The sequence below is a fragment of the Mycobacterium barrassiae genome, assembly GCF_025822765.1.
Classification (GTDB): Bacteria; Actinomycetota; Actinomycetes; order Mycobacteriales; family Mycobacteriaceae; genus Mycobacterium; species Mycobacterium barrassiae.
In genome coordinates this window covers 1-57,230 of sequence record NZ_JACKUK010000020.1, presented here as the reverse complement: position 1 = coordinate 57,230, position 57,230 = coordinate 1, and the positions used below count along the sequence as shown (strand labels likewise).

Below are 57,230 nucleotides of genomic sequence, written 5' to 3'. Positions count from 1 at the left end.
CTCGGCGGACCGTGGGCACCGCTCGGCGCCTCGCAGTGGAATCAGCCGGCCACACTCGCCCCCGCGTCGGTGGGCGGCGTGTGGCTCGTCAGCTTCCTGCTGGTCACCGTCAACACTGCGGTCGTCGGGGCGATCCTGCTGCGCTCCTGGCGCGCGGTCGCGCTGCCCGCCGTCCTCGCGGTCGTCGGCCCGGTGTGGTTCTGGGCGGGACCGGCACCCGACGAGGGAGCCACGGCGCGGATCGCGCTGGTCCAGCCCGGCGACATCGCGGAGTCGACGGCGCGGCAGGCGGCAAGCGAGGCGCTCACCGAAGGTTTGGCGGGCCAGCGGCTCGACCTCGTGGTCTGGGGCGAGAGCAGCGTCGGCGTCGACCTCGAGAGTGATCCGGAAACGCTGCGCCGCGTGGTCGACCTTCGCCGACGAATCGGCGCGGATCTGCTGGTCAACGTCGATGCGCGCGCGCCGGAGGGCGGAATCTACAAGTCCTCGGTGCTCATCGGGCCGGACGGGGTGCGGGGCTCGTACGCCAAGACCCGGCTGGTGCCGTTCGGTGAATACGTCCCGCTGCGGCCGCTGCTCGGGTGGGCGACCCGTCATACGAAGGCCGCAGGCGAGGACCGTCGGCGCGGGACCGGGCCAGTGGTACTACACACCGGATCACTGGCCGTCGGCCCACTGATCAGCTTCGAGACGACGTTCTCGGACCTGCCGCGACGGGCGGTGCGGCTGGGTGCGGAGTTGCTGGCGTACCAAAGTTCGACGTCGAGTTATCAAGGCAGCTGGGCGCAGCCGCAACTGGCGAGCATGGTCGCTGTCCACGCCGTCGAGGTGGGCCATCCGGCGGTGCATGCCGGGTTGTCCGGTGTCAGTTCGGCGTTCGACGCACGCGGCCGCAAGCTGGGCTGGCTGCCCGCAAGTGATCGCGGCGTGTTGGTGGTCGACGTTCCGCTCGGATCGCGCTCGACCCTCTACGACAAACTCGGCGATTGGCCGATTGTGTTTGCGGCGCTGGTCTTTACGGTGTGGTGTGCACGATCAGTACGTCGGTCTTAGACCGGCGCGCGACGTTCGCGGGCACCGATCCCAACAGCCGGCCCGCGATGGTGGACAGGCCCACATTGCCGACGACGAGCAGATCCGCCTTCACTTCATCCGCGAGGTCAACGAGCGCATCGACGGGGGCACCGACGACCGCCTTCTCCTCGACGTTCTTCGCTCCCGCCTGTACCGCGCGATCGCGGGCCTCACGCAGGATTGCGTAGATGGGGGCGTTGCCCGACATCTTGTAGCCCTCGTCCTTGAGCACGTCGGCGGCCCGCTGATCCTCGCTCTGAGGGAAGTACGCCGTCGCCACGACAACCCTGGCGTCTGACCCGGCGGCGATCTGGCCGGCCCTCTCCACCGCGCGCAGCGACGAATCCGATCCGTCCGTGCCGACAACGATGGTCGTGTAGCCGCTCATCCAAGTCCTCCCAGTGTCAGTTGGATCGCCACCCGAGACAGTAACCCGTCCTCACGGGAACATGGGTGCGAATCACCACACCTGGATACCATTCGCCTGCTCATTCGCACAGGGTTGCGCTGGCAACATCACCTCGTCACGCCCGACGTGACCAGTCCTACATAACGTGTGCGAACGGCAGAAATGCTGCCGGAGAACGGAATCGAATGAGCGGTCACGTCAATTGTTCTGGCGTACGGCAGCACTGCGCGCATACTCCCGCGGGGAGCAGCCGTTCACTCGGGTGAACGCGGTCGTGAATGCGCTTGCGGACTGATAGCCAACTCGGTCGGCGACCTCTGCGAGCGACGGCCGTTCGTCGCGCAGCATGTCCTTGGCCAGTGCCACCCGCCACTCCAACACGTACTGCATCGGCGGCATGCCGATGATGCGGGTGAACCGTTCTGCGAATACGGCGCGCGACATGTTCGCGGCCCTTGCCAACTTCTCGACCGTCCAGGGTTGTGCCACGTCGGCGTGGATCTCGCGCAGCGCGCCGGCCAGGCCGGGATCTGACAGGCCCGCGATGAGGCCGTGCTCCCCTGCCGCAGGACGTTCTGTGCGGAACCGGCAGGACTCGATCAGCAGCACCTCGACGAGCCGCTCGAGAATCACGTCGCGGCACGGATGTTGCGCTACGGCCTCCTCGGTGATGAGGTCGACGATCCGACTCAGGCGGGCAGAGCCGGGTTCTCCGCGACGAACGAGAACCGTTGGCGGCAACAGCTTTACGAGCAGCGCGGCGTTGGCACGGTCGAAGCGGAAGTATCCACCGAGCATGCGCATCGGCGATGGGCCATCGGGTGAGCCGTAGTGCGCATCACCCGTGGGATAGAGCTCGACGTCGACGGGCTCGATGGTGGGCTCACTGGCCATCACGAAGCTCGGCGTCGCGGGCAGCAGCAGGAAGTCGCCTTGATGAAGCTCCAGCGGGTCGATTCCGTCTGGATGGAGCCAGCAGCTTCCCTCGATCATCAGACAGAAGGACGGATCGGCATATCGCGGCTTGCGGACGCTCCAGTCTCCGGCGCCGCTCACCACTTTCGACAGCACAACCTGGGGGCGCAACAACGGAATGATCGCTTCGAGCGGATCGGCGGCTGGTGCGATATCCGTCGGCGAGACGTCCCGGACGGGCATGCCGACAAGATATCGCCTTCGCCGTGCCGACGCCGGTCCCTAACGGACCCCGGCGTCCGCCAGCTCCACCGCGTCGGCCCCGGCCGGAAACCGAAGTTGGCCCGACGTGTCGGTCGCGGCGCGGTAGACGGTCTCGGCCACGTCGGATTCGGTGGTGAAGAGACTGGCCTGCCCGAATGACTCGAAGATCCGGGCCGCGAAGGCCTGATACGGCTCGGACACCAGCCCGTCCATCCGGGATGCGCCGTTGCTGGTGAAGCTTGTCGACGGGCCGTAACCCGGCTCGACGAGCTTGACGGTGACGTTGAGCGCGGCGAGTTCGAGCGCCAGCGACGCGGTGAACCCTTCGATCGCCATCTTGCTGGCCGTGTAGACAGCGGCCAGCGGCATCGCCGTCAACGTCACACTCGATGTCACGTTGACCACCACGCCGGACCCGCGTTCACGCATCTGGGGCACGACGGCCTGCGTCATCGCCATCACCCCAAAGGTGTTGGTTTCGAACACTTCCCGGATCGTGGCCATCGGCATGGGTTCGAACGCGCCGACGACTCCGATTCCGGCGTTGTTCACGAGCACGTCGATCGGGCCGCTCGCCTCGATAGCCGCGGCGATGCTGTCGGGCTTGGTCACGTCGAGCGGCAACACCCGGGTTCGGTCGGATGCGGGCAGCAGACCCTCGCGCGGTGTGCGCATCGTCGCGATCACGTTCCAGCCGTTCGCATGGAAGTGGCGCGCGGTTTCGAGCCCATAGCCTGAGGAGCAACCCGTGATGAGAACTGTTTTCATGACTTCGACGCTATGGTCGGCGAGTAAGACGATCAATGGCGTGAAGTCCGGAAAACATTACAGATCGTCTTGAGTATCGGTATCAATTGCCGGGTATCCGCGTGCCATGGCAGCGACGGCAGACGACTTCGTTCCGGACAGTCGCGACCTGACTGAGCTGGCCGATGCCGCGAACAGCTGCAAAGGCTGCGACCTGTACCTCGACGCCACCCAGACGGTCTTCGGCGCCGGCCCGGCAACGGCCGACCTCATGCTGGTCGGCGAACAGCCCGGTGATCAGGAGGACAAGGCGGGCGCGCCGTTCGTCGGGCCCGCAGGCAGGCTGCTGGACAAGGCGCTAGTGGCCGCGGGCGTGGACCGGGACCGGCTGTACGTCACCAACGCGGTCAAACACTTCAAATTCACGCTGCCGGAGCGTGGAAAGCGCCGCATCCACAAGACTCCGAGCCGGACCGAAGTGGTGTCGTGCCGCCCCTGGCTGCTGGCCGAGTTGGACGCGGTGCGACCCGACGTGCTGATGCTGCTGGGAGCGACGGCCGCACAGTCGTTGATGGGAAGCGCTTTTCGCCTCACGGCCCATCGTGGCGAGGCATTACACCTGCCCGACTCCGACGAACTCGGGGCCGATCCGACCGTCGTGGTCAGCGCGCACCCGTCGTCGGTGTTGCGCGGCCGACCCGAAGACCGGGAAAAGGCCTTCGAGGCGCTGGTGTCAGATCTGCGATTCGCCGCCGGACTGCTGGGCTGAGCGCCGACTGCACGCTTGTTGTACGCATCGCCTGAATCCAAGCCCGAGAACGGGCGCAAACAAGCGTGCAGTCGCCGTAATGCCTAACGCCAGATCGACTATTCGCGCTGCAGGCCTAGCAGACCGCTGGTGGCACCCAACCGGATACGGCCGGCGGCACCCATGGACAGGGGCCAGGGCCGTAATAGTAGGGAGGCGGAGGCGGAGCATCCCAGCGAGCGCCACGCCAATGGTCGGGGCCGCGCCAGTCATCCCAGTGGGGCTTGGGCTTGTTGAGCTTCAACGTCACCGCGGGTGAATTCGGTAGCGCCTCTTCAGCGTTGGCGAGCCCCGCGCTCAACCCGACTGCCGTGAAACCCAACGTTCCGATAAACGCCGCACCGGCGGCGATCTTCTTCATCTTCACGATCAACCTCAACTACCGCATCAATTTCAGTTCCGACCCGACATAATCTTAACCCCGTCGCGCAACAAATATTCCGCGCCACAGCCGTGTGAGCTTCAGCAAACAATACTGGTCAGGCATTGAACGTGCTTCTGCCGCAGACGAATTGGGCGTATATCATTTTCGTCTGCGTCAATACCGCGAAGATCGTAAAGACACGGCCGAGGCGCGGAGCTCAGCTGTACAGCGACTCGAAGCGTTCGATCGAGCGCTCGATGTCGCCCTTCACGGCACGTGCGGCCACCGCCCCGATCGGCCCGAACAACGGCCTGCCCCCGAGGTCGATCTTGACGGTGAACGCGCAGCCCGATTCGGTCGGCGCGACCGTCATCTTCAACGCGTACTTGGTGCCGCCGACGCCGTCGCCGGTGATCGCGAGCAGCTTCGGTGGGTCGAACTCGCGGACGGTCCACTTGACGCGATTACGCATCCCTTTCGCACCTGCGACACCGACGATCGTCGTGCCCACCGCCAGTTCCGACGGCACGTCGCCCCGCCAGCCCTCATGCATCTGGAGCCAGTCCCCGAGGTCAGACAGGTTCGACGCGTGCTGCCACGCCTCGTCGGGGCTCAGCGACAACTCGCGAGTCAACTCCAGTTTGGCCATCCAGAAATACTAGGCACCGGCTCCCGCGGGGTGACGGTCTGCGTGTTGTGGTCGAGCCCAGGGCCGGGCGGATGCTCCCGGTCGCGGAGAAACGACTGGTCAAGACGCTGGAGCACGTGGTCCGGGAGCGCTCGACGCGCTGATGCTGGAGCGAGTGGCGGGATTCGAACCCGCGTAAACGGCTTTGCAGGCCGGTGCCTAGCCACTCGGCCACACCCGCAGCAGAACCGACCCTGCCACCATGCGATCCCCCGGCCCACAGTTCGGATCGTCGTGACGCGAACCGCACGGCGCGCGGCCTTGGGTCACAATGCACTGTGACCATCGGACTCATCTGCGCGATCCCGCAGGAGCTTGCCGCCCTCCAGAGTGCCCTGACCGAGACTCACTCCGAAGCGGTGGCCCACACGCGATTCGTCACCGGGGTTCTCGACGGTCACGAGGTCGTGCTCGCCGGGTCGGGCATGGGCAAGGTCAACGCCGCGATCGTCACCACGGTGCTGGCCGATCGGTTCGGTTGTCGCACAATCGTTTTCTCCGGCGTCGCGGGTGGCCTCGATCCCGCGCTGTCGATCGGCGACGTCGTCGTGGCGGACCAGATCGTCCAGCACGACGCCGGTGTGCTCGAGAACCAACAGGTCCGGACCTATCAGCCGGGCCACGCGCCGATCATCAACCCGTCCGACCGGCTCGGCTACCCCGTTGATCCCGAGCTGCTCGCCAGAGTGAAGGAACGACTCGCCGAGCTGTCGATCCCCGGCCAAATCGTCTACGGCACAGTCCTTACCGGGGACCAGTACCTGAACTGCGACAGCACCCGGCGACGGCTGCTCGCCGAACTCGGTGGCCAGGCGATCGAAATGGAGGGCGGCTCGGTCGCGCAGGTGTGCGAGGCGTTCGGTCTCCCCTGGCTCGTCATCCGCGCCCTGTCCGACCTCGCAGGCGGCAATGCGCTGTTCGACTTCACCGAATTCGTCGAACAGGCGTCGGCGACCTCGGCGCGCATTCTGCGGCACCTGCTGCCCGTACTGTGACGTCCATGGCGCCCGATCTCCTGACCGCGGTGCTCGACGCGCACGGCGGACTCGCCGTCTGGCGGCGCTTCACCCGCGTCGAGGCCACGATTGTCAGCGGCGGCCTGCTGTTCGAGATGAAGGGCCAACAGCCGGACCCGACCCCTCGCAGGATGACTGCAGCGCTGCACCGCGAATGGGCCTCGGTGCACCCGTTTGGCGCCGACGACCAGAGAACCGACTTCGCACCGGACCGGGTCGCGATCCAGAAGCTCGACGGCACCCTGGTCGCCGAGCAAGCGGACCCGAGGTCGTCGTTCGCCGGCCACGAGCTCGACACCCCGTGGAATCCCTTGCAACGGGCCTACTTCAACGGCTACGCGATGTGGACGTACCTGACGGGCCCATTCCTGTTGACACTGCCGGGATTCACTCTGCGACCGCTCGATCCGATCGAAGACGATGGTCGAGAACTGACCGGTCTGCAGGTGACGTTTCCGGCCGGCGTTGCCAGTCACAGCACCCTGCAGGAGTTCTACTTCGGGCCCGACCTGCTCCTGGCGCGGCACGAGTACCGCGTCGACGTCGCAGGCGGGTTCGCCGCGATTCAGTACATCTCGGACTTCGTGGACGCCGACGGCATCAAGATGCCGACCAAACGACGGGCCTACCGGCGTGGTGACGACGGCCGCCCGCTTTTGGATCAGCTCATGGTGTCGATTGACCTGTCCGACTACCGCTTCTCGTAGAGGCCACAAGGCCGACGACAGCCAGCACCGCGAAGGTCACGAACATCCACCGTGCCGCCGTCGCATCCCCGCGGTCGGTGGCGTTGACCACGATGCCCGCCAGGCCCGCCCCGAAAACTCCGAAGATCAGCTGCACGGTGTTGATGGCTGCCGCCGCACGGCCGCCCTCGCTGGCGTCGTCGACAGAGCCCATCGCCCACGCCGACAGATGCGGCCACGCCATGCCGACCCCGGTCCCCGTGAGCGCCAGCGCGACCACCCAGACCGCGATCACTAGGCCCGACGCGTCGTCGACCTGAGTCGCCGCCGCCAAAGCCAGCCCCGCGGCCATCACCAGCGGCGCCACCGCGACGATGCGCACGACGACCTTCGTCCGGGTCACCGATGCGCTGGCGATCTCGCTCAGCGTCCAGCCGACAGCCAATGCGACCCCGAGGAACCCCGCCGCCACCGGCGCGAGATGCGCGAGCCGCTGGCCGAAGAACGGCACGTACAGGTCGACCATCGTCGCGGCCATCAGCATGCCGAGGGTGAGGTAGATCCACTTCAGCGGGCCGGGCCGAAAAGCCGTGGGCGGCAGCACCGCCGCGCTCGCCCGACGGTCGACGATCAAAAACACCGCGACCAGCCCGGCGCCCACCCCAACCAGTGCGACGGTCCAGAGCATATTGCGAGGGACACCCGCGATGCTGATCGCCAGCGCCGCCGCACCGAGCAGCAGCAGCGACCACACCGGTATCCGGTCACGCACCGGCGGCGCATCGGTGCGCGCGGGCAGGGCGAACGGCACCAGCACGGCGATGGCGGCGGCCAGCACGACGAGCACGCCGAAAGCCCAACGCCACGAACCGTATTGGGCGAACAAGCCGCCTGCCGCGGGGCCGAGGAGCGTACCGACGCCCCACATCGCCGACACGAGGGCCGACGCTTTGGTCCAGAGCGTTTGTGGCAGCGTGGAATTGATGACCGCGTAGCCGAGCCCTGCGAGCAGTCCGCCGGCCGCGCCCTGTATCACTCGGCCGACCAACAGCAGTTCCATCGTCGGCGCCAGCGCGCAGAACAAGCTGCCGAGTCCGAACACGCCGAGTCCCGAAAGGTAGGCCCACCGGGGGCCCACCCGTGCCAGCACAGCGCTCACGGTGGTCGCCGCCACCACCGACGCCACCAGGTACACCGTGGTGACCCATACGTAGAGGCGCTGGCCGCCGATCTCGGCGACCGTGCTCGGAAGCAGGCTGATGGTGAGGAACTCGTTGGTGGCGTACAACGCAACGCCACCGGCCAACACGGTCGAGGCTCCGAGGTACTTCGGCCCCAACAATTCACGCCAGCCACCGGTGGCTTTCGTTGCGGTTACGGACACGCCGCTCACGCTAGGAGCTCAACCGCGGTTGAGGTCAAGTTATTCCGATAGGTGGCGCTCAGACCGCAAAAGTCCCTGGCTGACGCTAGGTTGCAACTCATGTTGCGAGCTTTGGTTTGCACGTTGATCGCCGTACTGGTCGCGGGCTGCGGTCAGGGCGGCGACACCCGAAACGAGCCCGCTCCCGTCGCCCCGGATCCCGCCGTCACCGTCGGTATCCGGCAGGTCGAGTTCGTCGACCGCGGCCCGGACGGGACAGACCGCCATCTGGCCTTGGACGTCTTCTACCCAGCCGTCGCGGCTCCGCCCGGCGCCGAGGCGTTCCCGATGCCGTTCTACACCGACGTGACGGTCTATCCCGACCTGTCCCCGGTGGACATCGAACGTCACCCGTTGATCCTGTTCTCACACGGGCGGGGCAGCAACGGGTTGGTCTACGCATGGTTCGCGCAGGCACTCGCCAGCCGCGGCTACATCGTCGCGGCCTTGGACCACTACCGCGCCAACAGCTACGACTCGTCGATCGTGTATCTCGCCAACAAGCTGTGGCAGCGGCCGAAGGACCTGACGCTCACCGCGAATTTCCTTGTCGGCGACGCCTTTTGGGGGCCATTGATCGACAAGGACAGGATCGGGGTGGCCGGACATTCGCAGGGCGGGTTCACATCGCTGTGGATCGGTGGAGCCCGGGTCAACGCCGAGAGGTATCTGGACTTCCAGCGCGGCTGGAAGAACAACCGGGCGGTGCCCCAACATCTACGCGATCAGCTACCGCTCGACGCCGCTCCCGCCCTCGATGTCGCGGATCCGCGGATCAAGGCGGTCTTCGCCATGGCGCCGGGGATCATCCAGGCGTTCGGGATGGACGAGGCCGGGCTGCACGAACTGAAGTTGCCGACCTATCTCATCGTCGGCGCCCGCGACACCCAGACGCCGCCCGACGAGAACGCCGAATTCGCCGCGCACAATATTCCCGGCTCTGAGCTGAACATCCTGCCCGGCGACGTCGACCACGAGATCTTCACCAACCAGTGCAACCAGATCGGTCGCGACGAGTTCCCAGAAGCCTGCATCGACGCACCAGGTGTCGACCGGGCGGCCCTGCATCGCGAGATCGCCGACGCCGCAAGCCGCTTCTTCGAGAGCCACCTGCGGGACTGACTACTTCAGCCCCGCGGCCGGCGCGGAGGTTGCGCGCCTCAGCATCTTGTGAGGTAGCCGAAACGGGCCATCTGCAGAAGATGGCCGCATAGGGCGATGCGCCGCCCACGTCGCCGCTTCTACGTTCGTGGCATGACCGAAATCGCAAGCGTCGAAACGACTACTCGAGGCGCGGGTCAACCCGCCTTCCGCGGCATGGGGTGCGGATCTTCTGCCTCGTGTGTTGCCGCGCCTGCGAATTGAGGCAATCGCTCATGTGCCGGCCGTTCCGTGCGGCCAGACATGTACGCGTCAGAAGCCCATCAAGCAAGGAACCCACATGACGACACGCAACAAGCTCGGCAAGCCTCTTTGGATGCTCGACGGGCCATCAACCGAAGGAAGAGAAATGCACACCCAGCAGGTGCGTACATTCAAACGATCGACCGCGGCGACGGTGTTCGGGGCGGCGGCGCTCGCATTGGCGCTCGGCGGCCTCAGTCAACCCGCGGTCTCGCACGCGGAAAGAAAGTGGGACCCTAAGTCCTACGAGAACTGCAGCAATGCAGCGTTAAAGCGTCACGAAGACGGAAAGACCACGGCGCCGCAAGCGTTGGAAGAGGTCAAATTCTGCTGCTGGAGAGCTGGTGGACAGCTGAATGGGTCCAGATGCGAACCGGCCCCGATGCAAGGGCCTCCCATGCCCTCGGATAGCCCCGAAGTGGCAAACCCAGGGCCGGTCGTGGGTGGTCAGAACCCGCCGCCAGCAGCGCCGCCGGAACCAGTGGCGCAGCCAACGCAACCCGCACCGCCACCACGCCCCGGTTGGGGGGTCCCCGACATCATTCGCCGCTGAGGCTGCCTCGTTTGAGCACCCGATGCAGGCGGGCGGAGTCGGGCCGCCCGCCTTGGGCGATGAGCTACTTCAACCCCGCGGCGTCCATCCCGCGCAGTTCCTTCTTCAGATCGTGGATCTCGTCGCGGATCCGCGCCGCCAACTCGAACTGCAGATCGCGGGCGGCGGCCATCATCTGCTCGGTCAGATCCTTGATCAGGTCGGCCAACTCGGCGCGGGGCATGTTGGTGGTATCGCGGCCCTCGATGATGCCTGCGCTGACGGCACGGCCCGGCTCGCCCTGAGCGCGACGGCCGCGCGACGCGTTGCGCCCCGAACCACCGACCTCCACATCGTCGGCCTCGCGGTACACCTGGTCGAGAATGTCGGCGATCTTCTTGCGCAACGGCTTTGGATCGATGCCGTGTTCTTTGTTGTAGGCGATCTGCTTGGCCCGGCGGCGATCGGTCTCGTCGATGGCTTCCTTCATCGAGTCGGTGATCTTGTCGGCGTACATGTGCACTTCGCCCGACACGTTGCGCGCCGCACGACCGATGGTCTGGATCAGGCTGCGCGGCGACCGCAGGAAGCCTTCCTTGTCGGCATCGAGGATCGCGACCAGCGACACCTCCGGCAGGTCGAGCCCCTCCCGCAGCAGGTTGATGCCCACGAGGACGTCGTAGTCACCGAGCCGCAGCTGTCGCAGCAGCTCGACCCGGCGCAGTGTGTCGACCTCGGAGTGCAGGTAACGCACCCTGATGCCCATCTCGAGCAGATAGTCGGTCAGGTCCTCGGCCATTTTCTTGGTCAGCGTGGTGACCAGCACGCGTTCGTCGCGCTCGGCGCGAAGGCGGATCTCCCCGATCAGATCGTCGATCTGCCCCTTGGTCGGCTTCACCACAACCTTCGGGTCGACCAGGCCGGTCGGGCGAATCACCTGCTCGACGAACTCGCCGGCGGACTGGCTCAGCTCGTAGGGGCCGGGTGTGGCCGACAGATACACCGTCTGCCCGATCCGGTCGGCGAACTCCTCCCACGTCAGCGGCCGGTTGTCGATCGCTGACGGCAACCGGAATCCGAAGTCCACGAGGTTGCGCTTACGGGAGATGTCGCCCTCGTACATGCCGCCGATCTGCGGGACCGTCACGTGCGACTCGTCGATGACCAACAAGAAGTCGTCCGGGAAGTAGTCCAGCAGGGTGGCGGGTGCCGAGCCGGCAGGCCTGGCGTCGATGTGGCGCGAATAGTTCTCGATGCCCGAGCAGAACCCGACCTGGCGCATCATCTCGATGTCGTAGTTGGTGCGCATGCGCAGCCGCTGCGCCTCGAGCAGCTTGCCCTGGCCTTCCAGTTCGGCCAGTCGCTCCTCGAGTTCCTGCTCGATGGTGGAGATCGCGTGGGCCATCCGCTCCGGTCCTGCGACGTAGTGGGTGGCCGGGAAGATCCGCAGCGAGTCGACCTTGCGAACCACGTCTCCCGTCAGGGGGTGCAGGTAGTACAGCTCCTCGACCTCGTCGCCGAAGAACTCGATGCGCACCGCCAGTTCCTCGTACGACGGGATGATCTCGACGGTGTCGCCCCGGACGCGGAACGAGCCGCGGGTGAACGCCATGTCATTGCGGGTGTACTGCACGTCCACCAGAAGCCGCAGCAACGCGTCGCGCGGGACCTCCTGGCCGACCTTCAGCTCGACCGACCGGTCCAGGTAGGACTGCGGGGTGCCCAAACCGTAGATACAGGACACCGACGCCACCACCACGACATCACGCCGCGACAGCAGGCTGGACGTCGCCGAGTGCCGCAGCCGCTCCACATCGTCGTTGATCGAGCTGTCCTTCTCGATGTAGGTGTCGGTCTGCGCGATGTACGCCTCGGGCTGGTAGTAGTCGTAGTACGAGACGAAGTACTCAACGGCGTTGTGCGGCAACATCTCCCGTAGCTCGTTCGCCATCTGCGCGGCGAGCGTCTTGTTGGGTTCCATCACCAGCGTCGGCCGCTGTACCCGTTCGATGAGCCATGCCGTCGTCGCCGACTTACCGGTGCCGGTGGCGCCGAGCAGCACCACGTCATGCTCCCCCGCATTGATCCGGCGCTCGAGCTCGTTGATGGCCGCCGGCTGGTCACCTGCCGGCGCGTATGGGCTGACCACCTCGAAGCGTCCGCCGGCGCGCACGATCGAGTCGACAGGGCGGTACTCCGAGTGCGCCAGCACGGGATGTTCGGTAGCGAAAGCCATATTCACCAGGGTAGAACCCCGCACCGACATGTTCTGTTCCGCAGACCGAGCCGACCGTAGGCTGTCTCCATTCACCCTCCCAAACACGAGACATTCGACCTGGTGGCCCGCACCAACACCGATCCGAAGGGCATCGAGCGGGCCGTGGACGTCTACACCGTCCAGCCCTGGGGCCTGTACATGGCCCGGCCTACGCCTGGTCGCGCCCAATTCCACTATCTCGAGTCGTGGCTGCTGCCCGAGCTGAGCCTGCGGGTCACCGTGTTCCACTTCAACCCTGGTCATGAACGCGACCAAAACTTCTACCTCGACGTCGGCCGCTACACGCCGGGCGAAACCGAGTGGAAATCGGAGGATCATTACCTCGACCTGGTGGTGCGGACCGGATTCGGCGTCGAGCTGGCCGACGTCGACGAGCTGCTCACCGCCGTCCGGCACCGCTTACTCAGTCCCGAGACCGGCGAACATGCAGTTCAGACCGCCGTATCAACGATCGAGGGACTGTCGCGGCACGACTATGACCTCGACCGCTGGCTCGCCAGCCACGGCGTGGTCCTGACCTGGCGGAATGCGACGTAACGCCTGGTTGATCTTGATCGATGACCAAGTGATGGCAATTTCTGCGAAAACCGGCTGCATCTCTCTGACATGGGCAAAGCCGGTAAAGTCAGCTCTCATGAGTTCTACCAAGCGCCGGTGGCTTGCTCTTGCCGCCGTCGCTGCCGCCGGCGCGGGCACGCTCTTGTCTCCGGCGGCCGCGTTCGCGCAACCAGTCACCGAGCCCGAGCCGCCACCGACGCCAGCGGCCGCCGATCCGCCTCAGGTGCTCCACAACGTGATCTACCGCGCGCGGGCCGACGGCACATCGCGTGACGCGGTGGTGGCCTACAAGCAGGATGACCACAACGTCAACAGCGCCACGCCGACGATGCTGCCCGGCCAGACCTTCGAGGTGAACACCGTTCTCGACGACCCCAAGCTGGCGGGGATGGAGTTGTCCATCGGGTGGCCGTACGGATCGAACCTGCACTGCGAGATCCTGGTCGACGATCAGATCGTCGCTCAGGCCGATCAGTTCATCGCGCCTCGGTTGTTCCGCGTCAAGGACGATCCGCTGTACGGCACCCTGCAGTGCGGCGCTCCGCTGAACATCGCGAACCCGGTGGCTCCGGCACCCGACTCCGCGCCTGCCGAGCCGTCCACCGAGGCGTCCGAGGCGGCGGCGACGGAACCGGCCGCCTAAGCGACTACCTGCAACGAGCCCAGTGGCTGCAGCACTGGCAGGCCCGGATCACGTTGCGTGTCAATCGGTTCGACGACCACGCATTCCTGCTTCTTATTGCAAATCGTGTCCGACCCGTCCTTCCATGAACACATCGCTCCCGTGTGTTCGCCCGACGGGCTGAATTTGCCGCCGTAGCGGTCGCACATCAGCTTGAGGCCGCTCTCGGATTGGTTGAACTTCTTGGGCTCGGCTCCGGCGATGCTGGCGGATCCAAGTGCGACGCCGATACCGACGACGCCGAGACTCGCGGCGATGAGAACGGTCTCCGCCGCCCGTGCCACTGCATGGGACATGACGTACTCCTCTGGTGGGCGCAGGCCCGGTCGGGCCGCTGCTACCGGTAGGAGCTACGGGCGTCGGTCAAGTGGACACTTTTGTTGGGAAGTTCCCAACGGTTACGGCCGCCAACCGGTGGTGTCAGCCCATTCCCAGGCCCGCCGGTAGGCGTCGAGGAACCATGGCTCCTTTGCATCGGCGTATGCGCCGGTGTTGGGGTGCGCCTGCGCCGCCACCCGCCGTTTCAGCGCGACATAGTCGGCCTGCACCGACGGGTTGGCCCGCAACCAGTCGACGAACAGCAGGGCGAACTGCTGCCCCGGCCAACCGTCGACCCGAAGATGGACGTGGGTCGGCCGGCCGGGGTCGGCTGAGCAGTGAAGTCGCTTGTGCCACAACGATTCATCGTTGGTGTGATCGAACGCGGCGGCGGTGCTGCGTGCGTCGGGCTTACCCACGTCCGCAGTGATCGGCGTGTGTACATACCCCGCATTGACCAGCGCTTCGGCGAGCTCGTCGGCCGCCTCGAGCGAGGCCACCGTCACCTGCATGTCGATCACGTCTTTGGCGTCGACCCCGGGAACCGCCGTGGAACCGATGTGGTCGATGCGCACGGCGCGGTGACCGCATGCGGTGTTGAGCCGGGCCGTCATCCTGCGCGCCTGTTCGGGCCACGACGGATCGCTCGGCACGAGGACCGGCTCGGTGCGCGCGGGCTGTCCGTGGTCGAGGTTGTGGGCGAACGGCAGGATGCGCTGATGCCACAGCTCACGGGCCTTGCCGATGAGGTCGGCGGTGCTGCCCGAATTGTCCAGCCACACGTCGGCCACAGCGCGGCGCTGTTCCTCGGTGGCCTGCGCCGCGATCCGGGCCCGGGCATCCTCCTCGGTGAAGCCGCGGTGTTCGATCAGCCGCTTCACGCGGACATCCTCGTCGGCGTGCACGATCACCACCAACGGGAACATCGGCGCCATCCCGGACTCGACGAGCAGCGGGATGTCCTCGACGATCACGGCATCATCGGCAGCGGCCGCGATCAGCTCCGACCGACGGTGCGCGACCAGCGGATGCACGATGCCGTTGAGCATCTGCCGTTTCTCGTCGTCGCTGAAGGCGATGGCCGCCAGGGCGGGCCGGTTCAGCGCGCCGGCCATCGGTCCGCTGGCGTGCAGGATGTCACGACCGAACGCGTCGACCAGCTTGGCCAACCCCTCGGTCCCCGGCTCAACGACCTCGCGGGCGATGACGTCGCCGTCGACGACGATCCCTCCGAGCTCACTGAACGTCGCCGACACCGTCGATTTTCCGGCGCCGATTCCTCCGGACAGGCCTATACGCAGCACCGCACCAGTTTGTCAGTACCCGAAAACAACGAACGCCCCAGCTCGACCGAGCCGGGGCGCACGTTGTTGTTCTAGAGATCAGGCGTTCCCTGCGAGCTTCTCCCGCAGCGCCGCCAGCTGGGCGTCGCTGGCCAGCGACCCACCGGCCGCGGGCTCCTCCTCGGAGCGAGACGAACCATTGGCCGACGCCGGCTTCGCAGCCTCGGCAGCTTCGGCTGCAGCGAACTTCTCCATCTGCGCGGTGTGCATCTTGTGCCTGCGCTCCGCCTCGGCGTAGCGCGACTCCCACTCCTCGCGCTGCTTCTCGAAGCCCTCGAGCCATTCGTTGGTCTCGGCGTCGAAGCCCTCGGGGAAGATGTAGTTGCCCTGCTCGTCGTAGCTGTCGGCCATGCCGTACTTCGACGGGTCGAACTCCTCGGTGTAGTCCTCGTTGGCCTGCTTGAGGCTCAGCGAGATGCGGCGACGCTCCAGGTCGATGTCGATGACCTTGACCATCGCGTCGTCGCCGACCTGGACCACCTGGTCCGGGACCTCGACGTGGCGCTCGGACAGCTCGGAGATGTGCACCAGACCCTCGATGCCCTCCTCGACGCGGACGAACGCACCGAACGGCACCAGCTTGGTGACCTTGCCCGGCACGATCTGGCCGATGGCGTGGGTACGGGCGAAGTGGCGCCACGGATCTTCCTGAGTCGCCTTGAGCGACAGCGAAACCCGCTCGCGGTCCATGTCGACGTCGAGGACCTCGACGGTGACCTCGTCGCCCACCTGCACGACCTCGGACGGGTGATCGATGTGCTTCCAGGACAGCTCGGAGACGTGCACCAGGCCGTCGACACCGCCGAGATCGACGAACGCGCCGAAGTTGACGATGCTGCTGACCACGCCCTTGCGGATCGCGCCCTTCTGCAGCTGGTTGAGGAACTCGCTGCGCACCTCGGACTGCGTCTGCTCCAGCCAGGCGCGGCGGCTCAGCACCACGTTGTTGCGGTTCTTGTCCAGCTCGATGATCTTGGCCTCGATCTCCTTGCCGATGTACGGCTGCAGATCGCGGACACGACGCATCTCGACCAACGACGCGGGCAGGAAGCCGCGCAGGCCGATGTCGAGAATCAGGCCGCCCTTGACGACCTCGATGACGGTGCCCTTGACGGCCTCGTCCTTCTCTTTAAGCTCTTCGATGGTGCCCCAGGCCCGCTCGTACTGAGCGCGCTTCTTGGACAGGATCAGGCGGCCTTCCTTGTCCTCCTTGGTGAGGACCAGGGCTTCGACCTCATCGCCCACGGAGACGACCTCGTTGGGGTCGACGTCGTGCTTGATGGAGAGCTCACGGGAAGGGATGACGCCTTCGGTCTTGTAACCGATGTCGAGCAGGACTTCGTCACGGTCAACCTTGACGATGGTTCCCTCGACGATGTCGCCATCGTTGAAGTATTTGATGGTTTTGTCGATGGCGGCGAGAAAGTCCTCGGCCGAGCCGATGTCGTTGACGGCTACTTGCGGCGAGGTGACGGAGGGACTTGGCATGTGGTGGGTTGCTCCGGACAGGTTGGGTCGTAGGGACAGTTGTTAAGGGTGTTACCCGCCATAGACCTATAGAAAAACCACAGACAGGTACCCGTAGAGGTTACTCGACTGGGTACATGCAGGACAAACTCGGTCCCAGTAGCAGCGCAACCCGCCACCTCGTTGATTACCCTGCCTACGTGGCATACGCCGGTGCTCCGCAGCAGTCATGGCCGATTCACCCACCCTTTCAGCGCAAAATCCGCCACGTCGGCGCGCCGTTGGGCGTGCTCATCCTGCTGGGCATCATCGCGGGCCTGATCGTCATCGGCCTGACCGCGCTCAACCCGGTCGGCGCCTCGGTCGGGTTCGTGCTGTCCGGGGTGGCGATCGCCGTGGTCGTGTTCGCCTATATCTGGCTGGACCGGTGGGAACCGGAACCGCCCCGGCTGCTGATCTTCGCGTTCCTGTGGGGCGCGTCGGTCGCGGTGATCCTCTCGGTGATCATCGGCCTCGTCCTGGAGTCGATGATCGTCCGAGGCGTGTCCGAGGACGTGAGCTGGGTGTCCATCGCGATCGGCGCACCCGTCGTCGAAGAAGCCGCCAAGGGTGCGTTCCTGCTGCTCATGATGACCGGGCGGCGACGCCGCGAACTCAACTCACTGACCGACTGCCTGGTGTACGCCGGCCTCGTCGGCGCCGGTTTCGCCTGGTTGGAGGACATCCTCTACATCGCCGACGGCGCGTCGCTGGGCGACTCGCTGCTGACGGCCGCCGTCCGGCTGATTATGGGGCCGTTCGCGCACTCGCTGTTCACCACGATGTTCGGCATCGGCGTCTGGTTCGCCCTGCACAAGCGCAGCGCCCTCGCGAAGGCCGGCTGCATCCTGCTCGGGTACCTGGCCGCGGTGATCATGCACGGGCTGTGGAACGGGTCGTCGCTGATCGGGCCCGAGACGTACTTCGCCGTGTACTTCTTCTGGATGGTGCCGGTGTTCGTGTTCGCGATCGTGCTCGGCATCCGCAGCCGCAGGAAAGAGCAGCAGATCGTGGCCGAGAAGCTGCCGGGCATGGTGGCGGCCCAACTCGTCACCCCGAGCGAGGCGACGTGGCTGAATTCGATCCGCAACCGCAAGCTGGCGATCGCGCACGCCCACCGGATCGGCGGAAAACCCGCCCGCAAGGCGGTCGAGAACTTCGCCGCCCAGGTCATCGAGCTGGCATTCGTCCGCGACCGCATCGATCGCGGTTTCGGTGACGAGCGGGTGTACGCGATGCAGACGGAAGAGGCCTACGCGGTGCACGCCGCCCGTATGTCGGCGCCCGCCCTGGCCGGGCTTGCCGGGTTCCACGCCCCGCCCGTTCGATAAATCGCTTGGCGCCTCGGCGATACTGCTCGCATGCAGATGCAGCACCTGATCGACGTCATGCCCGTGCGGCGCTGCTGTCCATCGCCGCCAACCCGAAGGCGGCGGCGTTCGGCATCGTGGTGCTCCCCCAGTTCCTGCCGTCCAGCGGTCCGCTGATTCCGACGCTGCTGGTGCTGGCGGGCATTCAGCTGGTGATCGACACCGCATGGTGCGCAGGTGTGGTGCTGGCGGCATCTCGGGCGCGAGAGGTGTTGAGCCGCACCCACATTCGTCGCCGCATAGAACGGGTCATGGGCGCCGCGCTCATGGCGCTGGGCGTGGGCCTGGCCGCCGACGCACGCTGATTAGTGCGCCGCGGCGTCCCAGCTGCGGCCGTACCCGACGGAGACCTCCAGCGGCACGTCGAGCGGATACGCGTTGCCCATCTTGTCGCGGACCAGCTTTTCGACCGTGTCCCGCTCGCCCTCGGCGACCTCGAAGAGCAGCTCGTCGTGCACCTGCAGCAGCATCCGCGATTTCAGGCCCGCCTCTTTGAGCGCCGCGTCGACGTTGATCATCGCCACCTTGATGATGTCGGCCGCGCTGCCCTGGATCGGCGCGTTGAGCGCGGCCCGTTCGGCGGCCTCGCGCACGTTGCGGTTGCTGCTGTCCAGTTCCGGCAGATAGCGACGCCTGCCGAACACCGTCGACGTGTAACCGTCCTTGCGCGCCTGGTCGACCACGTCGCGCAGGTAGTCGCGTACCCCACCGAACCGGTCGAAGTACTGCTCCATCTGGACCTTGGCTTCCTCGGTGGAGATCTTCAGCTGGGCGGCCAGGCCGTAGGCGGACAGCCCGTACGCCAGCCCGTACGACATCGCCTTCACCCGACGCCGTAGCTCCGGGGTGACCTCTTCGATCGGCACGCTGAACGCCCGCGACGCCACGAACGTGTGCAGGTCCTCACCGGTGTTGAACGCTTCGATCAGACCCTCGTCCCGGGAGAGATGCGCCATGATCCGCATCTCGATCTGGCTGTAGTCCGCCGTCATGAGTTCGGAATAGCCCTCGCCGACCACGAACGCGTCGCGGATCCGCCGCCCGGCTTCGGTGCGGATCGGGATGTTTTGCAGGTTGGGTTCGGTCGATGAGAGCCGGCCCGTCGCGGCGATGGTCTGGTTGAACGTGGTGTGTATGCGGCCGTCGGAGGCGACGGAGTTCAGCAGGCCGTCGACGGTGACCTTGAGTCGGGTCGCATCGCGATGTGCCAGCAGATGCTGCAGGAAAGGGTGGCCGGTCTTGTCGAACAGCGACTGCAGCGCATCGGCGTCCGTGGTGTAGCCGGTCTTGGTGCGCTTGGTCTTCGGCATCTCCAGCTCGTCGAACAGCACGACCTGCAACTGTTTCGGCGAGCCGAGGTTGATCTGCTTGCCGATCACGCCGTATGCCGACTCGGCGGCGTCGCGGATCAGATCGGCGAACTCGCTCTGCAGCTCCGAGAGCAGATTCAGGTCGACGGCGATACCCGCGGTCTCCATTTCGGCGAGCGTCCGCTGCACCGGCAGCTCCATGTTGCTCAGCAGCGACGTCGAATCGATGCGCGCCAGCTCCTCGTCGAGCGCATCGGCGAGGTCCATCACGGCACTGGCCCGCAGGATCACCGTCTGGACCGCCTGGTCGTCGACGCCCTCACTGTCGTCGAGCAGCGAAAGTTGTTGTTGCTCAGGGTTATCCGCACGGAGTTCGCGTTTCAGATACCGCAGCGAGAGGTCGTCGAGCGCGAAGCTGCGCTGACCAGGGCGCACCAGGTAGGCGGCCAGGGCGGTGTCGGAGGTGACACCGGCGAGCTTCCAGCCGCGGCCCTCGAGGTCGTGCATCGCGAGCTTGGCCTCGTGCAGCGCCTTCGGCTGGTCCGGGTCCGCCAGCCACGCTGCGAGCGCGGCCTCGTCGTCGGGATGCAGTGTCGCGGTGTCGATGTAGCGGCCGTCGCCGTCGGCGGCGACGATCGCCAGCGCGGTGGCGTCGGCGTCGAACGCCAAATGCGTACCGACGACGGCCAATCCGAACCTCTTAGCCGCGTGTTCGGCCAACCAGCCGGCCAGTTCGCCCTCGGCCAGGGCGCCACCGCGGACGTCGAAGCCCTGATCGACCTCGGGGTCGGCGGAGGCCAGCGTGTCGAACAGCCGATCGCGCAGCACACGGAATTCGAGGTCGTCGAAGAGCCGATGGATCTGGTCACGGTTCCACGGCAGCATCCGCAGCGTGTCGGGCGTCTGGGCGAGCGGCACGTCCTTGACCAGGTCGGTGAGCTCACGGTTGAGCACGACGCTGGACAGGTTGGCGCGCAGCGCATCGCCGACCTTGCCCTTCACCGTGTCCACCTTGTCGACCAGCGCCTGCAGCGACCCGTACTCGGCGATCCACTTGGTGGCCGTCTTCTCCCCCACGCCGGGGATGCCGGGCAGGTTGTCGCTCGGGTCGCCGCGCAGGGCCGCGAAGTCGGGGTACTGCTGCGGGGTGAGCCCGTACTTCTCCAGGACGGCTTCCGGTGTGAACCGGGTCAGCTCGCTGACCCCCTTGCGCGGGTAGAGCACCGTGACGTCGTCGCTGACCAACTGCAGCGAGTCACGGTCGCCGGTGACCACCAGCACCCGGTAGCCCTCGTTCTCGGCCTGCGTCGCCAGTGTGGCGATCACGTCGTCGGCTTCGTAGCCGGGCTCGGCCAGCACGGTGATGCCGAGCGCGCCCAGCACCTCCTTGGTGATGTCGATCTGCCCGCGGAACTCGTCGGGCGTGGCCGAGCGGCCCGCCTTGTACTCGGGGTACTTCTCCAGCCGAAACGTCTGCCGGGACACGTCGAACGCCGCCGCGATGTGGGTCGGCTGCTCGTCGCGCAGCAGGTTTATCAGCATCGCGGTGAACCCGTACACCGCGTTGGTGGTCAGGCCACCCTGGGTCTTGAAGTTCTCGGCGGGCAGCGCGTAGAACGCCCGGAACGCCAACGAATTGCCGTCCAGCAGCATCAATGTCGGCTTTTCGGTCGCCTTCTCGGTCGTTGCGCTCGCGGTCACGGCCCTACTCTATGCACGGCCGGTGACACGCGCTGTAGCCGCCGAGCGCTAAATCGGACGTGCCCCCGGCGCACCCGGACCCGGGACGGCACCCGGCGGCGGTGGACCCAACTGACCGGTGCGAATCCAGTCGATCGCCATATCGACCGGATTCTGCGGGTCCACGTAGACCGCGAGGGTCATGCCCTGCTGCACCCGCGCGAGGTGCATATCGGCCACGACCTCATCGAAGACTGCGCCGTAGGCGGGCGTGCCGTCCTCACGCTGCACCCGCACCTGGAGTCGCAGGACCGGCGACATGTTCAGGTAGGACCCGACCTGCCACACACCTTCGACGGTGACGGTGGCGGGCAGGCCGCCACCATTCGTCAGCTGCGAGTGCCGCATCATCTTCATGCCGATCTCACTGGCATCGGCCGCTTCATGAATGCGGTTGGGGATGTCCCCGATCTGGCCGAAGAACGACGACGGGCGGCCCTGCGATTCCAGGTACTGCTTGTTGGCGCCGTACATTCGCGCCCAGTCCTTGAAGGGGTTGGGCATACGGATCAGCCCCGATCAGTAGCCGAGGAACTTGCGGAACTGCTGACCGACGGCCATCGACTGGCCCATCCGCTGCACCCAGCCGTCGAGCGCGGCCTTGGTGTCGGCGGGATCCCATCCGCGCTCCTGCGCGAGGGTGATCATGCCGGCCTCGTCGTTGATGCCCCTGGCCTGCGCGTCGCGCGCCAGCTCGGCGTAGTCCTGAAGCGAGATGCCGTTGATGGGCTGCCAGATCGGGTCGTCATTGGCGACCGAACGGGTCGAAGGCCCACCGAACATGGCCGGGTCGATCATGCCTCCAGCGCCCTTGACGTGCACCGTGCCGTCGTTCTGCGGCGGCGCGAACGCCTGACTGGCCTGCTGCGCGGCTTGCTTCGCCTTGTCGAAAAACCCCATCGCTGTCTCCAGATCTCTCGGGCGCCCGCCCCGTTGGCGTCGCCGTGCAATGAGTACAGACCGTGGCCGTGGCTACCGATCCCAAGAACCACCTCGCCATTTTCGTCCTGTGGCGGTCGTTGTCGTGGGGAAATGACCACCCTGGAGCGACGCGGCCCGGACCGGCCAAACTGGAACACGTTTCAGTTTGGTGCCCGGACTGGGTACGCTGACCGCGTGTCAGCTTCTACTCAGCCCGCCATCGACGGGTGGTTCGCCACCGACGAATCGGGTGCGGCGTATCTGATCGGCAGCAAGTGCCATGAATGTGGGACGTTCGTCTTCCCGCCGCGTGCCAACAACTGTCCCAACCCCGCGTGTGAGGCCGACGAGTTGGCGCAGGTGCCGTTGTCGCGACGCGGGACGCTGTGGAGCTACACCGAAAACCGTTATGCCCCACCACCTCCCTATCCGGCGCCTGATCCGTTCGAGCCGTTCGCGGTGGCCGCGGTCCAGTTGGCCGACGAGGGTTTGATCGTGTTGGGCAAGGTGGTCGAGGGCACGCTGGCCGCCGACCTGAAGGTCGGCATGGAGATGGAGCTGACCACCATGCCGCTGTACTTCGATGACGACGGCGTCGAGCGCGTCGTACACGCCTGGAGGATCGCGTCATGAGTCCTGAACCGGTGTACATCCTGGGTGCGGGGATGCATCCGTGGGGCAAGTGGGGGCGCGACTTCACCGAATACGGCGTTGTGGCCGCCCGCGCCGCGCTGGCCGAAGCCGGCCTGGACTGGCGCCAGATCCAGCTCGTCGCCGGTGCCGACACCATCCGCAACGGGTATCCGGGGTTCGTCGCCGGGGCGACGTTCGCCCAAAAGCTGGGCTGGAACGGCGTCCCGGTCACGTCGAGCTACGCCGCGTGTGCCAGCGGTTCGCAGGCGCTGCAGAGCGCGCGGGCCCAGATCCTCGCGGGCTTCTGCGACGTCGCATTGGTCATCGGTGCCGACACCACGCCCAAGGGTTTCTTCGCCCCGGTGGGCGGCGAACGCCGCAACGACCCCGACTGGCAGCGCTTCCATCTGATCGGCGCGACCAACACGGTGTACTTCGCGCTGCTGGCGCGCCGGCGGATGGACCTCTACGGCGCCACGCTCGAGGATTTCGCTCAGGTGAAGGTGAAGAACGCCCGCCACGGCCTGAACAACCCGAACGCCCGCTACCGCAAGGAGAGTTCGGTCGAGGACGTGCTGGCCAGCCCGGTGGTCTCTGATCCCCTTCGGCTGCTGGACATCTGCGCCACCTCCGACGGCGCAGCCGCAGTGATCGTGGCGAGCAAGTCGTTCGCCGAGAAGCATCTGGGTTCGGTCTCCGGTGTGCCCTCGGTGCGCGCGATCAGCCTGCAGACGCCGCAGTACCCGCAGCATCTGCCCGAATTACCGGACATCGCAACGGATTCCACTGCGGCGGTGCCCGCACCTGAGCGGGTGTTCAAGGATCAGATACTGGACGCTGCCTACGCCGAGGCCGGTATCGGCCCCGAGGATTTGAGCCTTGCCGAGGTCTACGACCTGTCCACCGCCCTGGAGCTGGACTGGTATGAGCACCTGGGCCTGTGCGCCAAGGGTGAGGCCGAGCAGTTGTTGCGCAGCGGCGCGACGACCATCGGCGGCAAGATCCCGGTGAACCCGTCGGGCGGACTGGCGTGCTTCGGCGAAGCCATTCCGGCACAGGCGATCGCGCAGGTCTGCGAGCTCACCTGGCAGCTGAAGGGGCAGGCCACCGGCCGCCAGGTCGAGGGCGCCAAGGTGGGCGTCACCGCCAACCAGGGCCTGTTCGGACACGGCTCGTCGGTGGTCGTCGCCCGCTAGCCCGACCCCCGGAGCGCCGAGACTACGGTTTCTGACGACTTTTCGACCGGATCCCGTCACAAACCGTAGTCTCGACGGCACACGTCGACCCGGCTGTGCGGCGGAACCGGGCGCTAACCTGAATCCGTGACAGTTCCCGACGGTTGGGTTCCCGACGCGTGCACGCTGCCGACGCCGGGACGCCCAGTCCGGGTTGCCGAGTTCGACGATCTGTTCACCCGAGTCCTGCGGTCGGAGCGCGTGCAACCGACCCAGTTGCAGCTGGTGCTGCCCGCCGAACTCTTACCCGCAGCGCGCGATCTCGCCCAGCGCGAGAGCCAATGCTGCTCGTTCTTCACCTTCGAGTTCGATTCCGCTGACGATGACGTCGTGATGCGGATCGAGGTTCCCGGCGTGCACGTCGAGGTGCTCGACGCGTTCGAGGCGCGTGCCGCGGCCCGATGAGCGAGACAGTCGTCGTCCGGGTGAAACCCGGTAGCCGAAAGGGGCCGCTCGTCGAGGCCGCGGGCAGCGGCGAGCTGACGATCTATGTCCAGGAACGGGCCGTCGAGGGTAAGGCGAACGAGGCCGTCGTCAAACTACTGGCCAAGCACCTGGGAGTGCCGCGCAGCCGGGTGGCACTGGTATCGGGTGCGACGTCACGGGTCAAGCGGTTTCGCATCGACTAACGCTCGCCGAGACTACGGTTTCTGACGACTTTCGGCCGAATTCCGTCACAAACCGTAGTCTCGACGGCCCAACGACGGCTCAGGCGACGCCGAGGTAAGCGGCGCGAATGCTGTCGTCGGCCAACAGTTCTCGCGCATTGCCTTCGCGAGTGACCTCGCCGGTCTCCAGGATGTAGGCGCGGTCGGAGCGGCTCAACGCCTGCTGCGCGTTCTGCTCCACCAGCAGGACGGTGGTACCGCTGGCGTTGATTTCGGCGATGATCTTGAAGATCTGCGATATCACCATCGGCGCCAGGCCCATCGAGGGCTCATCGAGCAGCAGGACCCGCGGGCGCGCCATGAGCGCTCGGCCGATTGCCAGCATCTGCTGCTCGCCGCCCGACAGTGTCCCGCCGACCTGAGAGCGGCGTTCCGCCAACCGGGGAAACGTCTCCAGAATCCAGTCGAGGCGCTCTCTGTGTTCGGCCCGGGAATCGAATTTCCTCCCGTAACAGCCCATTTCGAGATTCTCGATCACCGTCATACCCGGGAAGACACCGCGGCCTTCGGGCGCCTGCACCAAGCCTTGAGCGACGCGGTTGTGAGCCTTGACCTTCGAGATGTCGGAGCCGTGGAACCATACCGACCCTGATGTCAACGGCAGCAGGCCCGAGATCGCCCGCATCGTGGTCGTCTTGCCCGCGCCGTTGGATCCCAGCAGTGTGACCAACTCGCCTTCACGCACCTGCAACGAGATGCCGTGCAGCGCACGAATCTGCCCGTACTGCACGACGAGGTCGCGCACTTCGAGCACGACCGGCCTGTCGTCACTGGCTGTCGTCATCGGGCACTCCCAAGTAAGCGGCGATGACCTTGGGGTCCTCGCGGATCTGCGCCGGCAGGCCGTCGGCGATCTTACGGCCGAACTCCAGCACGACGATGCGGTCCGTCACCCCCATGACCAGCCGCATGTCGTGCTCGATCAGCAACACCGTATAGCCGTCATCGCGGATCTTTTGGATGAGCTCGATCAAGGCGGCCTTCTCGCGAGGGTTGAACCCGGCGGCAGGCTCGTCGAGGCACAGCAGCTTCGGCTCGGTGGCCAGCGCACGGGCGATCTCCAGCCGTCGCTGGTCCCCGTAGGACAGGTTCTTGGCTTTCTCCTCGCCGCGATGCGCTATCCCGACGAAATGCAGCAGAGCCGCCGAGCGTTCGATCGCCGAGCGCTCCTCTCGGCGGTGGCGTGGAGTCCGTACGAGCGCCCCGGGTACCGAGGTGAAGTGGCGGGCGTCAGTGCCGACCATGACATTCTCCAGCGCGGTCATCTCGCCCCACAGCCGGATGTTCTGGAAAGTGCGGGCGATGCCGCGACGGGTGATCTGGTGCCGTTTGATGCGACCCAGTACGGCGCCGTCGAACGTCACAGTTCCCGAGGTGGGCCGGTACACCCCCGTGATGGCGTTGAAGCACGTGGTCTTGCCGGCGCCGTTCGGACCGATCATGCCGAGGATCTCACCGCGCCGGATATCGAACGTCACCGAGTCAAGTGCCGTCAGGCCGCCGAACTTGACCGTCAAATCCTTTGTCTGCAAGAGGATTTCACCCTCAGCGGCGTGGATGTCACGGTGAACGCCTGCCAGTTCCTCGATGCTCATTTCGCCGACTCCCCTGCCGGCGACCGCAGATACTCGCGAGCGGCCTTGCCGTAGGCCAACAGCTGCGCGCGGGCCGGGAAGAGGCCTTGCGGCCGGAAGATCATCAACATCACCAGCGCGAGGCCGAAGAACAGATACTTCAAGTCGCCGAGGTTGATGCCGAGGAACTCCACCCCGAGCAGCCGGTTCGGCAGGTAGACGATGACGAACGCGCCGACGACCACCCCGAGCTTGTTGCCCTGCCCGCCGAGCACCACCGCGCAGAGGAACAGCATCGAGTTGATGATGTTGAACGTCGGCGGTGCGACGAACTGCACCTGGCCGGCGTAGAGCGCGCCGGACAGTCCGCCGATTGCCGCGCCGATCACAAACGCCCACATCTTGAACTTGAACGTGTTGACGCCCATCACTTCTGCGGCGTCCTCGTCTTCGCGCACGGCGATCCACGCCCGCCCAACACGGCTGCGCTCGAGGTTTCCGACGAACAGCAGGATCACGATGATCAGGATGATGCCGACCCAGAACCACCACGTGCCGTAGTTGGCATTGCCCGCCGAGTTCCCGCTCGAGAACACGCCTTCGGGCAGACGCTCACTCTGACCGATATGCGGGAACGCCACCTCGTTGAGACCCCGCGGGCCGTTGGTGATGTCGGCGAGATTGTCGGCCAGCAACCGGATGATCTCCCCGAAACCGAGGGTGACGATGGCCAGGTAATCGCCGCGCAACCGAAGCGTCGGCGTGCCGATGATCAGCCCGGTGATCGCGGTGATGGACATCGCCAACGGAACACACGCGAGCCAGGCCCAATCCTCGTTGAACCAACCGGTCGGGCCCATCTTGTTCCATGGGCTGTTCGGACTGGTCAGCAGCGCGACGGTGTAGGCCCCGACCGCGTAGAACCCGACGTAACCGAGGTCGAGCAATCCCGCCTGTCCCACCACGACATTCAGTCCGATCGCGATGATCGCGATCATGCCGAACTGCGCCAGGGTGCCACCGAAGCTGACGTTCGGGGTGTTCAGCAGCGGCGGGGGGAACAACGGCAACAGCGCCAGCAGCCCGAAGGCGACCACGCCGAAACCCCACTTCTGCACGCGGGACAGCCGGTCCCACCACCGGCGCAGCGCGTCGCCCGGGGCCATCAGCCGCTGGGTCGCGGTCGACCGAGGCGCACCTTCGGCTCGCTGCTGACTCATGCTCGTGCCTTTCCGAGACTCTCACCGAGTATCCCCGTCGGGCGGAACAGCAACACAAGCACCAGCAGCACGAAGGCGACCACGTCGCGCCACTGCGTGCCGAACACCGCCTGCCCGTAGTTCTCCATCACCCCTAGCAGCAGACCGCCGAGCAGTGCCCCTCGCAGATTTCCGATGCCACCAAGCACCGCCGCCGAAAAGGCCTTGATACCAAGCAAAAAGCCACCGGAGTAGATGATGCCCTGCGGCACTTTCAGGGTGTACAGCAACGCGGCCGCACCAGCGAGCAGGCCACCGATGAGAAACGTCGTCATGATGATGCGTTCGCGGGAAACCCCCATCAACGTCGCAGTGTCGGGATCCTGGGCGACGGCCCGGATTCCACGTCCGAACTTCGTTCGGTTGATCGCCGCATCGGCCAACAGAGCGAAGATCAGCGCCGCCACGATGATGAGCAGCGTGATGTTGGAGACCGCGGCCCCGAAAATGGTGAACTGGGTTTGCGGCGCCATCAACCTGATCGGTTGTTGCGCATTGGAGCCACCGTATCCATCGAGGATCTTCGGCAGGATGAAGTGCACGAACTCCTGGAGTACGAAGGACATACCGATCGCGGTGATGAGGAACGACAGTCGTTCGGCGTTGCGTCTTCGCAGCGGCCGGTAAGCGACGGCCTCCAAGCCCAACGCGGTGGCCCCTGACACCAGCATCGCGAACAGCATCGCGATACCCAGATAGACCACCGTCAGCCCGACGCCCACCTGGTAGGTGTTCCCGCTCGGGGTGAAACCCAGGATCACATCCAGGCAGAAATACGCACCGAACATCCCGAACATGAAGACTTCGGAGTGGGCGAAGTTGATCAGCTTCAGCACGCCGTAGACCAAGGTGTAGCCCACCGCCACCAGTGCATAGATCGCGCCCCAGGAGAGGCCGTCGATCGTCAACTGCCAGAAGCCGTTTCGCAGGCCGTCGAGATTGAAGTTGATATTCGCGGCCAGACAGGCGTACTGGGCCCCAGCATCTACGCACGGGTGGCTCATCCGGGGGCGGCTCCTCGCAAAATCGTCGTGCCAACGAGAACGCGCCCGAGCCTGCTGGCTTCGGACGCGTCTCGATCAGCTTCCTACTGAACCTTGTAGATCCAGATCAGGCTGGTGGTCAACTCACCTTCGGGTGTCCACTGGTACTGACGGGCCACACCCGGGCCGTTGTAGTTGCGGACGTACTCCAGCAGCGCCGGACGTGTGATGGCGCCAGAGTCGATGCCCTTCAAGAGGATCGTGCCCAGGTCATAGCCTTCCGCGCTGTACGTGCCGGCCTCCTGGTTGAACTTCTTGGAGTACTCCTCGGCGAACGATCCCGTCGCCGGACCGCACGGGCATGACAGGACCGCGTCCTTCGATGCCTCACCGGCCTGCTGGACGAACTGAGGATCCTTGGTGCCGTCGGCACTGACGAAGGCGCCTTCAAAGCCACCGTCCCTGAGCTGCTGGACGAACGGAGCCGCCTCGGCGTAGTACCCGCTGAAGAACACGCCGTCCGGATTGGCGCCCTTGATCTGCGTCACCGCCGCGGAGAAGTCCTTGTCGCCCTTCTTCACCGCGATGTTGCAGGCCGAATCCGCGATCGGGCCGAGGGTCTCGCGCACCGCCTGCGCGAGACCGACACCGTAGTCGGTGCTGTCGTCGACGACGCAGACCTTCTTGAAGCCCAACGTGTTCTTCATGTAGTTGGCGACCGACGGGCCCTGCACGCCGTCATTTCCGAGACCCCGGAAGAACGTCTTCCATCCCTTCTCGGAAAGCGTCACGTTCGTCGCCGACGCGGTGGCCGCAACCAGACCGGCCTGGTTGAAGACGTCTCCGGTCGCCATCGTCTCGCCCGAGAATGCGGGGCCGATCAGACCGATCGTGAACGCGTCGTTGATGATCTGCGGCGCGATCTGGGTCGCCTTCTGCGGGTCACCCTCGGTGTCGAACGTCTTCAACTGCACCTGGCACCCCGGGTTGGCGGCGTTGTGCTTGTCGACCGCCAGTTGGATGCCGTTCTTGATGTTGATCCCCAGCGCCGCGTCGGGGCCGTTCAGCGCGCCGGCCATGGCGATGGACACCGGTGGGCACTGCGCGTTGCCGTCACCCGCGGGGTCAGCGGCCGCCTCTTCCGCAGGGGGTGGCACCTCGGCGCCGTTCTCGTCGATCTGAACCTGTTCGACGATCTTCAAATCAGCCGGTGCCGCGCCTCCCTCGCTCGGCTCGGATTGTTGTTGGCAACCCGCTATGCCGAGCACAACCAGACCAGCGCTACCGATAGCAAATGCTTTCCGTGCCACGCGACCGCGCACGCTTCACCTCCGGGTCAGTGTTTTCATCGGCATCGGCAGCCCTTCCCAGGTCGGCGGGGGCGGCAATGCTTCGGGACGACCATAGCCAACACATGGCGGTGGTGCGCGATGTTGGCGAAGGGACCGTGTCGGACGGGCGGGCGACCCGGTCAAACTGCGGCGTCGGAAACGCACAATTAACGGTTGTCCGGGTGATCGCTAGCTTGACGGTGAAGCGTCCTTGGGCGTGTCGAGGGTTTCCAACACGACCTCGGCGACGCGCTTCATGGTGGTCCGCCGGTCCATGGCCGCGCGCTGAATCCACTTGAACGCTTCGGGTTCGGTCATGCCCTGCTTGGCCTGCAGCAAACCCTTGGCGCGTTCGACGAGTTTTCGCGTCTCCAACCGGTCGGACAACTCGGCGACTTCCTGCTCCAGCGCGGCGATCTCGCCGAATCGACTCACCGCCACCTCGATGGCGGGGATGAGGTCGTTGATGTTGAACGGCTTGACGAGGTACGCCATGGCACCGGCGTCGCGGGCCCGCTCGACGAGCTCGCGCTGGCTGAACGCGGTCAGGATGACGATCGGAGCGATTCGCTTGGCGGCGATCTCCGACGCCGCGTCGATGCCGTCGCGGCGCGGCATCTTCACGTCCATGATCACCAGGTCGGGCTTGAGACTCTCGGCCAGGTCGACGGCCTCCTGCCCGTCGCCGGCCTCACCGACGATTTCGTAGCCTTCCTCGCGCAGCATCTCGGCGAGGTCCATCCGGATGAGCGCTTCGTCTTCGGCGACGAGAACGCGGCGCGGTTTTTCGTCGCCAGTCGATGCGCCGGGAGCAGCTGCCATGGAACTATTGTGGCGGTAGTGACCGCGATGAGCGACCGCGGGGGCATCCTCTATGGTTGAAGGCCGCACGGGGTCGACGTCAGTTGGCTTCACCGCCCTCGTATCCCAATTGGCAGAGGAACTGGATTCAAAACCCAGACAGTGTGAGTTCGAGTCTCACCGAGGGCACCACACCCCCGCTGGTGCGCTTCGTCTGTGTCTCCTGCGACTGTGTCTCCTGCGACTCTTGCACAGACCTGCTGCGGACCACATTGTGATCCGCAGCAGGTACCCCTCGTTTTATGCTGCGCCGATAACGCGACGTGGGCCGGACGAGGCGGTGGGGCTTCCCCCGAAATAGCCGCCGCACGTCGAGCCGTCCCAGTCGGACAGAGCACCATTCATCGGCACGAGCAAACTGTTCACATCGCCACACGGGACGGCCTTCGGCTCCGCGGCAACTGCCGACGCGTCGTCAACTCGCGACTGCCGACACTTCCCAACGGACCTCATCGCCACTCGTGTTCCAATCTCGGTCGAGTACTAACAGGAACGATGCATTCAAATTACACGCTCGTGCGATCTTGGGGCGCGTAATTGGGAGAAATTTTCGGCTTTTGAAATCCGATGCCGATAAGGCTCGCCATACAAAGTTCGGCGCTAGCTTGTCGCGCCGACGAGTCGCGCATTCAGATGCGAATTTGGCAACATGCCGCAGGCCATGACCAGCACTTTGTCAAAAGTGACAAAAGTCCAGCGACGGCTACAAAACTACTGGTAACGAAAGTACCGAGGGGGTTTAGGGACGGTCGTCCCGGTCCGACCACTGCGCGACGTTGCGTGACTATTCAACGTTGGCAACGTCGCGCCTCAACAAATGAATCAGCCTGCGCGGAATTTCGGCACGCGGTGTAAGAATTCGTACATGTTTTCTGCGTTAATTCCTGGTGACCTCGCCACCCCAGTGCGTGAGCCCGAATGGCACTGAGTGCCAATTTCCGCGTCCAATCCAGCGCGCCGCGCCTCACCGCCATCCACCTCGGCGCGCCAGCGGCACCGACTCCGCTTCGGACGCGGAGCAGGCCCGAAGCAAACGCAGAAGATTGCGAGAGGCGGTCCGACAAGCAAAAGCTCCAGGCCAAAAAACGAAGCATCCCGGCGCCGGCCGTCGCAGGAGCCAAAAACCGCAGGTAGTTCCAGCGCAGCGTTACGCTTTGAACTGTGGCTATAAAAGCCCGACCGGTCTGCCTGCCCGACGTGGCGGTGGACGGTCGCGCACCGGGGCGTACCCCCTATCACGCCGAGCGGGCCGCCCGGCACCGACGCGTGCTGAACATGACCGCGATGATCAGCGCCGCCATCACCGCGTTCTTCGGCATCCAGGGATTCCTGATCGGTCAGGACTGGTGGGTGTCGGTCGTCAACCTCGCCAGCGCGGCCGCGTTCGTGATGATTCCACGGCTCTGCCGTTGGGGCGAGATCGTGCCGCCGTTGGTTTTCTTCGCGGTGTCGTACTTCACGATCTTGGTGCTGTGCATCTATCTCGGTACCGGTTCGGGCCTGCAGTTCTACTACATCGTGGCCGCCGCGCTCATGGTGGTCATTCTGGGCACCGACCACATCGCTTTGGCCGCAACGCTTTCCGCGATCGCCGCTATCACTGTGATCTTTCTGGAGTTCTACGTGCCCAACGACACGGGCACCCAGCCGGCGTGGTCGTTCCGGGTGTCGTTCATTCTGACGGTCATCACCGCATGGATCCTGGTCGTCGTAACGATCGGGTACGCACTGCGCGAGATCCGCCGCGCGCGCGAGGCGATGGAGGCGGAGTACGACAGATCCGAGCAACTGCTCACCAACATCTTGCCTGCCACGATCGCCGAACGACTCAAGGATCCAACGCGGGACATCATCGCCGACCAGTACGACGACGCGTCGATCCTCTTCGCCGATATCGCCGATTACACCAAGCGAGCGAGTGACATCACGCCGAGCGAACTCGTGCGGTTCCTGGATCAGCTCTATACGGCCTTCGACCAACTCGTCGACCGGCACGGCCTGGAGAAAATCAAGACCAGCGGCGACTCGTATATGGTGGTCAGCGGGGTACCGGAACCCCGACCCGACCATGTCGAGGCACTCGCGTGCCTGGCGTTGGACATGGCCGAGGCCGTCGCCAACCTCAAGGATCCGAAGGGTCGCGCGGTGCCGCTACGCATCGGCCTGGCGACGGGTCCCGTGGTCGCCGGTGTCGTCGGCGCGCGAAAGTTCTTCTACGACGTGTGGGGCGACGCCGTCAACGTCGCGTCGCGCATGGAGACCACGGATGTCGAGGGCCGAATCCAGGTACCCAGCGACGTCCGTGAACGCCTGAAAGACGCGTTTGTCCTCGAAGAGCGTGGCGAGGTCGACATCAAGGGCAAGGGCTTGATGCGGACCTGGTACCTGGTCGCACGGCGCGACGACCGCGCCGTGCGAAACGCTGTCGAACAAGGCGCGGTCGTCGGTCCGTCTTAGACCTTGCGGTTCTCCGACTTGATCAGCCAGGCCAGCTTCTCGAGGCCATCGATGAGCTGATGGAGGATGTCCGCGGTGCTGGGATCCTCGGCATCCACCGCGTCGTGCACGGCGCGAATGGTGTCGACGGTCGCATAGGTGCGCGCGGTGATCAGATCGACGACCTCGTCGGTGCTGTGCTCGTACGGCGGGAACTGCGGCAGCGTGGTGCTCGCCGCGACGGTGTCGGAGCGTCCGTCCGGTACGGCCGAAAGTGCCCGCATCCGTTCGGCAATCGTGTCGCTGGCCTCGCGCGCGAAGTCGACCAGCTCGTCGAGTTGCAGGTGAAGATCGCGGAAGTTGGTGCCGACCACGTTCCAGTGCGCCTGCTTGCCCTGCAGGTGCAGCTCAATCAAGTCGACCAGGACCCGCTGCAGGTTCGCGCTCAGTTCCGCTGAGGCCTGGAATCCGGTTACGTCTATTTCACTGCGTCGATTTGTTCCCATGTCTTGATCAACGATCCGCAATCTGGAATGACTCCAAATTATAGCGTGACTCCGCTCACACCTGCTGGTCTTGTTGCTGGTCCTGCTTCTCGAGAAGGCGCGCGTAGCCGGCGCCCAAGCCCAGCAGTATCAGGCCGACCACCATGAACACCACGACCCGGAAGATGCCGTCCAGGGTGCCGAGGTCGAACAGGAACAGCTTGGCCATCGCGGCCCCCACGAGGGCCAATCCCCCGCCGATCGGCAGGGACCGGTTGGCCCGAGGTATCCGCGCCGCGTAGATCAACAGCGCCGCCGCCAACACGATCCAGCAGATCGTCGCCGCCATGTGCCCGGCGAAGAATCCGCGCTCCTCGCCGCCGATCAGCACCCCGGCGGTGACGGTGAAGCTGGTGATCGCATAGACCGCCACCACCGCGGCGCCGGCCCACAGCAGGGAATCGCGCTGGTCGGTGGTCCACACGATCACGGCGGCGAACGCGATCAGCAGCAGGCTGCTGATCAACGTGGAAACGGCTGCCGCGGTGGTGGTTTCGGTGGCGAAGGCCAACGAGCTCGGGGGTGTATAGCTCAGGTAGAAGGCCGCGCCCACCACGGCGAGGCCGAGTGCGACCCATCTCGCAACCGCCTCGCGCCGCGCGACGACGGCCACGACGATCGCCATCGCCAGCAGGACCGGACCCGCGATATGGCCGTCGAACGCGACCAGCACGGCGATCGTCGCGGATACTGCCGACAGCGCCGCCCACACGTGCCGCACGGCCTTGTCGACGCCGGGCAAGCGGCCACCGATGAGCACGATCGCCAGCAGCACCGCCGCGAGAACCACCGCCATCAGCGCGGCGACCACCCGGTCGGCAACCAGTGCCACACACAGCACGGGCAGCACACCGGCGCCGGTCACCAGCGCCATCAGGATGCGATTGGAGGTTCTGGGCAGAAGTATCAACGCAGCGACGATTGCCAGGCCCGCGGCAATGGCACACGCCGCAACCAGCCACGGGTCGCGGCGATCGTCGAAGTGCAGCGCGAGCGGGGCGATGAGCAGCGGGAGTGTCGCGGCGGCGATGCGCGCGCAGTGCAGCCAGATCCAGTCCTTGCCGAGTTGCACCGGCAGCGACGCGGCGGCGAGCGCGAGCATGAAGCCGACGAGAAGCAGCGTGACGCCACCGGCCACCACCGGCGCCAGCACGATGAGCGGAACGAGGACCAGGACGCCGAGATGCTGTGAGTCCCAGAGCCTGGCCAGCATCAGGCCGCCGCCGCCGATGACGGCCGCGACCACCAGACCGACCGGCGCGGACACCCAGTCGTAGATCGCGGTGATGGCGATGACATCGATATAGGCCGTTGCGATTCCGGTCGCGGCCAGTGCGATGGCACCGACTCGCCCACCGGGCCGCCGGTACAGCCAGGCACCGACCGCCACCAACGCAGCGGCCAGCGCCGCGCCGCCCGCTACGCGGACCTCCGGTCGCAGAATTCCCGCCTGAGCGGCCAGGACGAGCAGCAGCGCGACGCCGATCAGCGTGACTGCCACGCCGGCGACCGCGAGCAGCTTGCCGACCCAGCCTTCGTCCCGCGGCGGCTTCTGCACACCCGGCTGCGGCACCGGAATCGGCTGCTGCGGTTGGTGTTGCGGCTGATAGGCGCGTTGGTACTGCGGTTGAGGCTGATATTGCGGCCAATACGGAAGGGGGTACGGCTGGGGTTGCTGAACCGGCTGGGCCTGCGACTGTTCGGAAAGCATCCGGTCCAACGTCGCCAGGTCCGCCGACACCCTCGCCATGTACTGCGATATCGCGGCGAAGTCGGCGGACACCCGGGCGATGACGGCACGATGCGGTTCGGTCATGGGTGACATCGTGACAGCCCGTCGGCCGTTTTCGGATGAGTAGGACTACTCGTCGATGCCGTGTTCGATCGCGTATCTGGCCAATTCCACCCGATTGGCGACCTGGAGCTTGCGGAAGGTGGCCTGAACGTGGTTCTCGACGGTGCGGTGGCTCAGCGAGAGCCGGGCGGCGATCTGCTTGGCCGTCAGCCCCTTCGCGACGTGGCGCAGTATCTCGGTCTCCCGCTCGGTGAGGCTCGGCGTCGGCGTTCCGGTCGGGCCCTTATCACCGGATTGCGCGATGCGCCGGTACTCGCCGAGCACCAAGCCCGCGAGCCCCGGCGTGAAGACCGCCCGGCCCTCTGCCGTGGCACGCACCGCGTCGCCGAGTTCCTGCTTCGACGCACTCTTCACCAGATAGCCTGTTGCGCCTGCCTTTACCGCTTCCAACACGTCCTCACGTTCATCCGATGCCGACAGCACCAGAATCCGCGACGACGGCGAAACCGCGAGCACCTCGGCGGTCGCCTGCGCCCCGTCACCGTCGGACAGTCGCATGTCCATCACAACGACGTCGGGCAGCACCACCGCGGCCCGCCGTCGCGCCGCGGCCACGCCGTCGGCCGTGGCGACGACGTCGAACCCGTCTTCGGCGAGGTCGCGGGCCACCGCGTCACGCCAGATCGGATGGTCGTCGACCACCATCACCGTCGGGGTACTGTCAGCTCCCATTCCGTCCCACATCCCGGCGCAGTGGTGAGCTTCGCGCTGCCACCGAGCCAATCCATCCGTCCGACAATCGATTTGGCCACCCCCACCCGGCCCTCGCCGACCGCCTCCTCCAGCCGCCCGTCCGCGATTCCGACACCGTCGTCGCGGATGCTCACGGTGACCGAATCGCCCAGATCCTCGAGCAGGACGTAGGCGTGCGCGTCGGGGCCGGCGTGCGCGGCGACGTTCTCCAGCGCGTTCACGGCTGCGGCGTACACCTCGTTCGCCGTGTCCGCGTCCAGCAGCACCGGATCGGCAGGCACGCTGACCGACACCTGATCCGATGCCCTCGTGCGCAACAACCCGCCGAGATCGGCCTTCTCCCCGGCCCGCGGCTCGGTGTCTGCCGAGCTGACCAGGCGGCGCAGGGCGCGCTCCTGCTCCCCCGCCAGCTCGGCCAGTTCGGTGGTCTCCCCGCCGATTTCGCGGCCGCGCCGCGATACCAGTGCCAGCACCTGGATGGCGCCGTCGTGCACGCGGCGAGACAACCTCTCCCGTTCCTGGTGAGCGGCTGCCAGTCGTGCCGCCTCTTCGAGTTCGGCGTGCGCGCGGCGCGCGGTCTGCGCAGCCATGCCGACGGCGAGGCCCACCGCGAGCTCGATCACGATGGTCGCGTTGCGGCCCAGGTCGTAGTTGATGAAGCCCTTCACGATCGTGCTGGCGATCATCACCGCCACACCGGCCAGCATTCCGGCGATGGGCCCGGCCAGGATGGCCGCTGAGATCGTGGCGTTGGTGGCCCACAACGTCGTCGGCCACGACTGGTTGTCGAAGGCCCATTGCTCGGAGGCGACGAACTTGGTCGACAAGACCAGCGCGACCACCACGAGTATTTCGGCGAGCACCCACGACGCGCGCCTGCCGAAGCCCTGCAGATATGCGAACGCGCACAACGCACTCCACCCGAGCAGGACGGCGAACAGCGCCCATCCGATCGTCGGGCGGGCGAGTTCGCCGTTCACGGCGATCTGGAAGCCGAATGCGTAGATGCAACTCAGCAGGCGGAAGACCTGCGCCGCCCGCCAGAGCGGCGCAGCGGGATCCGGTGAGTGCGCCGGCATCCGATCTAGAGCACCTTTGACAGAAACGCCTTCGTCCGTTCGTGCTGCGGGTTGCCCAGCACCTCTCGCGGAGGGCCGCTTTCGACCACCACGCCGCCGTCCATGAACACCAGGTGGTTGGCGACCTCGCGGGCGAATCCCATCTCGTGGGTGACCACCACCATCGTCATGCCTTCGGCGGCAAGCTTTTTCATCACCTCGAGAACTTCGCCGACCAGCTCCGGATCCAGGGCCGAGGTCGGCTCGTCGAACAGCATCAGCTTCGGGTTCATCGCGAGGGCACGCGCAATCGCCACCCGCTGCTGCTGACCGCCCGAGAGTTGGGCAGGATACGCACCGGCCTTCGCCGACAACCCGACCTGGTCGAGCAGATCCTTCGCCCGAGCCACCGCGTCGTCCTTCTTGACGCCTTTTACGTGGATGGGCGCCTCGATGATGTTCTCCAGCGCGGTGCGATGCGGGAACAGGTTGAAGTGCTGGAACACCATTCCAATGTCACGGCGTTGTTTGGCGGCGCCGCGCGGCGACATCTCGTGCAGCTTTCCACCACGTTCCCGGTAGCCGATCAGTTCACCGTCGACGTACAGCCGTCCGGCGTTGACCTGTTCGAGATGGTTGATGCACCGCAGGAACGTCGACTTGCCCGATCCCGAGGGGCCGACCATGACCAGCACCTCGCCCTTGCCGATCTCGAGCGTGATGCCCTTCAGGACTTCCAGCGCGCCAAAGCTTTTGCAGACCGCTTCGGCCTTCACCATCGGTGTCATGGGGCAGCTCCCGCGTCGCCGACTCCCTGCGCTTTGGCCAGCGCTTCGAGTTGTTTGGTGGTCAGCTTGCGCGACGCGCCACGGGCGAAGTACCGCTCGAGGTAATACTGCCCGACCATCAGGACGCTGGTGGCGATCAGATACCAGAATGCGGCAACCAGCAGCAGCGGCACCGGCTCGAACTCCCGGGCCGCTATCTCGCGGGATGTGATGCCGTACAGGTCGAGTGTGAACGGCACAGCGGTCACCAGCGATGTCGTCTTGAGCATGCTGATGACCTGGTTGCCGGTCGGCGGGATGATGACGCGCATCGCCTGCGGTAACACGGTGCGCCACATCGTCATTCCCCAGGACATGCCGAGTGCGGTGGACGCTTCGAACTGCCCCTCGGGCACGGAAGTGATTCCCGCTCGGATGATTTCGGCCATGTAGGCGCCCTCGTTGATCGCCAATCCGAGAATCGCCAGCAGAAACGGAATCGACAGGGCCTGCAGGTCGAGCTGGAAGAACGCCGGACCGAAGGGCACCCCGAGCCGGATGTCTTGGTAGATGGTGGGAATCAGACCCCAGAACACCAGCTGCACGTAGATCGGCGTACCGCGGAAGATCCACAGGTACACCCACGACACCGCTTTGAAGATGGGGTTGGGCGAGAGCCTCATCACCGCGATGATGACGCCCAGCGTGATTCCCAGTGCCATCGAGTAGATGGTCAACTGCAGGGTGTTGAGGAGGCCGACCGTCAACACCCGCTTGTTGAAGAGGTACTCCCCGAAGACGTGCCAGCGATACGCCGGGTTGGTGGCTGCGCCGTAAAGAAACAACCCGACGAGAACGATGATGACGACCGCCGCCACCCACCGCCACGGATGACGCAGCGGAACGGCATCGATAGCGGCCGGAGCGGTGGGCGGCGACGTGTCGACATCAGTCATTTCGGGTTCCTAGGTGTCTAGCTCACTGCACCGTTGATCACGGGCTTGTCGATCATGCCGCTCTCGACGCCCCAGTTCTTGGCGATCTCCTCGTACTTACCGGACTCGATGAGATGCTCGAGGGCCTTCTGAAGAGACTGCGCCAGTGGCGAACCCTTCTGAACCGGCCAACCGTAGGGCGCGGAATCGAAGATCTCCCCTGCGGCCTCCAGCTTTCCGTTGCTCTGCTTGATCGCATAGGAGGTCACCGGCGAATCCGCGGACATGGCGTCCGCCTGACCGAGGATCACCGCGTTGGTGGCCGCGTCCTGCCCGTCGAACGAGACGATCTCGATCGGCGGCTTGCCCGCGTCGACGCATGCCTTGCTCTTGGCGGGCAGCTCGTCGACCTCCTCAGTCGTGGTGGCCTGTACCGCAACCTTCTTGCCGCACGCGTTGTTTGGATCGATCGGCGACCCCGGCCGCTGGGCCCAGAGTATGCCGGCGCTGAAGTAGGTCACGAAGTCGACCGACTCTTCGCGTTCCTTGGTGTCGGTGAACGACGACATGCCGACGTTGTAGGTGCCCTGCTGAATCGACGGGATGATCTTGGCGAAGTCCGACTCGCGGTAGTCCGCGGTCAGGCCGAGAGTGCCTGCGATCGCGTTCATCAGGTCGACGTCGAAACCGACGATCTTGCCGCTGGGATCCTTGAATTCGTTCGGCGCGTAGGGAATGTTGACGCCGACGATCAGCTTGCCGGACTCTTTTATCGCCTCCGGAACGGTGTTCGCGATCTCGTCGACCTTCTCAGCCGTGGCTGTCGTGGTGCCGGTCGTCTCATCGCTCGTGTTGGTACCGCTCGCACACCCCGACAGGAGCAGCGCGCCAGTCGCAGCAAACACCGCCGCGAATTGCCACAGTTTGCCTCGCCGGTCTTGACATTCACGTAGCACGGTTGCCTCTTCTTTCTGCCTCGTGGATCCAGCGCGAAGCGCCGGTACCGGAACATTAATGGAGAGCTACCGCAGCGGCAGGGGAACGAACGGGCGATTGATTTCGGGCGCGCCAATGACACAGTTTGCATACGGATCAGGCAAATAGCGGGGCTGCCAAATAGCCGTTGTGCGAAACTGCGGCCATGGAAACTCCTGCTCCTCCGAGCCTGCTGAAGCACCTGTGGTGGTCGACCCTGCTGTCGGGAGTTCTGGCCGTCATCCTCGGCGTACTGGCCTGGACATGGCCGACCTTGACGATCATCGTGACCGCGATCTTCTTCGGCGCCTACCTTCTGGTCACCGGCGTCACCCAGGTGGTCTTCGCCTTCAGCCTGCACGTGTCGGCGGGCGGCCGGGTCCTGCTGTTCATCAGCGGCGCCGCCGCCCTGATCCTGGCGCTGCTCTGCTTCCGCAGCCTCCAGCAGTCGATTCTTTTGCTGTCCATCTGGATCGGCATCGGCTTCATCTTCCGAGGTGTCGCGACGGCCGTGTCGGCCATCAGCGACGCCACCCTTCCCGGCCGGGCCTGGGAGATCTTCATCGGTCTGCTCAGCCTCATCGCCGGCGTCTTCATGCTGGCTTGGCCGTTGGAGTCCCTGGAAACCCTGACCAGGGTGGTCGGCATCTGGCTGATCGTCATCGGGGTGTTCGAAGTCGTGTCGGCGTTCGGGATTCGCAAAGCGGCGAAGGATCTCGGCGGCGGCACCGCACCAACACCTGCGGCGGAAGAATCGGTGAGCTAACGCACACTGCGTTCTACTACACTCTGTCGTAGGCTGGTGAAACAGCCGCGGGAGGGTTCATGGACGCACTAGATGTGTCGCGGTGGCAATTCGGGACGACCACCGTCTACCACTTCATCCTCGTCCCCCTCACGATCGGGCTCGCGCCTCTGCTCGCCGCGATGCAGACGGCCTGGGTCGTCACCGGTAACCCGGCGTGGTACCGGCTGACCCGCTTCTTCGGCAAGCTGTTTCTGATCAATTTCGCGCTCGGCGTCGCCACCGGCATCGTGCAGGAATTCCAGTTCGGGATGAACTGGAGCGAGTACTCGCGGTTCGTCGGCGACATCTTCGGGGCACCGCTGGCGTTCGAGGGCCTGATCGCGTTCTTCTTCGAGTCGACGTTCATCGGGCTGTGGATCTTCGGCTGGAGCCGCCTGCCGCGTCTGGTCCACCTCGCATGTATCTGGATCGTCGCCTTCGGGGTCAACGCATCCGCCTACTTCATCATCGCGGCGAACTCGTTCATGCAGCATCCCGTCGGCGCCAAGTTCAACCCGGAGACCGGGCGCGCCGAACTCGTCGACTTCGGCGCCTTGCTGACCAACAACACCGCGATCTGGGCGTTCCTGCATGCGGTTGCCGGATCACTGCTCACCGCAGGTGTTTTCGTCGCAGCGATCAGCGCCTGGCTGATGGTGCGGTCACACAAGCGCCAGGACGAAACCGATGAGTCCCGCAGCATGTACCGGCCGGCCACGATCATGGGCAGCCTGGTGGCGCTTGTCGCCGCGGCCGGACTGTTCTTCACCGGCGACATCCAGGGCAAGCTGATGTTCGTCCAGCAGCCGATGAAGATGGCATCGGCAGAGTCGTTGTGCGACACCGAGACCGATCCCAACTTTTCGATCCTGACCGTCGGCACCCATAACAACTGCGACAGCGTCGAACACCTCATCGAGGTGCCTTACGTCCTGCCCTTCCTGGCGGAATCCACGTTCAGCGGCGTCACCCTGCAGGGTGTCAACGATCTGCAGGAGCAGTATCAGGAGAAGTTCGGCCCCGGGGACTACCGGCCGAACCTGTTCGTCACGTATTGGGCGTTTCGGGCCATGATCGGATTGCTGCTCGTCCCCGTGGTTTTCGCACTCGCCGCCTTGTGGCTGACGCGCCGCGGTCGGGTCTCGCACCAGCGGTGGTTCGGCTGGCTCGCGTTGATCTCGATACCCATGCCCTTCCTGGCCAATTCGGCGGGCTGGATCTTCACCGAGATGGGCCGACAACCCTGGGTCGTCGTGCCGAACCCGACGGGCGATCAACTGGTACGAATGACCGTGCAGGAGGGCGTATCCGCGCACGCCACGGGCACCGTGGTGCTGTCGATGACCGTCTTCACCCTGCTTTACGGCGCGCTGGGCGTGATCTGGTTCTGGTTGATACGCCGATATGTGATCGAGGGACCGCAGGAGCACGACTCCGAACCGGTCCCGCCGCCCTCACCTGACGACGAGGACGTTGCTCCCCTGTCCTTCGCGTATTAGGAGATCGTGATGGGCCTTCAAGAGTTGTGGTTCTTCATCATCGCGGTGCTGTTCGGCGGATTCGTGCTGCTGGAGGGATTCGACTTCGGCGTCGGCATGCTGATGGCTCCGTTCGGCGCCGCGGGCAAGGCCAGGGGCGCAGATAGCGAACAGAGCCGACGCGCCGCGCTGAACACCATCGGACCGGTATGGGATGCCAACGAGGTCTGGCTGATTACCGCCGGCGCAGCGATGTTCGCGGCGTTCCCCAACTGGTACGCCACCGTGTTCTCGGCGCTCTACCTGCCCCTGCTGGCCATCCTGGTGGGGATGATCGTGCGAGTCGTCGGCATCGAATGGCGCGGCAAGATCGATGATCCGCGGTGGCGCGCATGGGCCGACGCCGGTATCGCGGCCGGGTCCTGGCTGCCCGCCATCCTATGGGGTGTCGCCTTCGCGATCCTGGTCCGCGGCCTGCCCATCGACGCCGACGGACAGGCACACCTGGCGCTCGGCGATGTGCTCAACGCCTACACAGTGCTCGGCGGTCTGGCGACGGCGTCGCTGTTCGCGTTCTACGGGGCGACGTTCGTCGCGCTGAAGACCGCAGGACCGGTGCGCCACGATGCGTTCCGCTTCGGCCGGCTGTTGGCGTTGCCCGCCATCGTGTTCGCAGGCGGCTTCGGGCTGTGGACCCAACTGGCACACGGCAAGACATGGACGTGGCTGCCGCTGGGGATCGCGGTGATCGCCCTCCTGACGGCGGTCGCGTTGATGATGACGCGGCAGCGTGAGGGGTGGGCGTTCTTCTCGATGATGATGGTCGTCGCCTCCGTCGTGGTGCTGCTGTTCGGCTCGATGTATCCGAACCTGTTGCCCTCCACACTCAATCCGGACTGGAGCGTGACGATCTACAACGGGTCGTCGACCCCGTACACGCTGGCCATCATGACGTGGGCATCGCTGACCCTGCTGCCGCTGGTGCTGGGCTACCAGGGCTGGACGTACTGGGTGTTCCGCCGCAGGATCACCGCCGACGCGATACCGGCCTCGATCGGATTGTCGCGGCGCCGCACGTGAGCGGCCCGGTCGACCCGCGACTGTGGCGCGCATCGACCGCGATGCGCCGCTTCCTCGCATGGTCGACCGTGTGCGGTGTGCTGATCGCCGGAACCACCATCGCGTCCGCGGTCCTGCTCGCCGACATCGTCGCCCGGGTCATCACCGATCCCGACCAACGCAGCCTGGACCGCCTCGTCGCCCCGCTGTCGATTCTGTTGCTGCTGTGGATGTTCCGGACACTGCTCACCTGGCTGCAGGGCAGGCTCGCTCAGCGTGGGGCGAGCGAGGTGATCGCCGACCTCAGCCATGCTGTGCTCACCGCGACGACGTCCTTGCCGCCCCGCAGGCTCGCCGAGCGCCGCGACGACGCCGCCATCCTGGTCACCCGCGGTCTGGACGGCCTGCGACTGTACTTCACCGCGTATCTGCCCGCGCTGTTCGTCGCCGCGATCCTGACACCGGCGACCGTCGCCGTCATCGCGGTCTACGACTGGCAAGCAGCGGCGATCGTCATGATCGCGTTACCGCTCATTCCGATCTTCATGGTGCTGATCGGCCTCACCACCGCCGATCGTTCGGCCGCCGCGCTGCGTGCGATGGCCACGCTGCAGTCTCGGCTGCTGGACCTGGTCGCGGGCCTACCGACGCTGCGTGCCCTGCGACGCGTAGGCGGCTCGGTGCACCGGATCGCCGAACTGGGTGCCGCGCATCGCCGTTCCACGATGGCGACGCTGCGCATCGCGTTTCTGTCCTCCCTCGTGCTGGAACTGCTGGCCACGCTGGGAGTCGCGTTGATCGCGGTGAGCGTGGGCCTGCGCCTGGTGTACGGCGAAGTGACGCTCACCGCGGCACTCACGGCGCTGCTCCTGGCACCCGAGGTGTTCTGGCCGTTGCGCCGCGTCGGTGCGGCATTCCACGCCGCCCAGGACGGAAAGACCGCGGCCGACAACGCGTTCCGGCTGATCGAGGAGCTGCCCGACCCGCCCCGCGGAACGCGCACGGTCACCGCCGCGGGTGCCACCATCGACATCACGGCATACGACGCTGCCGCCGAACCCGGCCGGGTGACCGTGATCGCCGGGCCCAACGGCATCGGCAAATCCACGCTCCTCCAGGCCGTTTTGGGTCTCGACGAGCCGACGTCGGGCCGGATACGTGTCGACGGTGTGGACGTGGCCGACCTCGACCTGCCGGCGTGGTGGGCTCAGGTCGCGTGGCTGCCGCACCGCCCCACGATCATTCCCGGTACGGTGCGGCAGAATCTTGAGCTCTTCGGACCGCTCGATGACCTCGAAACAGCCTGTCACAACGCATGTTTCGACGAGGTGGTCGCCACTTTGCCCGATGGGCTGGACACGATGGTCGGCGGCGAGGGTGTCGGCCTCTCGCTCGGCCAGCGACAACGGCTCGGTCTGGCCCGGCTGCTCGGATCCCGCGCACCCGTACTGCTGCTCGACGAGCCGACAGCTCACCTCGATGCCGAGACCGAGCAGCGGGTGCTGGACGCCATCGCGGCGCGCGCGGCGGCCGGAGCGACGGTGATCATGGTCGGTCACCGCGCGCCGGTGCTGGCGATCGGCGACCGCGTCGTGCAATTGGGGAGCCTGGTCGATGTTTGAGTTGTTGCGCCCCCGTCTGCCCCGGCTGCTCTTGGCGATCCTGTTCGGGGTGCTGTCGCTGGGCAGCGCGTTGGCACTGGCGGGCGTCGCGGCATGGCTGATCACCAGGGCCTGGCAGATGCCGCCCGTACTGGACCTGTCCGTCGCGGTCGTGGCGGTCCGGGCCCTCGGCATCTCCCGCGGGATCCTCGGCTACTGCGAGAGATTGGCCTCCCACGACACCGCCCTGCGCGCCGCCGCCGATGTGCGTGAGCGGCTGTACGCGCGGCTCGCTACGGGGCCCGCCGACGCGGTCATGCGGCGACACACCGGCGAACTGGTGAGCGACGTCGGCTCGTCGGTCGACGAGTTGTCCGATGTGCTTGTGCGCGCGGTGGTTCCGATCGCGGTCGCCGCGGTCCTCGGCTCGGCGGCCACCCTCACCATCGCGATCATTTCACCCGTCGCGGCGGCGGTGCTGGCACTGTGCCTGCTCGTTGCCGGCGTCGCGGCGCCCGTGCTGGCCGCCCGTGCCGTCGCTGCCGCCGAAAACCTTGCCGCACTGCACCGTTCACAGCGCAACACCGCGGCGATGATCGCCCTCGAACACGCACCGGAGCTGCGTGTCAGCGGGCGCCTCGACGAAGTGCTCGCCGACGCCGACAGACAACAACGCGACTGGGGTGACGCCATCGATCGGGCGGCAGCACCGGCGGCGCTCGCGTCCGCGACTCCCATCGCGGCGATCGGCGCCAGCATGCTCGGTGCCGTCGTCTGCGGTATCGCCCTGGCACCGACGACCGCGCCGACCACGCTCGCGGTTCTGATGCTCTTGCCGCTATCCGCATTTGAGGCGACAACCGCGTTGCCCGGCGCCGGTGTACAGCTGGCACGCTCACGCGTCGCCGCGCGGCGCTTGCGCATGCTCACCGACCCCGGCCACGACGACTCGCGACGGCCGGCAGTCCCGACGGTCGACCTCGAACCCGGCGACCGGCTGGCCGTGACTGGGCCGAGCGGATCGGGCAAGACGACGCTGCTGATGCATCTCGCGGGTCTGCTGCCCGAGGAGATCGCCTCGGACGCCGCGTTTTTCCCCGAGGATGCGCACCTGTTCGCCACCACCGTCCGCGACAACCTTCTCGTGGCGCGCGGCGACGCGAACGACGACGAGCTGCACGCCGCCCTGGACCGGGTGGGCCTCGGCGACTGGCTCGACTCGTTGCCCGAAGGGCTGTCCACCGTCCTGGTCGGCGGCGATGCGGCCGTCTCGGCCGGACAACGCAGGAGACTCCTGCTGGCCCGCGCGCTGGTGTCGACCGCACCCACCGTGCTGCTCGACGAGCCGACCGAACACCTCGACGCCGCCGACGGCAGGCGGTTTCTCACCGAACTGCTCACACCCGGGGGTCTCTTCCCCGCCGGGCGCACCATCGTGGTGGCCACCCATCACCTGCCCACCGACTTTGTCTGTAGCACCGTCAAGCTCCCTGCCTGCGGGTAACCTCAAGCACCATGAGCGAGCCGGACCAACCCGAAACGCCGCCACCGACTCCGCCGCCGGCGGCTCCGCCCCCACCTCCTGGAGCCCCGCCATCACCGCCGCCACCCGGCTCACCACCACCCTCGTACGGCGCCTACCCGGGCGGCTATCCCCCGCCGCAGCAGCAGCCGCCCTACGGCGGGTACGCGCCGCCGCCGTCGGCTCCCCAGAACGGTATGGGCATCGCCTCGCTGGTCACCGCGATCATCGCGCTGCTGAGCGTCGTCGGCGGCATCGTGCTGGGCGTCGTCGCAGTCATTCTCGGCTTCATCGGTTGGGGCCGGGCCAAGCGCGGCGAGGCCACCAACGGCGGCGTCGCGGTCGCCGGCATCATCCTCGGCATCCTCAGCATCATCGAGGCCATCGCCGTCATCGCGCTGTTCGTCTGGGGCTTCCAAGAGGTGGGCGGCACCGACTACGTCGACTGCCTGTCCAGGGCGGGCAGCGATCAGGAAGCCGTCCAGCGGTGCGCCGATCAGTTCACCGAGCACATCGAGGATCAGTTCTCGATCACCCTCACCACCCCGGCGGGTTAACGCGGGAAGTGCTTGACGATGCCTTCCTGCACCACGGTCGCCAACAGCTGACCTTGCTGGTCGAAGAAGTGTCCGGTGCCCAGGCCGCGTGAGTCGGCGGCCACCGGCGATGTCGTCGAGTAGAGCACCCACTCGTCGAACCGGATCGGGCGGTGGAACCACACCGAGTGGTTCGTGGTGACGGCGAAGATGCGGTCCCACCCCCACGACAGTCCGTGGGTGGTGATGATCGAATCCAGCACCGTGGTGTCCGATGCGTACGCCAGCGCCGCGGCGTTCACGGCCGGATCGTCGGGCATCTCACCGCGGGTCTTCATCCAGACCCGGTTGTAGGTCAGCTTCTCGCCCTTGTCGCGCATCACCCACGTCGGGTCGTTGGTGTAGCGCCAGTCGACCGGGCGTAGCGCCGACGCGAAGTGCGGGACGACTTCCTCGTACCCGCGCAACAATTCGTCGATCGGCGGCAGCGACTGCGGATCCGGCAACTCGGGCGGCTCGACGCCGTGCTCGAGACTGCGGCCGCCCGCGAGGTAGGACACCAACGCGGTGGTCAGCACCTCGCCGTCCTGCATGACATCGACGCGCCGGTTGGCGAACCGCCGCTCGTCGCGCAGCCGGGTGATGTGGAACTCGAGATCTTTCTCCGGGTCCCCGCCGGCGATGAAGTGCACCGACAACGCGCTGGGCGGCAACTCGTGCCGGAGGCTGCGGGAGGCCGCCACCAGCGACTGCGCCATCATCTGGCCGCCGAAGGTGCGAATCGGATTCTTGCTCGGATGCGAACCGACGTAGACGTCGTCGTCTACCTGGCGGAGATCGAGTATTGCCAGCAGCTCGTCGAAGTCTGCTGACACTCAATCCTCCTGTTCGCCGTGACTAGACGTCGTCCTCCCCGATCCGGTGTACGTGGATCAGATTGGTGGAGCCTACTGTGCCCGGCGGAGCGCCCGCGATGATGACCACCAGGTCGCCGCGCTTGTAGCGGCCGAGTTCGAGCAGCGACTTGTCGACCTGCCTGATCATCCCGTCCGTGGTCTGGATGTGCGGCACGATGAACGTCTCCGTGCCCCAGCTCAGCGCGAGCTGGCTACGGACCTCGGGCAGCGACGTGAAGGCCAGCAGCGGCAGCGGTGTGTGCAGGCGCGCGAGCCGACGGACCGTGTCGCCGGACTGGGTGTAGGCCACCAGGGCCTTGGCGTCCAGTCGCTCGCCGATGTCGCGGGCCGCGTAGGAGATCACGCCGCGCTTGGTACGGGGCACGTGCGTCAGGGGCGGCACCACGACCGAGTTCTCCTCGACCGCCTTGATGATTCGGGCCATCGTCCGCACCGCCTCCAGCGGGTACTTGCCGACCGATGTCTCACCCGAGAGCATCACCGCGTCCGCACCGTCGAGCACCGCGTTGGCCACATCGGAGGCCTCAGCGCGGGTCGGGCGCGAGTTCTCGATCATCGACTCGAGCATCTGGGTCGCGACGATGACGGGTTTGGCGTTCTCCCTTGCCATCTGGATGGCACGCTTCTGCACCAGCGGAACCTCTTCGAGCGGCAGCTCGACGCCGAGGTCACCGCGGGCGACCATGATCGCGTCGAACGCCAGCACGATCGCCTCGAGATTGTCGATGGCTTCGGGCTTCTCGAGCTTGGCGATGACGGGCACCCGCCTGCCCACGCGGTCCATCACCTCATGCACGAGTTCGATGTCGGCGGGCGATCGCACGAACGACAGCGCCACCAGGTCGACGCCGACCTGCAGTGCGAACTCGAGATCCTCGATGTCCTTCTCCGACAATGCGGGCGCCGACACGTTCATGCCGGGCAGCGACATTCCCTTGTTGTTGCTGACCGTGCCGCCCTCGGTGACGGTGCACACCACGTCGTTGCCGTCGATGATCTCGACGACGAGACCGACGTTTCCGTCGTCGACGAGCACGCGGTCGCCGGGAGTGGCGTCCTCCGCCAGACGCTTGTACGTGGTCGACACCCGGTCGTGGGTGCCCTCACAGTCGTCGATCGTGATCCGCACCGTCTCGCCCTCGACCCATTCGGTGGGTCCGTCCTTGAACCGGCCGAGGCGGATCTTGGGACCCTGCAGGTCGGCGAGGATGCCGACGGCGCGCCCGGTGGCGTCGGATGCGGCGCGCACCCGTTTGTAGTTGGCTTCGTGATCGGCGTATTCGCCGTGACTGAAGTTCAGCCGCGCGACGTCCATTCCGGCCGAGACCAATGCCTTGACCGCATCGTCAGTAGCAGTGGCCGGGCCGAGGGTGCAGACGATCTTTCCGCGTCTATTCACGTCTGCGAGCATAGTCGTTGATCGATTCAGACGACGGCCAGCGGCAACGCGCCCGGTACCACCGGAGCGGGCAGATCCGACTCCCCCATCAGGTATTTGTCGACGGCGTGGGCCGCGCTGCGGCCCTCCGCGATGGCCCACACGATCAGCGAGGCACCGCGGTGTGCGTCGCCGCACACGAACACGCCGGGCGCGTCGGTCTGCCAATCCGATCCGCAGGGCACGGTGCCGCGCCGGTTGAGTTTCACCCCGAGCCCGTCCAGTAGCGGCATGTGCTCGACGCCGTCGAAGCCGATCGCCAGCAGGGCAAGGTCGCACGGAAGTTCCAGCGACTCGCCGACCGGAGTGATGATGCGGCGACCTTCCGCGTCGCGGTCGACCTTCACCTCGGCGATCTCCATGGCGCGAAGATGGCCCTTCTCGTCGCCGAGAAAGCGTTGTACCGCCACTTCGTAACGGCGGTGGCCGCCTTCGGCATGCGCTGGCGACAGCCGCGTACGCAGCACGATCGGCCACATCGGCCACGGCGAGCGGGATTCGTCGCGATATTCCGGCGGCTCCGGGTTGTAGTCCAGCTGGGTGACGGATTTCGCACCCTGCCGATGCGCGGTGCCCAGGCAGTCGGCCCCCGTGTCGCCACCACCGATGATCACGACGTGCTTGCCGGCCGCCGAAATCCGACTCGGACCGTCGCCCTCGCACTCCTTATTCGCCGGAACCAGATGGTCCATCGCGAGGTGAACACCCTTGAGCGACCGGCCTTCCACGTCGCTGTCGCGGGCCCGCAAGGCGCCGACCGCGAGCACGACGGCGTCGTACTGCTGCCTGAGTTGCTCGACGGGCAGATCCACACCGACTTCACATTCGGTGACGAAACGCGTTCCCTCGGCACGCATCTGCGCCAGCCGCTGGTTCAGGGTGGCCTTCTCGAGCTTGTACTCCGGGATGCCGTAACGCATCAGACCGCCGATGCGGTCGTCACGCTCATACACCGTGACGTCATGGCCGGCCCGCGTGAGCTGCTGTGCCGCAGCCAGTCCGGCGGGTCCCGATCCGACGATGGCCACCTTGCGGCCCGTCGCGATCGCCGCGGGCTGCGGTTCGACGATCCCGTCCATCCAGGCCTGGTCGGCGATGGTCTGCTCGATGCGTTTGATCGTGACGCTTCCGCCGGTCCGCTCCTCGCCGATCGACAGCACGCACGCGGCCTCGCACGGCGCAGGACACAGCCGCCCGGTGAACTCCGGGAAGTTGTTGGTCGCGTGCAGGCGGTCGCTCGCGGCGTCCCAGCGGCCGCGTCGCACGAGGTCGTTCCATTCCGGTATCAGATTGCCGAGCGGGCACCCCGCACTTCCGGAGTGGCAGAACGGGATTCCGCAGTCCATGCACCGCCGGGCCTGCTGTGCGACCTCGCCGGCGCGCTCGTGCGGATCCTGCTGTTCATACACCTCGCGCCAGTCGCCGACCCGTTCGTCGACGGCCCGCTTGGCGGCTTCGACTTTGGGAACCTTGAGAAAACCTGTCGGATCAGCCACGGCTTGCCTCCATGATCGCGGTGTCGACGTCGCGGCCCTCACGCTTGGCGACCAGGGTCGCCTCCAGCACGCGCTGGTAGTCGCGCGGCATGACCTTCGTGAACTGCGCACTGCGCCTTGGCCAGTCGGACAGCACGCTGGCCGCCAACGTGCTCCCGGTGTATCGCGCATGTGTGGCGATCACTTCGTGCAGCCACGTCAGGTCCTCGGGTTCGAGGCGCTGCAGCTCGACCATCTCCGTGTTGACCTTCTTCGGATCCAGGGCCATCACGAACGCGATGCCGCCCGACATACCCGCGGCCATGTTGCGGCCCGTCTTGCCGAGGATCACCACGCGGCCACCGGTCATGTACTCACAGGCGTGATCGCCGACGCCCTCGACGACGGTGAGCGCACCCGAGTTGCGGGCGGCGAACCGCTCACCGACCCGGCCCCGCAGGTAGAGCTCGCCGGAGGTGGCGCCGAACAGCAGCGTGTTGCCCGCGATCACGTTGTCCTCCGGCAGGAACAGCACGTCATCCGGCGGTCTGACGATCACCCGGCCGCCAGACAGCCCCTTGCCGACGTAGTCGTTGGCGTCCCCGATCAGCTCCAGCGTGATGCCGGGCGGCAGGAAGGCGCCGATCGACTGGCCTGCCGAACCGGTCAGCGTGACGTGAATCGTGTTGTCCGGCAGACCCTCAGCGCCGTAACGCCGGGTGACTTCGGACCCGAGCAGTGTGCCGACCGTGCGGTTGACGTTGCGCACGGGCAGTTCCAGCCGCACCGGATGCGCATCTTCGAGCGCGCCCTCGGCCAGCTGGATAAGGGTGCGGTCCAAGGCTTCGTCGAGGCCGTGGTCCTGCTCCCGGGTGCGGCGCCGCTCACCGTCCCAGGATTCGGGCACCGCGAAGATCGGGGTCAGATCCAATCCCTTGCTCTTCCAATGGGCGACGCCCTTGTCCGTGTCCAGCATCTCCGCGTGGCCGACGGCCTCGTCGATGCTGCGGAACCCGAGTTCGGCGAGGTAACGGCGGATGTCCTCGGCGATGAACCGGAAGTAGTTCTCGACGAACTCCGGTTTGCCGTTGAACCGCGCCCTCAGCTCAGGGTTTTGGGTCGCCACGCCGACGGGGCATGTGTCGAGGTGACACACCCGCATCATGATGCAGCCCGACACGACCAGCGGCGCGGTGGCGAAACCGAACTCCTCGGCGCCGAGCAACGCGGCAACGACGACGTCGCGGGCGGTACGCATTCCCCCGTCGACCTGCACGGTGATGCGGTCGCGTAAACCGTTGAGCATCAGCGTCTGTTGTGTATCGGCCAGGCCGATCTCCCACGGGATGCCCGCATGCTTGAGGCTGGTGAGCGGTGCGGCGCCGGTGCCGCCGTCGTACCCGGAGATCAGCACCACGTCGGCGTGCGCCTTGGAAACGCCTGCCGCGACCGTGCCTACCCCGACACTGCTGACCAGCTTGACGTGGATACGGGCGTCGGCGTTCGCGTTCTTCAGATCGTGGATCAGCTGGGCCAGGTCCTCGATCGAGTAGATGTCGTGGTGCGGCGGCGGCGAGATCAGGCCGACACCCGGCGTCGAGTGCCGGGTTTTGGCGATGTTGGGATACACCTTGTAGCCCGGAAGCTGGCCGCCCTCACCGGGTTTCGCACCCTGAGCCATCTTGATCTGGATATCCGTCGCGTTGACGAGGTAGTCGCTGGTGACGCCGAACCGCCCGGAGGCCACCTGCTTGACGGCGCTGCGCCGGCGCGGGTCGTAGAGGCGGTCGGTGTCCTCGCCGCCCTCGCCCGAGTTGGAACGGCCGCCGAGGTTGTTCATGGCGATGGCCATGGTCTCGTGCGCCTCGGCGGAGATCGAGCCGTAGCTCATCGCGCCGGTGTTGAACCGCGTGACGATCGAGTCGACGGACTCAACCTCCTCCAACGGGACGGGTGGGCGCAGCTTCTTGAAGCCGAACAGGCCGCGCAGGGTGCCGCCCTCCCGACAGAGACGGTCCACCTCCTCGGAGTACTGCTTGAAGATGTCGTAACGACCGGTGCGGGTCGAATGCTGCAGCAGGAACACCACTTCGGGGGTGAACAAATGCAGTTCGCCCTCGCGGCGGAACGCGTACTCGCCACCGACCTCGAGCCGCCGGTGCACCCGCTCGGTGGGGTTCTCCGGATACGCGCGCCGGTGCCTGACCTTGACCTCTTCGGCGAGCACGTCCAGCCCGACGCCACCGAGCTGGCTCGGCGTGCCGGTGAAGTACTCGTCGATGACGTGCCTGTCAATGCCGATGGCCTCGAAAGCCTGTGCCGCGGTGTATGAGGCGACGGTTGAGATGCCCATCTTGCTCATCACCTTCATCACGCCCTTGCCGAGCGCCTTCAGGTAATTGCGCACCGCGGCAGCGGGTTCGATGCCGGTGAGCTCGCCCTCGCGGACAAGGTCCTCGATGGACTCGAACGCCAGATACGGGTTGACAGCAGCGGCGCCGAAGCCGATGAGCATCGCGATGTGATGCACTTCCCGTGCGTCGCCGCTCTCGACCACCAATGCGACGTTGGTGCGTTCCTTGGTGCGAACCAGATGGTGGTGGACCGCCGAGACGGCCAGCAAGGAGGGAATCGGCGCTCGGGTGTGGTCGGAGTCGCGGTCGGAGATCACCAGTGTGCGCGCGCCCTTGGCGATCGCGTCGCACGCCCGCAGTCGCAGGTCCTCCAGCGCCTCGGCCAGCCCTTCGCCGCCGCGTTCGACGTCGTAGAGCGCTTTCAGCACCGCGGTCCGCAGGCCACCGTGCTCACCGTCGTCGTTGATGTGGACGATCTTGTTGAGTTCGTCGTTGTCCAGCACGGGCCAGCGCAACACGATCTGGCGGCATGACGCGGCCGTGGGTTCGAGCAGGTTCTGCTCCGGCCCCATGACGCGGGCCATCGAGGTGACGACCTCCTCCCGGATGGCATCCAACGGCGGGTTGGTCACCTGCGCAAAGAGTTCGACGAAGTAGTCGTAGAGCAGCCGGGACCGCTGGGACAGCACCGCGGCCGGGGTGTCGGTGCCCATGGAACCCAACGGTTCGTTGCCCGACGCCGCCATCGGGGTGAGCAGGACGCGCAGGTCTTCCTCGGTGTAGCCGAAGGCGATCTGGCGGCGCACGACGGACTCGTGGTTCGGCTGGATGCGCACCCGGTCGGGCAGCGTCTTGAGGTCCAGCAGACCGGAGTGCAGCCATTCGGCATACGGCTGCTGCTCCGCGAGGGATTCCTTGATCTCGTCGTCGGACACGATGCGGCCGGCGACGGTGTCGACGAGGAACATCTTGCCGGGCTGCAGGCGGCCCTTGGCGACGATCTGCGCCGACGGCACATCGAGCACGCCGCTCTCACTGGCGAGGATGATGCGGTCGTCGAGGGTGCGCCACCAGCGGCCGGGTCGTAATCCGTTGCGGTCCAACACCGCTCCGACCAGGGTGCCGTCGGTGAACGTGACGCAGGCCGGGCCGTCCCACGGCTCCATCAGCGAGGCGTGGAACTGCCAGAACGCCCGTTCGGTGGGGTCCATGGTGGTGTTGTTCTCCCACGCCTCGGGGATCATCATCAACACGGCGTGCGGCAGGCTGCGTCCACCCAGGTGCAGGAGTTCGAGCACTTCGTCGAACGACGCCGAATCGGATGCCTCCGGCGTGCAGATCGGTGAGAGCCGGGACAGATCGCCGGGGATCTTGGAGCTAGCGAGCATCGCCTCGCGGGCGTGCATCCGGTTGCGGTTGCCGCGCACGGTGTTGATCTCGCCGTTGTGCGCGACGAACCGGAACGGGTGCGCCAGCGGCCACGAGGGGAACGTGTTGGTCGAGAAGCGGCTGTGCACGATCGCGATCGCGCTGCGGCAACGTTCGTCGCGCAGATCCGGAAAGTATTGGGGCAGCTGCATTGTGGTGAGCATGCCCTTGTACACCATGGTGCGGCTGGACAGCGACGGGAAGTACACACCCTTGCGCTCAGCGCGCTTGCGCATCGGATAGACGCGACGGTCGAGATCGATGCCGCCCACATGCTGTGGCGACGTGACGAACAGCTGTTCCATGTGTGGCATACAGCCAAGGGCCGTCGCACCCACCTCGGCCCCGACCGGATCGGTGGGAACCTCGCGCCACCCGAGGACGGTCAGCCCCTCCTCGGCGGCAATGGCTTCGACATGTGCCCGCGCGGCGGCGCGGGCGTCGGCGTCCTGCGGCAGGAAACAGATGCCCGCCGCGAAGGTGTTGGCGCCGTCGGCGGTGGGCTGCGGCAGCTCGAAGTCGACGACCTCGCGTAGCAGTTCCACCGGCAGCTGGATCAGGATGCCCGCCCCGTCACCACTGTTGGGTTCGGCGCCCGCGGCCCCACGGTGTTCGAGATGTTCCAAGGCGACCAGCCCGTCGACGACGATGGCGTGGGATCGGCGGCCCTGGATGTCCGTGATCATGGCGACGCCACACGAGTCCGACTCGTTGGCCGGGTCGTACAAACCCTGGGGCTCGGGGAAAGCCGAATATTGCATCGAAGGAAGAACCTCCACAGTCCGGGAAAACATGGCCCGGGACTGCACCGGCCCGAATGGCGATCATATCAGCGCGGTAAAGCGGCTACCCGTCGAGAACGGTCGGGACCAGCGGGAACCCGGGCAGGTTGCGCACGACCGTCCAGGTGAGGGCGATGCCGAGGATGACGACGGCGGCGACCGGCGTCATCCAGGGCCGTCCGCTGCGGCGACGCACCAGAAACCAGGCCAGCAGCAGCGGCAGACCGACCAGCGCCACGACGTTGTCGACGACCGCGGCGGCCAGGTCGCCGTGGAGCACGTCGTGGACCATCCGCATACCGCCGCAGCCCGGGCAGTACAGGCCCGTGATCGCAAAAAAGGGGCACGGCAGGAACACGAAACTCGGCGAATGGGGATCGCCGATGCCGATGTAGGCAAGCGCACCCACGGCCACGGCGCCCGTTCCGAGCGCGGTGTACAGCCTTTCCCGGCTGGGCGCCGTGCTAAGTGCCATCGCGCAGAGGACGCCCCTCCTGGTCGCGCACCTTGTCCGTGAAGATCAGCACTGCGTCGATGATTCCCCAGATGATGGCGCCGAGGCCGCAGGTCACGAGGCCCACGACGAGCTGGGCGACGCCGAGGCCGGTCTGGCCGATATACATGCGGCCGATGCCGACGATCCCGAACAGCCCGAGCAGCTGCAGCAGGCCGGCGATGACCTTGGACTTGTCCGAGAACGGCTCACCAGTCAGCGGGTGACGGCCGAACGGCGCGCTCGGATCCGCGTACGGCTGTGGGTAGCCCGTGGGCGGCGGGGGCGCTGAATAGCCAGGCGGGGGCGGCGGCGTTGGCTGGCTTCCGTATTCGCTGCCACCGAACTGCGGCTCAGTCATGGCAACCAGCATGCCAGAACTCGCGGCGATTGCTTCCGGTTTGGCGGCTGACCAGGCGCAGAATGTCGACCAATCCGTCGACAGGCACGGACGGGTCAATCGAGCGAAGAAAGCCACCGCTTGGAATACCGGTTGCAACTCTTGGTATCTCACCGATGAGGGCAATGTCGACCTGTGACCGTACGACCGCAAGACAATGACCGCGATGCTGAGCCGGCCCGATGACCGCGACTTTCACATTCAGAAGGGCGGCGGCCTGTAATTGGCGGCGAGCCAGGCTCGGTGTTGGCGCTCTTCTTCTGCGATCAGTTCGGTGCGTTCGCGTCGTTCGGCGTTGATGCGGTCCCGACGGTCCTGGGCACGCGTTTGTGTGCGCCGCGGCATCTTCGCCGCGCGGTCGGCCTCCGGGTCGGGGATGTGCGGCGAAAGGTCCAGATCGCCGGTAGGGGTGGCGAGCGTGGGGAACATCGCCCCACCATGCGACTCGGTCGAGTAGACGTGTCCGGTCGGTGAGGTCAACACCACGGTGCCATCGGACAGCTGCCGATCGCTCCATCCGCCAAAAGTCTTGAGCAGATGGTGAATCCGGCAGTAGTGCTTGGCGTTCGACGGATGCGTCCGCCCCCACGGGTACGGCACCGTGTGGTCGACATCGGACTTCTCAGCCGACTTGTCGCAGCCCGGCCAACGGCACGTCAGATCCCGCCACTGCGGGCGTGTCAGATGGTTTGTGTAGCAGTGGCTCCTGATGAATGGAGCAGTATCGATGGATGTGACTACTGACGAGCCGATGTCGGGCGCTGATGCCATGGAGGCGTTGAAGTCCGCGGGTGTG

54 protein-coding genes and 2 tRNA genes (1 of these 56 running past the window's edge) are annotated in these 57,230 nt (G+C 66.0%); 22 read left to right on the top strand and 34 right to left on the bottom strand.

From position 1 onward, the window contains the following. A protein-coding gene (lnt, locus tag H7J93_RS09965) for an apolipoprotein N-acyltransferase (RefSeq protein WP_267306175.1) crosses the window boundary here: on the top strand, positions 1–1,053 show its 3' portion. It extends 399 nt beyond the left edge of the window; 1,053 of the gene's 1,452 nt are visible here — the last part of the coding sequence; its start codon lies off the left edge, out of view; it ends in the stop codon at positions 1,051–1,053. Here lnt and H7J93_RS09960 read toward each other — a convergent pair. The 3 genes from H7J93_RS09960 to H7J93_RS09950 all read right to left on the bottom strand — a co-directional run bounded on the left by H7J93_RS09960 (position 1,016) and on the right by H7J93_RS09950 (position 3,430). Further along, a complete protein-coding gene (locus H7J93_RS09960; protein ID WP_267306129.1) occupies positions 1,016–1,462 on the bottom strand; it encodes a universal stress protein in 447 nt (148 codons plus the stop codon). The genes lnt and H7J93_RS09960 overlap by 38 nt on opposite strands. A gap of 219 nt (positions 1,463–1,681) precedes the next feature. Then, positions 1,682–2,641: an AraC family transcriptional regulator gene (locus tag H7J93_RS09955; RefSeq protein ID WP_267306128.1), complete on the bottom strand. Its 960-nt coding sequence runs from the start codon at positions 2,639–2,641 to the stop codon at positions 1,682–1,684. 39 nt (positions 2,642–2,680) lie between these two features. Continuing rightward, positions 2,681–3,430: an SDR family oxidoreductase gene (locus H7J93_RS09950; protein ID WP_267306127.1), complete on the bottom strand. Its 750-nt coding sequence runs from the start codon at positions 3,428–3,430 to the stop codon at positions 2,681–2,683. Positions 3,431–3,536: 106 nt separating this feature from the next. Between H7J93_RS09950 and H7J93_RS09945 the strand changes: the two genes are divergently transcribed. Beyond that, a complete protein-coding gene (locus H7J93_RS09945; protein ID WP_267306126.1) occupies positions 3,537–4,178 on the top strand; it encodes a UdgX family uracil-DNA binding protein in 642 nt (213 codons plus the stop codon). A gap of 115 nt (positions 4,179–4,293) precedes the next feature. On the opposite strand, the gene H7J93_RS09940 is transcribed toward H7J93_RS09945, so the two are convergent. The 3 genes from H7J93_RS09940 to H7J93_RS09930 all read right to left on the bottom strand — a co-directional run bounded on the left by H7J93_RS09940 (position 4,294) and on the right by H7J93_RS09930 (position 5,450). Beyond that, positions 4,294–4,578: a hypothetical protein gene (locus tag H7J93_RS09940; RefSeq protein ID WP_267306174.1), complete on the bottom strand. Its 285-nt coding sequence runs from the start codon at positions 4,576–4,578 to the stop codon at positions 4,294–4,296. Between the two features lie 220 nt (positions 4,579–4,798). Beyond that, the gene (locus H7J93_RS09935) at positions 4,799–5,230 is read right to left on the bottom strand and encodes a type II toxin-antitoxin system Rv0910 family toxin (protein ID WP_267306125.1); all 432 of its coding nucleotides are present in this window, start codon (positions 5,228–5,230) and stop codon (positions 4,799–4,801) included. Between the two features lie 146 nt (positions 5,231–5,376). After that, a tRNA-Cys gene (locus tag H7J93_RS09930) sits at positions 5,377–5,450 on the bottom strand. A 97-nt stretch (positions 5,451–5,547) separates the two neighbouring features. Here H7J93_RS09930 and H7J93_RS09925 point away from each other — a divergent pair. Both H7J93_RS09925 and H7J93_RS09920 read left to right on the top strand, forming a co-directional pair. Continuing rightward, entirely contained in the window at positions 5,548–6,264 is a 717-nt protein-coding gene (locus H7J93_RS09925) for a 5'-methylthioadenosine/adenosylhomocysteine nucleosidase (protein WP_267306124.1), read from the top strand. Positions 6,265–6,269: 5 nt separating this feature from the next. Next, positions 6,270–6,992 carry a hypothetical protein gene (locus H7J93_RS09920; protein ID WP_267306123.1) on the top strand — a complete coding sequence of 241 codons (723 nt, stop codon included), beginning with the start codon at positions 6,270–6,272 and terminating at the stop codon, positions 6,990–6,992. On the opposite strand, the gene H7J93_RS09915 is transcribed toward H7J93_RS09920, so the two are convergent. Next, complete coding sequence (locus H7J93_RS09915; protein WP_372507838.1) at positions 6,952–8,364, bottom strand: MFS transporter; 1,413 nt, start codon at positions 8,362–8,364, stop codon at positions 6,952–6,954. The two genes, H7J93_RS09920 and H7J93_RS09915, sit on opposite strands and share 41 nt — an antisense overlap. Positions 8,365–8,454: 90 nt before the next feature. Between H7J93_RS09915 and H7J93_RS09910 the strand changes: the two genes are divergently transcribed. Then, complete coding sequence (locus H7J93_RS09910) at positions 8,455–9,516, top strand: alpha/beta hydrolase family protein (protein ID WP_267306121.1); 1,062 nt, start codon at positions 8,455–8,457, stop codon at positions 9,514–9,516. A gap of 899 nt (positions 9,517–10,415) precedes the next feature. Here the strand turns inward: H7J93_RS09910 and uvrB are convergent. Then, positions 10,416–12,566, bottom strand: coding sequence for an excinuclease ABC subunit UvrB (gene uvrB, locus H7J93_RS09905; RefSeq protein WP_267306120.1), 2,151 nt, complete (start codon positions 12,564–12,566; stop codon positions 10,416–10,418). A gap of 69 nt (positions 12,567–12,635) precedes the next feature. Between uvrB and H7J93_RS09900 the strand changes: the two genes are divergently transcribed. Together H7J93_RS09900 and H7J93_RS09895 are read left to right on the top strand one after the other, a co-directional pair. Beyond that, positions 12,636–13,145, top strand: coding sequence for a ribonuclease FAU-1 family protein (locus H7J93_RS09900; protein ID WP_267306173.1), 510 nt, complete (start codon positions 12,636–12,638; stop codon positions 13,143–13,145). A gap of 97 nt (positions 13,146–13,242) precedes the next feature. Then, positions 13,243–13,809, top strand: a complete 567-nt coding sequence (locus H7J93_RS09895) for a hypothetical protein (protein WP_267306119.1) — start codon at positions 13,243–13,245, stop codon at positions 13,807–13,809. Here the strand turns inward: H7J93_RS09895 and H7J93_RS09890 are convergent. The 3 genes from H7J93_RS09890 to rpsA all read right to left on the bottom strand — a co-directional run bounded on the left by H7J93_RS09890 (position 13,806) and on the right by rpsA (position 16,997). After that, on the bottom strand, positions 13,806–14,144 hold the full coding sequence (locus tag H7J93_RS09890; protein ID WP_267306118.1) for a hypothetical protein: 339 nt from the start codon (positions 14,142–14,144) through the stop codon (positions 13,806–13,808). The genes H7J93_RS09895 and H7J93_RS09890 overlap by 4 nt on opposite strands. A 102-nt stretch (positions 14,145–14,246) precedes the next feature. Then, positions 14,247–15,470: a dephospho-CoA kinase gene (gene coaE / locus H7J93_RS09885; protein WP_267306117.1), complete on the bottom strand. Its 1,224-nt coding sequence runs from the start codon at positions 15,468–15,470 to the stop codon at positions 14,247–14,249. 78 nt (positions 15,471–15,548) lie between these two features. After that, positions 15,549–16,997: a 30S ribosomal protein S1 gene (gene rpsA, locus H7J93_RS09880; protein WP_267306116.1), complete on the bottom strand. Its 1,449-nt coding sequence runs from the start codon at positions 16,995–16,997 to the stop codon at positions 15,549–15,551. Positions 16,998–17,176: 179 nt separating this feature from the next. Here rpsA and H7J93_RS09875 point away from each other — a divergent pair, with 179 nt between their 5' ends. Continuing rightward, a complete protein-coding gene (locus tag H7J93_RS09875) occupies positions 17,177–18,346 on the top strand; it encodes a PrsW family intramembrane metalloprotease (protein ID WP_267306115.1) in 1,170 nt (389 codons plus the stop codon). Between the two features lie 5 nt (positions 18,347–18,351). Then, positions 18,352–18,690 (top strand): LysE family translocator, encoded by a 339-nt coding sequence (locus H7J93_RS09870; protein WP_267306114.1) that lies wholly within the window; start codon positions 18,352–18,354, stop codon positions 18,688–18,690. On the opposite strand, the gene polA is transcribed toward H7J93_RS09870, so the two are convergent. The 3 genes from polA to H7J93_RS09855 form a co-directional block, all read right to left on the bottom strand. Further along, positions 18,691–21,348: a DNA polymerase I gene (polA, locus tag H7J93_RS09865; RefSeq protein WP_267306172.1), complete on the bottom strand. Its 2,658-nt coding sequence runs from the start codon at positions 21,346–21,348 to the stop codon at positions 18,691–18,693. 96 nt (positions 21,349–21,444) lie between these two features. Next, positions 21,445–21,939, bottom strand: a complete 495-nt coding sequence (locus H7J93_RS09860) for a hypothetical protein (protein ID WP_267306113.1) — start codon at positions 21,937–21,939, stop codon at positions 21,445–21,447. A 15-nt stretch (positions 21,940–21,954) separates the two neighbouring features. Continuing rightward, positions 21,955–22,335 (bottom strand): hypothetical protein, encoded by a 381-nt coding sequence (locus tag H7J93_RS09855; protein ID WP_267306112.1) that lies wholly within the window; start codon positions 22,333–22,335, stop codon positions 21,955–21,957. Positions 22,336–22,551: 216 nt separating this feature from the next. Here H7J93_RS09855 and H7J93_RS09850 point away from each other — a divergent pair, with 216 nt between their 5' ends. The 4 genes from H7J93_RS09850 to H7J93_RS09835 all read left to right on the top strand — a co-directional run bounded on the left by H7J93_RS09850 (position 22,552) and on the right by H7J93_RS09835 (position 24,853). Continuing rightward, the gene (locus tag H7J93_RS09850) at positions 22,552–22,989 is read left to right on the top strand and encodes a Zn-ribbon domain-containing OB-fold protein (RefSeq protein WP_267306111.1); all 438 of its coding nucleotides are present in this window, start codon (positions 22,552–22,554) and stop codon (positions 22,987–22,989) included. Next, positions 22,986–24,185, top strand: coding sequence for a lipid-transfer protein (locus H7J93_RS09845; RefSeq protein ID WP_267306110.1), 1,200 nt, complete (start codon positions 22,986–22,988; stop codon positions 24,183–24,185). Before H7J93_RS09850 ends, H7J93_RS09845 begins: the two co-directional genes overlap by 4 nt. A gap of 126 nt (positions 24,186–24,311) precedes the next feature. Next, positions 24,312–24,629 (top strand): hypothetical protein, encoded by a 318-nt coding sequence (locus H7J93_RS09840; protein ID WP_267306109.1) that lies wholly within the window; start codon positions 24,312–24,314, stop codon positions 24,627–24,629. After that, on the top strand, positions 24,626–24,853 hold the full coding sequence (locus H7J93_RS09835) for a DUF167 domain-containing protein (protein ID WP_267306108.1): 228 nt from the start codon (positions 24,626–24,628) through the stop codon (positions 24,851–24,853). The genes H7J93_RS09840 and H7J93_RS09835 overlap by 4 nt, the downstream gene beginning before the upstream one ends. Before the next feature lie 79 nt (positions 24,854–24,932). On the opposite strand, the gene H7J93_RS09830 is transcribed toward H7J93_RS09835, so the two are convergent. From H7J93_RS09830 to H7J93_RS09805, 6 genes are all read right to left on the bottom strand, one after another. Further along, the gene (locus H7J93_RS09830) at positions 24,933–25,676 is read right to left on the bottom strand and encodes an ABC transporter ATP-binding protein (protein ID WP_267306107.1); all 744 of its coding nucleotides are present in this window, start codon (positions 25,674–25,676) and stop codon (positions 24,933–24,935) included. Beyond that, positions 25,660–26,487 (bottom strand): ABC transporter ATP-binding protein, encoded by an 828-nt coding sequence (locus tag H7J93_RS09825; RefSeq protein WP_267306106.1) that lies wholly within the window; start codon positions 26,485–26,487, stop codon positions 25,660–25,662. Before H7J93_RS09825 ends, H7J93_RS09830 begins: the two co-directional genes overlap by 17 nt. After that, a complete protein-coding gene (locus H7J93_RS09820) occupies positions 26,484–27,632 on the bottom strand; it encodes a branched-chain amino acid ABC transporter permease (protein WP_372507841.1) in 1,149 nt (382 codons plus the stop codon). Before H7J93_RS09820 ends, H7J93_RS09825 begins: the two co-directional genes overlap by 4 nt. Positions 27,633–27,682: 50 nt before the next feature. Next, the gene (locus tag H7J93_RS09815; protein WP_267306104.1) at positions 27,683–28,729 is read right to left on the bottom strand and encodes a branched-chain amino acid ABC transporter permease; all 1,047 of its coding nucleotides are present in this window, start codon (positions 28,727–28,729) and stop codon (positions 27,683–27,685) included. 83 nt (positions 28,730–28,812) lie between these two features. Continuing rightward, a complete protein-coding gene (locus H7J93_RS09810; protein ID WP_267306103.1) occupies positions 28,813–30,030 on the bottom strand; it encodes a branched-chain amino acid ABC transporter substrate-binding protein in 1,218 nt (405 codons plus the stop codon). A gap of 198 nt (positions 30,031–30,228) precedes the next feature. Further along, positions 30,229–30,861: an ANTAR domain-containing response regulator gene (locus tag H7J93_RS09805; RefSeq protein ID WP_267306102.1), complete on the bottom strand. Its 633-nt coding sequence runs from the start codon at positions 30,859–30,861 to the stop codon at positions 30,229–30,231. A gap of 94 nt (positions 30,862–30,955) precedes the next feature. Here H7J93_RS09805 and H7J93_RS09800 point away from each other — a divergent pair. Both H7J93_RS09800 and H7J93_RS09795 read left to right on the top strand, forming a co-directional pair. Beyond that, positions 30,956–31,032 (top strand) — tRNA-Leu (locus H7J93_RS09800). Between the two features lie 1,029 nt (positions 31,033–32,061). Then, positions 32,062–33,357, top strand: a complete 1,296-nt coding sequence (locus H7J93_RS09795) for an adenylate/guanylate cyclase domain-containing protein (RefSeq protein WP_267306101.1) — start codon at positions 32,062–32,064, stop codon at positions 33,355–33,357. Here the strand turns inward: H7J93_RS09795 and H7J93_RS09790 are convergent. From H7J93_RS09790 to H7J93_RS09760, 7 genes are read right to left on the bottom strand one after another with little or no spacing between them, the layout of a single operon-like run. Continuing rightward, positions 33,354–33,842, bottom strand: coding sequence for a Dps family protein (locus H7J93_RS09790; protein ID WP_267306100.1), 489 nt, complete (start codon positions 33,840–33,842; stop codon positions 33,354–33,356). The genes H7J93_RS09795 and H7J93_RS09790 overlap by 4 nt on opposite strands. 55 nt (positions 33,843–33,897) lie before the next feature. Next, the gene (locus tag H7J93_RS09785; protein ID WP_267306099.1) at positions 33,898–35,697 is read right to left on the bottom strand and encodes a DUF2339 domain-containing protein; all 1,800 of its coding nucleotides are present in this window, start codon (positions 35,695–35,697) and stop codon (positions 33,898–33,900) included. A 45-nt stretch (positions 35,698–35,742) separates the two neighbouring features. After that, positions 35,743–36,408: a response regulator gene (locus tag H7J93_RS09780; protein ID WP_267306098.1), complete on the bottom strand. Its 666-nt coding sequence runs from the start codon at positions 36,406–36,408 to the stop codon at positions 35,743–35,745. Then, positions 36,381–37,508, bottom strand: a complete 1,128-nt coding sequence (gene macS / locus H7J93_RS09775; protein ID WP_267306097.1) for a MacS family sensor histidine kinase — start codon at positions 37,506–37,508, stop codon at positions 36,381–36,383. The genes H7J93_RS09780 and macS overlap by 28 nt, the downstream gene beginning before the upstream one ends. Before the next feature lie 5 nt (positions 37,509–37,513). Further along, complete coding sequence (locus H7J93_RS09770; RefSeq protein WP_276021739.1) at positions 37,514–38,275, bottom strand: amino acid ABC transporter ATP-binding protein; 762 nt, start codon at positions 38,273–38,275, stop codon at positions 37,514–37,516. Next, positions 38,272–39,210, bottom strand: coding sequence for an amino acid ABC transporter permease (locus tag H7J93_RS09765; RefSeq protein ID WP_267306096.1), 939 nt, complete (start codon positions 39,208–39,210; stop codon positions 38,272–38,274). The genes H7J93_RS09770 and H7J93_RS09765 overlap by 4 nt, the downstream gene beginning before the upstream one ends. 17 nt (positions 39,211–39,227) lie before the next feature. After that, a complete protein-coding gene (locus H7J93_RS09760; RefSeq protein ID WP_267306095.1) occupies positions 39,228–40,145 on the bottom strand; it encodes an ABC transporter substrate-binding protein in 918 nt (305 codons plus the stop codon). A 185-nt stretch (positions 40,146–40,330) separates the two neighbouring features. On the opposite strand from H7J93_RS09760, the gene H7J93_RS09755 reads away from it, so the two are divergent. The 6 genes from H7J93_RS09755 to H7J93_RS09730 are packed head-to-tail and all read left to right on the top strand — an operon-like array spanning position 40,331 to position 47,168. Then, on the top strand, positions 40,331–40,930 hold the full coding sequence (locus tag H7J93_RS09755; protein WP_267306094.1) for an HdeD family acid-resistance protein: 600 nt from the start codon (positions 40,331–40,333) through the stop codon (positions 40,928–40,930). Positions 40,931–40,989: 59 nt separating this feature from the next. After that, a complete protein-coding gene (locus H7J93_RS09750) occupies positions 40,990–42,450 on the top strand; it encodes a cytochrome ubiquinol oxidase subunit I (RefSeq protein ID WP_267306093.1) in 1,461 nt (486 codons plus the stop codon). Positions 42,451–42,459: 9 nt separating this feature from the next. Continuing rightward, the gene (cydB, locus tag H7J93_RS09745; protein WP_267306092.1) at positions 42,460–43,509 is read left to right on the top strand and encodes a cytochrome d ubiquinol oxidase subunit II; all 1,050 of its coding nucleotides are present in this window, start codon (positions 42,460–42,462) and stop codon (positions 43,507–43,509) included. A 41-nt stretch (positions 43,510–43,550) separates the two neighbouring features. Further along, positions 43,551–45,110, top strand: a complete 1,560-nt coding sequence (gene cydD / locus H7J93_RS09740; RefSeq protein ID WP_267306170.1) for a thiol reductant ABC exporter subunit CydD — start codon at positions 43,551–43,553, stop codon at positions 45,108–45,110. Then, complete coding sequence (locus tag H7J93_RS09735) at positions 45,103–46,593, top strand: ATP-binding cassette domain-containing protein (protein WP_267306091.1); 1,491 nt, start codon at positions 45,103–45,105, stop codon at positions 46,591–46,593. Before cydD ends, H7J93_RS09735 begins: the two co-directional genes overlap by 8 nt. 11 nt (positions 46,594–46,604) lie before the next feature. Further along, entirely contained in the window at positions 46,605–47,168 is a 564-nt protein-coding gene (locus H7J93_RS09730; protein WP_267306090.1) for a DUF4190 domain-containing protein, read from the top strand. On the opposite strand, the gene H7J93_RS09725 is transcribed toward H7J93_RS09730, so the two are convergent. The 6 genes from H7J93_RS09725 to H7J93_RS09700 form a co-directional block, all read right to left on the bottom strand. Then, positions 47,165–48,022: an acyl-CoA thioesterase II gene (locus H7J93_RS09725; RefSeq protein WP_267306089.1), complete on the bottom strand. Its 858-nt coding sequence runs from the start codon at positions 48,020–48,022 to the stop codon at positions 47,165–47,167. The genes H7J93_RS09730 and H7J93_RS09725 overlap by 4 nt on opposite strands. Positions 48,023–48,044: 22 nt before the next feature. Continuing rightward, positions 48,045–49,463 (bottom strand): pyruvate kinase, encoded by a 1,419-nt coding sequence (gene pyk, locus H7J93_RS09720; protein WP_267306088.1) that lies wholly within the window; start codon positions 49,461–49,463, stop codon positions 48,045–48,047. A gap of 26 nt (positions 49,464–49,489) precedes the next feature. Beyond that, complete coding sequence (locus H7J93_RS09715; protein WP_267306087.1) at positions 49,490–50,998, bottom strand: glutamate synthase subunit beta; 1,509 nt, start codon at positions 50,996–50,998, stop codon at positions 49,490–49,492. Continuing rightward, positions 50,991–55,520: a glutamate synthase large subunit gene (gene gltB, locus H7J93_RS09710; protein ID WP_267306086.1), complete on the bottom strand. Its 4,530-nt coding sequence runs from the start codon at positions 55,518–55,520 to the stop codon at positions 50,991–50,993. Before gltB ends, H7J93_RS09715 begins: the two co-directional genes overlap by 8 nt. 85 nt (positions 55,521–55,605) lie before the next feature. Further along, positions 55,606–56,016, bottom strand: a complete 411-nt coding sequence (locus H7J93_RS09705) for a DUF2752 domain-containing protein (RefSeq protein ID WP_267306085.1) — start codon at positions 56,014–56,016, stop codon at positions 55,606–55,608. After that, complete coding sequence (locus H7J93_RS09700) at positions 56,006–56,395, bottom strand: NINE protein (protein ID WP_267306084.1); 390 nt, start codon at positions 56,393–56,395, stop codon at positions 56,006–56,008. Before H7J93_RS09700 ends, H7J93_RS09705 begins: the two co-directional genes overlap by 11 nt. Here H7J93_RS09700 and H7J93_RS09695 point away from each other — a divergent pair. Beyond that, positions 56,394–56,573 (top strand): hypothetical protein, encoded by a 180-nt coding sequence (locus tag H7J93_RS09695; RefSeq protein WP_267306083.1) that lies wholly within the window; start codon positions 56,394–56,396, stop codon positions 56,571–56,573. The genes H7J93_RS09700 and H7J93_RS09695 overlap by 2 nt on opposite strands. Before the next feature lie 62 nt (positions 56,574–56,635). Here H7J93_RS09695 and H7J93_RS09690 read toward each other — a convergent pair. Then, positions 56,636–57,230 (bottom strand): HNH endonuclease signature motif containing protein (locus H7J93_RS09690; protein WP_267306082.1); only part of this gene is annotated, 595 nt, incomplete at its 5' end.

Bases quoted from the DNA above. Each gene is read 5' to 3' on its own strand.
- H7J93_RS09835 (WP_267306108.1), top strand. From the start codon at position 24,626: ATGAGCGAGACAGTCGTCGTCCGGGTGAAACCCGGTAGCCGAAAGGGG.
- macS (WP_267306097.1), bottom strand. From the start codon at position 37,508: ATGCCGGCGCACTCACCGGATCCCGCTGCGCCGCTCTGGCGGGCGGCG.
- H7J93_RS09785 (WP_267306099.1), bottom strand. From the start codon at position 35,697: ATGACCGAACCGCATCGTGCCGTCATCGCCCGGGTGTCCGCCGACTTC.
- H7J93_RS09765 (WP_267306096.1), bottom strand. From the start codon at position 39,210: ATGACTGATGTCGACACGTCGCCGCCCACCGCTCCGGCCGCTATCGAT.
- H7J93_RS09910 (WP_267306121.1), top strand. From the start codon at position 8,455: ATGTTGCGAGCTTTGGTTTGCACGTTGATCGCCGTACTGGTCGCGGGC.
- H7J93_RS09805 (WP_267306102.1), bottom strand. From the start codon at position 30,861: ATGGCAGCTGCTCCCGGCGCATCGACTGGCGACGAAAAACCGCGCCGC.
- H7J93_RS09960 (WP_267306129.1), bottom strand. From the start codon at position 1,462: ATGAGCGGCTACACGACCATCGTTGTCGGCACGGACGGATCGGATTCG.
- H7J93_RS09855 (WP_267306112.1), bottom strand. From the start codon at position 22,335: ATGGGGTTTTTCGACAAGGCGAAGCAAGCCGCGCAGCAGGCCAGTCAG.
- H7J93_RS09940 (WP_267306174.1), bottom strand. From the start codon at position 4,578: ATGAAGAAGATCGCCGCCGGTGCGGCGTTTATCGGAACGTTGGGTTTC.
- H7J93_RS09735 (WP_267306091.1), top strand. From the start codon at position 45,103: ATGTTTGAGTTGTTGCGCCCCCGTCTGCCCCGGCTGCTCTTGGCGATC.
- H7J93_RS09890 (WP_267306118.1), bottom strand. From the start codon at position 14,144: ATGTCCCATGCAGTGGCACGGGCGGCGGAGACCGTTCTCATCGCCGCG.
- rpsA (WP_267306116.1), bottom strand. From the start codon at position 16,997: ATGCCAAGTCCCTCCGTCACCTCGCCGCAAGTAGCCGTCAACGACATC.
- H7J93_RS09935 (WP_267306125.1), bottom strand. From the start codon at position 5,230: ATGGCCAAACTGGAGTTGACTCGCGAGTTGTCGCTGAGCCCCGACGAG.
- H7J93_RS09790 (WP_267306100.1), bottom strand. From the start codon at position 33,842: ATGGGAACAAATCGACGCAGTGAAATAGACGTAACCGGATTCCAGGCC.
- cydB (WP_267306092.1), top strand. From the start codon at position 42,460: ATGGGCCTTCAAGAGTTGTGGTTCTTCATCATCGCGGTGCTGTTCGGC.
- H7J93_RS09895 (WP_267306119.1), top strand. From the start codon at position 13,243: ATGAGTTCTACCAAGCGCCGGTGGCTTGCTCTTGCCGCCGTCGCTGCC.
- H7J93_RS09955 (WP_267306128.1), bottom strand. From the start codon at position 2,641: ATGCCCGTCCGGGACGTCTCGCCGACGGATATCGCACCAGCCGCCGAT.
- uvrB (WP_267306120.1), bottom strand. From the start codon at position 12,566: ATGGCTTTCGCTACCGAACATCCCGTGCTGGCGCACTCGGAGTACCGC.
- H7J93_RS09860 (WP_267306113.1), bottom strand. From the start codon at position 21,939: ATGCCCAACCCCTTCAAGGACTGGGCGCGAATGTACGGCGCCAACAAG.
- H7J93_RS09755 (WP_267306094.1), top strand. From the start codon at position 40,331: ATGGAAACTCCTGCTCCTCCGAGCCTGCTGAAGCACCTGTGGTGGTCG.
- H7J93_RS09830 (WP_267306107.1), bottom strand. From the start codon at position 25,676: ATGACGACAGCCAGTGACGACAGGCCGGTCGTGCTCGAAGTGCGCGAC.
- H7J93_RS09705 (WP_267306085.1), bottom strand. From the start codon at position 56,016: ATGGCACTTAGCACGGCGCCCAGCCGGGAAAGGCTGTACACCGCGCTC.
- H7J93_RS09920 (WP_267306123.1), top strand. From the start codon at position 6,270: ATGGCGCCCGATCTCCTGACCGCGGTGCTCGACGCGCACGGCGGACTC.
- gltB (WP_267306086.1), bottom strand. From the start codon at position 55,520: ATGCAATATTCGGCTTTCCCCGAGCCCCAGGGTTTGTACGACCCGGCC.
- H7J93_RS09695 (WP_267306083.1), top strand. From the start codon at position 56,394: ATGGCAACCAGCATGCCAGAACTCGCGGCGATTGCTTCCGGTTTGGCG.
- H7J93_RS09945 (WP_267306126.1), top strand. From the start codon at position 3,537: ATGGCAGCGACGGCAGACGACTTCGTTCCGGACAGTCGCGACCTGACT.
- H7J93_RS09820 (WP_372507841.1), bottom strand. From the start codon at position 27,632: ATGGCCCCGGGCGACGCGCTGCGCCGGTGGTGGGACCGGCTGTCCCGC.
- H7J93_RS09950 (WP_267306127.1), bottom strand. From the start codon at position 3,430: ATGAAAACAGTTCTCATCACGGGTTGCTCCTCAGGCTATGGGCTCGAA.
- H7J93_RS09700 (WP_267306084.1), bottom strand. From the start codon at position 56,395: ATGACTGAGCCGCAGTTCGGTGGCAGCGAATACGGAAGCCAGCCAACG.
- cydD (WP_267306170.1), top strand. From the start codon at position 43,551: ATGCGCCGCTTCCTCGCATGGTCGACCGTGTGCGGTGTGCTGATCGCC.
- H7J93_RS09770 (WP_276021739.1), bottom strand. From the start codon at position 38,275: ATGACACCGATGGTGAAGGCCGAAGCGGTCTGCAAAAGCTTTGGCGCG.
- polA (WP_267306172.1), bottom strand. From the start codon at position 21,348: ATGCTGCTGGACGGCAATTCGTTGGCGTTCCGGGCGTTCTACGCGCTG.
- H7J93_RS09750 (WP_267306093.1), top strand. From the start codon at position 40,990: ATGGACGCACTAGATGTGTCGCGGTGGCAATTCGGGACGACCACCGTC.
- H7J93_RS09845 (WP_267306110.1), top strand. From the start codon at position 22,986: ATGAGTCCTGAACCGGTGTACATCCTGGGTGCGGGGATGCATCCGTGG.
- H7J93_RS09780 (WP_267306098.1), bottom strand. From the start codon at position 36,408: ATGGGAGCTGACAGTACCCCGACGGTGATGGTGGTCGACGACCATCCG.
- H7J93_RS09815 (WP_267306104.1), bottom strand. From the start codon at position 28,729: ATGAGCCACCCGTGCGTAGATGCTGGGGCCCAGTACGCCTGTCTGGCC.
- H7J93_RS09825 (WP_267306106.1), bottom strand. From the start codon at position 26,487: ATGAGCATCGAGGAACTGGCAGGCGTTCACCGTGACATCCACGCCGCT.
- H7J93_RS09730 (WP_267306090.1), top strand. From the start codon at position 46,605: ATGAGCGAGCCGGACCAACCCGAAACGCCGCCACCGACTCCGCCGCCG.